This window comes from Lelliottia sp. CFBP8978 (assembly GCF_034046055.2).
Lineage (GTDB): Bacteria > Pseudomonadota > Gammaproteobacteria > Enterobacterales > Enterobacteriaceae > Enterobacter.
Genome location: NZ_CM188253.1, coordinates 1,265,452 through 1,322,958, shown reverse-complemented (window position 1 = coordinate 1,322,958; position 57,507 = coordinate 1,265,452). Strand labels below are relative to the sequence as shown.

Below are 57,507 nucleotides of genomic sequence, written 5' to 3'. Positions count from 1 at the left end.
CAACCGCGGATAGGGTCATGCCCGTGAAGCAGCAAAAGTCGGAATAAACTGGAACCTTGCAGCCGGGCGGCAGAATGGTCAACATAATACCCTAACCTGACATACGTAAAAAAAGAACTTTGCCATGAAATTGAATAGCCGAGCGCAATCTGCACAATCGCCGAACAATAATTCTCCCATCGTACTGGTTCACGGTCTTTTTGGTAGCCTCGATAACCTGGGCGTGCTGGCGCGCGACCTGGTTGCCGATCACTCTATTTTGCAGGTGGATATGCGTAACCATGGCCTTTCAGAGCGAAGCCCTGAAATGACCTATCGCGCGATGGCGCAAGATCTGCTGGAGACGCTGGATGCGAACGGTATCGAAAAAGCCACGCTGATTGGCCATTCAATGGGTGGCAAAGCGGTGATGGCGCTGACGGCACTGGCCCCGGAGCGTATCGACAAACTGGTGGTGATCGATGTCGCGCCTGTCGATTATGACGTGCGCCGCCACGATGAAATCTTTGCCGCCATCAACGCCGTGACCGAAGCCGGAGCGGCCACCCGTCAGCAGGCGGCGCCTGTCATGCGCGAATACCTTGATGAAGAAGGGGTGATTCAGTTTCTGCTGAAATCTTTCGTCGACGGCGAATGGCGTTTTAACGTCCCTGTGCTGTGGGATCAGTACGCTGAAATCGTTGGCTGGGACCCAGTTACGGCCTGGCCGCACCCTACTCTGTTCATTCGCGGCGGCAATTCACCGTACGTCACCGACGCCTATCGCGATACGCTGCTGGCGCAATTCCCGCAGGCGCGTGCGCATGTGATTGCCGGAGCCGGACACTGGGTACATGCCGAAAAACCAGAAGCGGTGCTGCGCGCGATTCGTCGCTATCTCGCTGATAACGCGATTTGATTAAAAAGTCAGCGACTGGTTGCCAGCTGGCCTCCAGTCGTTGGCGTGCTGGTATCCGTGATGTATGATGTCGCGCTCATCGCCCGGGCAATAGCAGGGCTGCTTGTTTTCCCCCGAAGTCTCTGAATCATGGCCAAAGAACAAACGGACCGCACGACATTAGATCTGTTCGCGACTGAACGTCGACCGGGACGACCTAAAACCAATCCGCTATCGCGTGATGAACAGTTGCGTATCAATAAACGCAATCAGCTTAAACGCGACAAAAGTCGTGGGCTTAAACGCGTCGAGCTAAAACTCAACGCGGAAGCTGCAGATGCCTTAAGTGAGCTGGCCGATGCCCGTGAGATCAGCCGCAGCGAGCTTATCGAAGAGATGCTGATGGCGCAGCTCCAGGCATGGCGCAACAGCCAATGATCGCCTGAAATATCATCCTTTCATCACTTTCATGTAGCACAGAGTGCAGTCCGGGCCGATAGCAGTTTCCGCTGACTTCTCTGTTCTGCTATGATTGCCCTTATCCGTGGACAATTCGTGCCACCATACCATTAAGTTTCAAGAGGTTATTTTACTCATGGCAATCATCGGCATTTTCTTCGGCAGCGATACCGGTAATACCGAAAACATCGCAAAAAACATTCAAAAACAGCTTGGTAAAGACGTTGCCGACGTGCATGACATTGCTAAGAGCAGCAAAGAGGATCTCGAAGGTTACGATATTCTGCTGCTTGGCATTCCGACCTGGTACTACGGCGAAGCGCAGTGCGACTGGGATGATTTCTTCCCAACGCTGGAAGAAGTCGACTTCAATGGCAAGCTTGTTGCCCTGTTCGGCTGCGGCGACCAGGAAGATTACGCAGAATACTTCTGCGATGCACTTGGCACCATCCGCGACATTATTGAGCCTCACGGCGCTGTTATCGTCGGTCACTGGCCAACGGCGGGCTACCATTTCGAAGCGTCCAAAGGTCTGGCGGACGACGACCACTTTGTCGGTCTGGCAATTGATGAAGACCGTCAGCCGGAGCTGACCGCCGAGCGAGTGGACAAATGGGTTAAGCAGATCCGTGAAGAACTGCACCTCGATGACATTCTGAACGCCTGACTGAATGTTGAGGCGCGACATAATTTGTTGCGCCTCATTGATAGATAAAACCGATTAAAATAATTGCTACAAATTTTTAACTTTTATCTCCATACCTGTACAATGTCCCCGGGTTAAAGTGGATGCCATCAGACAAGTTTGTTGGCGATACCACGTTTTTATAAGCATACTTTGCTTGAGACTTGCAGTTTTCATTTAGGCGTGGCAGTTCTATAATGAGACGCATTATCCCAAGTGCATTTTCTGTCACTTCTTATTTGAAGTGAATCGTTTAGCAACAGGACAGATTCCGCATGACTGACAACAATACCGCATTGAAGAAGGCTGGCCTGAAAGTTACGCTTCCTCGTTTAAAAATTCTGGAAGTACTGCAAGGTCCGGACAATCATCATGTCAGTGCGGAAGATTTATACAAACGTCTGATCGACATGGGCGAAGAGATTGGACTGGCGACCGTTTATCGCGTCCTGAACCAGTTCGACGACGCCGGGATTGTCACCCGTCATAATTTTGAAGGCGGAAAATCCGTTTTTGAACTGACGCAACAGCATCACCACGATCACCTTATCTGCCTCGATTGCGGCAAGGTGATTGAATTTAGCGACGACTCTATCGAAGCACGCCAGCGTGAAATTGCCACGCGCCATGGCATCCGCCTGACCAACCACAGCCTGTATCTCTACGGCCACTGTGCTGAAGGCGATTGCCGCGAAGAAGAGCACGCGCACGAACCGAAATAATCGCATTTTCATACTCTGAGCCAACCTGACGGTTGGCTTTTTTTTGCCTGTTATAAGACAAAAAGCCCGGTAAGCTGAAGCTTCCGGGCACTTTAGAGCGCGAATGATCTGGCGCGACGTGTTACCGACTGTTGTTGCTGCGGATCTCCTGCCAGATGCGGTCGCAACGCTTTGCCACTTCCTGATCGTTACCCGTTTTACGCGCCTGAATACACGCCTGGTAATCCAGCACGCGAACGTTTTCCTGCGTCGCAAACTGCTCATGCGCTTTCTCTTTTTTCAGCACATTCAGTACGCTCTGGCAGGCTTCGATCTTCTCTGGCGAGCCTTCTGCGGTATTGATACAGGCGCTGTAGGCCTCTTTAAGACGCGAATCTTCTTTAGGTGCCTGGGGCTGTGCGCAGCCAGCCAGTGCCGACGCCAGCGCCGCCACACAGATAATTTTTTTCAGCATAGCCGTCTCCATTCCGGCGAGGTGGGGGGAACACCTCGCCGGCGTGATTATCAGAAGATAGTGAACGGTGCGATGACCATAAATTTCACGTCACGCTCATCCTGGAAGATGTTGCCGTAACCGCCCGCGTAGCTTGGAATATCGGAGTGGTTGTCGTACTGGGTGAAGTGCAGTTTGAACATCGTGCCCTTCGCGCGGCCATCCTGCAGGGTATAAACTGCGTCGAGGCTGTAAGAGGACTCTTTCAGACGATAGTTCGGGTCGTAGTAAGCATCCGGCGTGGCCATATCCGCTGGTTTTGCGTCCCAGGCGTAGGCATAAGATGCCCCAACCGCCCAGCCCGGCAGATTCCAGTTCTTCAGGTCATACATCGCGCCAAAGAAGAGCGCTTTTTCACCGTCGGCGTTGAAGTCAGAGCGGTTATCCCACCAGATATCCAGACGACCGTTTGAAGAGGCGTAGGTTGGGGTCATACGCTGCAGGAAGTAGCCCTGCTGCCCTTCCGCCTTGACGTAGGTTCCTTCGAGACGTAAATCAACCTGGCCAACTTTATAGCCAAAGGTCAGGGCCTGCAGCCAGGCGGTGCCGTCATACAGATCGTTCACGCCGCCATCGCTGACTTTGTCGCGCGTGCCGTAGAACTGATAGCTGGTGGTCAGCGGGCCGCCGACAATATCAAATTTGTAGCTCGCCTTGGCAAAATACTGATCGACATAGCCTTCTGCCTGACCGAACGCGGCTTCCAGCACCAGATCATTTTTGAAGTCATACTTCGCGCCGAGCGAGTGCAGATATTCGACTTTGGTCTTTTTATCGTTCTGATAGAACTTGTCCATCTCGATGTGCCACGGCGCTTTATATTCGTTGGTCCACATATAGGAGAAGCTCAGCGCGCCTGCATCGCCGTAGTCGAAATTAGCTCCGGCTTCTGCCCCCTGGTATGTACCCGGCATGAAACTCCAGTGCGGCGCTAATAACGTCTGACCGGTTGGCTGAATATAACCGCCGCGCGCCCATACCGGACCGTATTTAAATTTAGCCGCCGCTTTATACAGGCTAATGCCGCTCTTATCGCCGGACCAGTCTTCTTTATACGCTTTATTGCTGGACGAGAACGCAATTTCGTTCGGGTGCGCGCTATCGCCATTTTCGGCCATTTCAATGGCGGTAAAGGCCGCAATATCAATACCGAACATATCGGCGGCATAGCCGGACTGGAAATCCAGATTGGCGTTCCAGGTGGAGTGAGAAAGGTTGGTTTTGTATTTGTCTTCAGTGACGTCTTTACGGTCACGTTCACGCTGCCAGTAATAGATACCGCCCGTGAGTGTAGAATCATCAATAAATCCTGCCGCCTGAGCCTGCGGAGCAGCCATAAAGCCTGACATGGCTGTCACACCGGCAACAGCCAGCGCCAGCGCACTACGTTTGCCACTGAACGTACGCATAGATTGTTCCTCTTTGACGAATTAAAACGCCTTAAACGGCGAAAAGCTAAAAAGACCTAAATGGTCAGGGGTAGTCAGAAATACCCTCGAATTAACTACCGTCTTTAGACTATTTTTCGCGACGCGAATTATCAATGATTTTTAGCAGGCAAAATGCAGGATTATGACGAAGTGCACATAATTGGTAGTGATTTGTAACATATTGCAGATAGCGGAACTAAGGAGAGAAAAACCGTTTAAATTCATTAATTAATATAAATTGATAACGCTTACACGCTTTCATTTCGCTTATTTATTTTCGATCTTAACTTTATTTTAAAAAATAAGTAGCAGCTGATTGACCCGCTATTTTTACGAAGAAACAGCCCAACAAAGTAACAACATGATCGATAAGCAAAAAAAACGCCGCTGGCAGCGGCGTTTGTCTCTCATTGACCTGGCTTACTCGCCCGTTTTAGCCCATGTGTCACGCAGCCCAACGGTACGGTTAAATACCAGTTTGGTAGCGGTTGCATAACGGCTGTCGAGGCAGAAATAGCCTTCACGCTCAAACTGGTACGCTTTACCGGTTTCAGCGTTTTTCAGGGACGGTTCGGCGTAGCCCTGTTTGATCACCAGCGATTCCTGATTGATGGTCGCCAGGAAATCATCAGCAGCGCCAGGATTCGGTACGCTGAACAGACGATCGTAGAGACGGATTTCAACCGGCAGCGCGTGTGCTGCGCTCACCCAGTGAATGACGCCCTTCACTTTGCGGCCATCGGCTGGGTCTTTACTCAGCGTGTCGGCATCGTAGCTGCAGAAAATGGTGGTGATATTGCCTTCGGCGTCTTTTTCGACACGTTCGGCTTTAATCACATACGCGTTGCGCAGACGCACTTCTTTGCCCAGAACCAGACGCTTGTACTGCTTGTTCGCCTCTTCGCGGAAGTCAGCACGGTCGATCCAGATCTCCGCGCTAAACGGTACTTCACGGCTGCCCATTTCCGGTTTGTTCGGATGGTTAGGCATAGTGACCTGCTCGCTTTCACCCTGCGGGTAGTTTTCGATAACCAGTTTTACCGGATCGATAACCGCCATTGCGCGCGGGGCATTTTCGTTCAGATCTTCGCGAATGCACGATTCCAGCGAGGCCATCTCGATGGTGTTGTCCTGTTTGGTCACGCCGATACGTTTGATGAACTCGCGGATAGACGCGGCGGTGTAACCACGACGACGCAGACCGGAGATGGTCGGCATGCGTGGGTCATCCCAGCCCTCAACGTGCTTGTCAGTGACCAGCAGGTTCAGCTTACGCTTGGACATCACGGTGTACTCCAGATTCAGACGAGAGAACTCGTACTGACGCGGATGCACAGGAATGGTGATGTTATCCAGCACCCAGTCGTACAGACGACGGTTGTCCTGGAATTCCAGCGTACACAGGGAGTGCGTTATGCCTTCCAGCGCATCGCTGATGCAGTGGGTGAAGTCGTACATCGGGTAGATGCACCACTTGTTGCCCGTCTGGTGGTGTTCCGCAAATTTGATGCGGTACAGCACCGGATCGCGCATCACGATGAATGGCGACGCCATGTCGATTTTGGCACGCAGACAGGCTTTGCCTTCTTCGAAACCACCCGCACGCATTTTTTCGAACAGCTCAAGGTTTTCAGCAACCGAGCGATCGCGGAACGGGCTGTTTTTACCCGGCGCAGTCAGTGAGCCACGATATTCGCGGATCTCGTCGGCAGACAGCTCATCAACGTAGGCCAGGCCTTTGTTAATCAGCTCAATTGCGTACTCATGCAGCTTGTCGAAATAATCCGATGAGTAGCAAATATCGCCAGACCAGCTGAAGCCTAACCATTGCACGTCGTTCTTAATCGACTCAACGTATTCGATGTCTTCTTTCACCGGGTTGGTGTCATCGAAACGCAGGTTGCACTGGCCCTGGTAATCTTGCGCGATGCCGAAGTTCAGGCAGATAGATTTCGCGTGACCGATATGCAGGTAGCCATTTGGCTCCGGCGGGAAACGGGTATGAACTGTGGTGTGCTTACCACTGGCCAAATCTTCATCAATGATCTGGCGAATAAAGTTACTCGGGCGGGCTTCAGCCTCACTCATCGTGGGTTCCTCAAAGCGTAAACAACGTATAACGGCATATGATCTTATAAGCCAGGCGTAGTGACAACCTTTAGTTACGCAAAAAATAACTTTGCCAGAAATAGGGGGCCAGCTGACGCAAAAAAAACGGCGGAGGTTATCCCCCGCCGCTTAAGGCATTGACTCTACTCAGGAGCGATTACTTGCCTTTAATCTCATACAGCGGGGTCTGACCTGCAACAACCTGACCCTGTGCCTGAATGACCAGGCCGCTGAAATCGTCGATATTGCTGCAGACAACCGGGCTTATCATGGAGCGTGCGTTAGCGTTGAGGAAATCCAGATCCATTTCCAGAATCGGCTGACCTGCGACCACTTCGGCACCTTCTTCAACCAGACGCGTGAAGCCTTTGCCACCCAGAGCAACAGTATCAATGCCCATGTGGACCACGATCTCCGCGCCTTTTTCAGTTTCCAGGCAGAACGCGTGGTTGGTGTTGAAGATCTTCACGATAGTCCCGGCCGCAGGGGAAACGACGGTTTTTTCCGTTGGTTTCACTGCTACGCCGTCACCGACCGCTTTGCTGGCGAACGCTTCGTCAGGGACCTGCTCCAGCGCAACCACTTCACCGGTGACTGGAGAGACCAGCGCGGCGATGGTGGTCGCGTTTGGAACGGCCTGCGGTTTTGCGGTTACCGGCGCAGCGGCTACCGGAGCGGCTTCTGCTGCGGCCACCGGGCCGGTGGTTTTCATGGCGTTAGCGATTTTTTCCGCCACGAAGCCCACGATAATCTGCACGCTGGTTTTGTTCAGACGAATCACACCAGATGCGCCCAGGCGTTTTGCCAGTGCTTCGTTTACCAGGGAAGAATCTTTCACGTTCAGACGCAGACGAGTGATACACGCGTCGATACCGGTGAGGTTAGCAGAGCCACCCACAGCGGCAATGTACTGACGCGCCAGACCGGCTACGTCCTGCTCTTTGTCGCCGCTCACGTTCATGTCCTGACCATCTGCTTCGCTGCCGGCAACAGCCAGTTCGCGACCCGGAGTCATCAGGTTGAATTTGGTGATAGTGAAACGGAACACCACATAGTAGATAACGAAGAACACCAGACCCTGAGGGATCAGCATCCACCAGTGAGTGGCCAGCGGGTTACGGGAAGAAAGCACCATATCCACCAGACCCGCACTGAAGCCGAAGCCTGCAATCCAGTGCATCGATGCGGCGATGAATACGGAGATACCGGTCAGCACTGCGTGGATCACGTACAGAACCGGAGCCACGAACATGAAGGAGAATTCCAGCGGCTCGGTGATACCGGTGAAGAAGGCCGCGAATGCGCCCGCCATCATGATACCCAGCACTTTTGCTTTATTCTCTGGACGTGCGCAGTGGTAGATGGCCAGCGCTGCACCCGGCAGACCGAACATCATAATCGGGAAGAAGCCCGCCTGGTAACGACCGGTGATACCGACAACCGCTTTACCTGCTTCGATGGACTGTGCGCCGCCGAGGAAGTTAGGGATATCGTTAATACCCGCAACGTCAAACCAGAACACAGAGTTCAGCGCGTGATGCAGGCCGACAGGGATCAGCAGACGGTTGAAGAACGCGTAGATCCCCGCCCCCGCAGAGCCGAGTTTCTGGATGTGTTCACCGAAGTTCACCAGACCGTCGAAGATCACCGGCCAGACGTACATCAGAATGAACGCCACGGCGATCATCACGAAGGAGGTCAGAATCGGCACCAGACGACGACCGCTGAAGAACGACAGCGCCTTCGGTAGCTCAACGCCACTGAAGCGGTTGTACAGTTCCGCAGAGATGATACCGACAAGGATACCGACGAACTGGTTGCTGATCTTACCGAACGCGGCAGGCACCTGGTCTACCGGGATCTTCTGGATCATGGCAACCGCGGCCGGAGAACAGAGCGTGGTCAACACGAGGAAGCCCACAAAACCGGTCAATGCTGCTGCGCCATCTTTATCTTTGGACATACCGTATGCGACACCAATCGCAAACAGTACAGACATGTTGTCGATAATGGCAGCACCGGATTTGATAAACAGCGCCGCGAGGGCGTTGTCTCCCCCCCAGCTCACCGGGTCAATCCAGTAACCGACACCCATTAGTATTGCTGCCGCTGGCAGCGTGGCAACCGGCACCATCAGTGCGCGGCCAACCTTTTGTAAATAACCTAGAATACTCACTTTCTTCCCCCTATGAGACCCCGTTTAAGGCACGTTCTCAGCTGTTTTTTATTGTGTCACTAACTTATGTATACAGTTGATGAATCACTGGCATTCTGAGTGTGTGAAAAATTAATTCGTATCGCAAATTAAAAGCATACTTTTTGTGAGTTTTGTCACCAAATATCGTTAATAACCCTCCCTTCCACTGGCTAACAGTGAAAACTTATTTTATCATTCAAAAAATCAAGTCGGAATGACCCTGCCTCACGTGATCCAGGTTACGCTTACTTCAGGTCAGGTACACCATCCGCCCACTTTTTACTTTAACTTAGAGGTGAACAATGAGACTGATTCCCCTGGCAACAGCTGAACAAGTCGGTAAATGGGCCGCTCGCCACATCGTTAACCGCATTAATGCGTTCAAACCTACCGCCGATCGTCCTTTCGTTCTCGGCCTTCCTACCGGCGGAACACCGCTGACCGCGTACAAAGCTCTGGTCGAAATGCATAAAGCGGGCCAGGTTAGCTTTAAACATGTTGTGACCTTCAACATGGACGAATACGTCGGCCTGCCAAAAGAGCATCCAGAAAGCTACCATAGCTTCATGCACCGTAATTTCTTTGATCACGTTGATATTCCAGCTGAAAATATTAATCTGCTGGATGGCAACGCGCCTGATATTGACGCAGAATGCCGTCATTACGAAGAAAAAATCCGTGCGTATGGCAAAATTCACCTGTTTATGGGTGGCGTGGGTAACGACGGTCACATCGCGTTCAACGAACCCGCTTCTTCTCTGGCCTCTCGTACCCGCATTAAAACGCTGACGCATGACACCCGCGTGGCAAACTCCCGCTTCTTCGACGGCGATGTAAGCCTGGTGCCTAAGTATGCGCTGACCGTTGGCGTGGGCACGCTGCTGGATGCCGAAGAAGTGATGATTCTGGTGCTGGGTAATGTTAAAGCCCAGGCGCTTCAGGCTGCCGTTGAAGGCAACGTTAACCACATGTGGACCATCAGCTGTCTGCAGCTGCATCCGAAAGCGGTTGTGGTATGCGATGAGCCGTCCACAATGGAACTGAAAGTGAAGACGCTGAAATACTTCAACGAGTTAGAAGCTGAAAACATTAAAGGTCTGTAATTGAATAACCGTCTCTTTTGAGAGGCGGTCGATTTTTTTAACCGGGGGTCGTTATGTACGCTTTAACCCACGGTCGGATTTATACCGGCCATGAAATTCTGGATGACCATGCGATTGTTATCGCCAATGGCCTGATTGAACGTGTCTGTCCAATGGCTGAATTGCCGCCAGAGATTGAACAGCACTCACTCAATGGAGCAACTCTCTCCCCCGGTTTTATCGACGTTCAGCTGAACGGCTGCGGCGGCGTGCAGTTTAATGACACTGCCGAGGCGGTCACGGTAGAAACGCTGGAGATCATGCAAAAAGCCAATGAGAAATCGGGCTGCACCAGCTATCTGCCCACGCTGATTACCACCAGCGACAGTCTGATGAAACAAGGTATCCGCGTGATGCGTGAATACCTGGCAAAATACCCACACCAGGCGCTGGGCTTACACCTTGAAGGCCCGTGGCTGAACATCGTTAAAAAAGGGACGCATAATCCCGATTTCGTGCGTAAACCTGATGCCGAGCTGGTTGATTTCATGTGTGCAAATGCGGACGTGATCACCAAAGTGACGCTGGCCCCTGAAATGACCGGGCCGGAAGTTATCAGCAAACTGGCAGCAGCAGGTATTGTCGTTTCTGCGGGTCACTCCAATGCGACCCAACAAGAAGCCAAAACCGGTTTCCGCGCAGGCATTACCTTTGCGACCCATCTTTATAACGCGATGCCGTACATCACTGGCCGCGAACCGGGTCTGGTCGGGGCGATTCTGGATGCACCGGATGTCTACTGCGGCATTATCGCTGATGGCCTGCATGTGGATTACACCAACATCCGCAATGCAAAACGTCTGAAGGGCGATAAACTGTGCCTGGTCACGGATGCCACCGCACCGGCAGGGGCGAATATTGAACAGTTCATTTTTGCTGGTAAAACAATATACTACCGCAATGGGCTGTGTGTGGATGAGAATGGTACGCTGAGTGGTTCAGCCCTGACCATGATCGAAGGGGTACGCAACCTGGTTGAACATTGCGGCATTGCGCTGGATGAAGTGCTGCGCATGGCAACGCTCTACCCGGCTCGCGCGATAGGTGTGGACAAACAACTGGGCGGCATTGCGCCGGGCATGGTTGCCAACCTGACCGCCTTCACGCACGATTATAAAATTATTAAGACCATCGTTAATGGTAACGAGGTCGTCACTGAGTAAGTAAAAGTATGACATCTGTCGGACAAGCTCAAATTGGTAATGTTGACCTCGTTAAACAACTTAACAGTGCGGCCGTTTATCGCCTGATTGACCAGCACGGTCCCATCTCGCGCATTCAGATTGCCGAACAGAGCCAGCTTGCCCCCGCCAGTGTGACTAAAATCACACGTCAGCTTATTGAGCGCGGCCTGATCAAAGAAGTCGATCAGCAGGCCTCTACCGGAGGCCGTCGCGCCATCTCCATTATTACCGAGACCCGCAATTTTCACGCTATCGGCGTGCGTCTTGGTCGCCATGACACCACGCTCACCCTGTACGATCTCAGCAGCAAAGTCATTGCTGAAGAGCACTACCCTCTGCCCGAGCGGACACAAGAGACGCTTGAGCATGCGCTACTCAATACCATTGCGCAGTTTATTGAGCACTGCCAGCGTAAAATCCGCGAGCTGATTGCCATTTCCGTGATCCTGCCAGGGTTGGTTGACCCCGAAAGCGGCGTGATTCGCTATATGCCGCACATTCAGGTTGAGAACTGGGGGCTCGTCGGCGCACTGGAAAAACGGTTCAACGTCACCTGTTACGTCGGCCACGATATCCGTAGTCTGGCGCTGGCGGAGCACTATTTTGGTGCGAGTCAGGACTGCGAAGACTCTATTCTGGTGCGCGTGCATCGGGGAACGGGGGCGGGCATTATCTCTAACGGGCGGATCTTTATCGGTCGTAACGGCAACGTTGGCGAGATTGGCCATATTCAGGTTGATCCCCTCGGCGAGCGTTGTCACTGCGGTAACTTTGGCTGTCTGGAAACCGTCGCTGCCAACGCCGCGATTGAACAGCGGGTCCGCCATTTGCTTGAGCAGGGCTATCAAAGCCGCATTACCCTCGAAGATTGTAAGATCCAAACCATTTGCAAAGCCGCGAACAAAGGCGATGCGCTGGCCTGCGAAGTGATCGAACAGGTAGGGCGCCATCTGGGTAAAACTATTGCTATCGCTATCAACCTCTTTAACCCCCAAAAAGTGGTGATCGCTGGCGAGATTATCGAAGCAGAAAAAGTGCTTCTGCCGGCCATCGAAGGCTGCATTAATACCCAGGCGTTAAAAGCCTTCCGCCAGAATCTGCCGGTGGTACGCTCGACGCTGGACCACCGCTCCGCAATTGGCGCTTTTGCGCTCGTGAAACGCGCCATGCTTAACGGTCTGTTGCTCCAGCGTTTGCTGGAAAGCTAAGAGCCATTTATAGTGACGCCTTCTTTTTACCGAGATGCCAGGTAGTTCATGACCATTCAGAATGTGATTTGTGATATTGACGGCGTGCTGATGCACGATAACGTGGCTGTGCCCGGTGCCGCTGAGTTTCTGAACCGAATCCTGGAAAAGGGAATGCCGCTGGTTCTGCTGACTAACTATCCGTCACAGACCGGGCAAGATCTGGCAAACCGTTTTGCGACCGCCGGGGTCGATGTCCCGGACAGCGTGTTTTACACCTCCGCGATGGCCACCGCCGACTTTCTGAAACGTCAGGAAGGGAAAAAAGCGTATGTCGTGGGTGAAGGCGCATTAATTCACGAACTGTATAAAGCCGGTTTTACAATCACCGATGTAAATCCGGATTTTGTGATCGTCGGCGAGACGCGCTCTTTTAACTGGGAAATGATGCACAAAGCCGCCTACTTTGTGGCAAATGGCGCGCGTTTTATTGCCACCAACCCGGATACCCATGGCCGTGGTTATTATCCGGCATGCGGCGCGCTCTGTGCGGGTATCGAGAAAATTTCAGGCCGCAAACCTTTTGTGGTGGGTAAACCCAGCCCGTGGATCATCCGCGCTGCGCTTAACAAAATGCAGGCGCACTCTGAGCAAACGATCATTGTCGGCGATAATCTGCGCACCGATATTCTGGCCGGTTTCCAGGCCGGACTTGAGACAATCCTCGTCCTTTCGGGGGTATCTACCATTGATGATATTGATGCCATGCCGTTCCGACCGAGCTGGATCTATCCCTCCGTCGCAGAAATTGATGTTATCTGATATTCAACCACGCCTCAGGGCGTGGTTTTTCATTTCAGGCCCTGATAAAAGCAACGCCATCTAATAAAACCCTCAATATTTTGAACAATCATCAATAAAACAGCTCACGACGTACTCATTTTTCAACATTCAACAATCGTCATTGCACTTTTTGCTTTTTACCCCGTAAAAACCTTGCGCGCCCCTCCCCTTTGCGGCATTTTCATAAGCAAGCAACATCACAATGCAACAGGGTTAACGGAGAAGGTTATGTGTTCAATTTTTGGCGTACTGGATATTAAAACTGACGCGGGCGAACTGCGTAAAAAGGCACTGGAACTCTCTCGCCTGATGCGCCATCGCGGCCCGGACTGGTCAGGCGTTTACGCCAGCGATAAAGCGATTCTGGCTCATGAACGTCTGTCGATTGTCGATGTCAACGCGGGTGCTCAGCCACTGTATAACGATAAAAAAACCCACGCGCTGGCCGTCAACGGTGAAATTTACAACCATCAGGCACTGCGCGCTGAGTATGGCGATCGTTACGCCTTCCAGACCGGTTCTGACTGCGAAGTGATCCTCGCACTGTATCAGGAAAAAGGCGCGGAATTCCTCGACGAACTGCAGGGCATGTTTGCTTTTGTTCTCTACGATAGCGAAAAAGACGCCTGGCTGATTGGTCGCGACCACATCGGTATTATTCCGCTGTATATGGGTCACGACGAGCACGGTAACTTCTACGTTGCCTCTGAGATGAAAGCGCTGGTGCCCGTTTGCCGCACCATCAAAGAGTTCCCGGCTGGCAGCTACCTGTGGAGCAAAGACGGAGAAATCCGCCAGTATTACCAGCGTGACTGGTTCGATTTCGACGCGGTGAAAGATAACGTCACCGACAAAGCGGAGCTGCGCCAGGCACTGGAAGATTCCGTAAAAAGTCACCTGATGTCCGACGTGCCTTATGGCGTGTTGCTTTCTGGTGGCCTGGATTCATCGGTGATTTCCGCTATCACGAAAAAATTCGCGGCACGTCGTGTTGAAGATGACGAACGTTCTGAAGCCTGGTGGCCGCAGCTGCACTCCTTCGCCGTGGGCCTGGAAGGTGCACCGGATCTGAAAGCCGCGCAGGAAGTGGCAAACCATCTGGGTACGGTTCACCACGAGATTCACTTTACCGTGCAGGAAGGGCTGGATGCGATCCGCGACGTTATCTATCACATTGAAACCTATGATGTGACAACGATCCGTGCCTCAACGCCTATGTATCTGATGTCGCGTAAAATCAAGGCGATGGGCATCAAAATGGTACTGTCAGGTGAAGGTTCTGACGAAGTCTTCGGCGGTTATCTCTATTTCCACAAAGCGCCGAACGCCAAAGAGCTGCACGAAGAGACGGTGCGTAAACTGCAGGCACTGCATATGTTTGACTGCGCGCGCGCCAACAAAGCGATGTCAGCATGGGGCGTCGAAGCCCGCGTTCCGTTCCTGGATAAGAAATTCCTCGACGTGGCGATGCGTATCAACCCGCAGGACAAAATGTGCGGCAACGGCAAAATGGAAAAACATATCCTGCGTGAATGTTTTGAATCTTACCTGCCCGCAAGCGTGGCATGGCGTCAGAAAGAGCAGTTCTCTGACGGTGTGGGCTACAGCTGGATCGACACCCTGAAAGAGGTGGCAGCAAAACAGGTTTCCGATCAACAAATGGAAACGGCCAGCTTCCGCTTCCCGTACAACACGCCGGGCTCTAAAGAAGCCTATCTGTACCGTGAAATCTTCGAAGAGCTCTTCCCGGTCCCAAGCGCAGCGGAATGTGTTCCAGGCGGTCCATCGGTGGCCTGCTCTTCGGCTAAAGCCATTGAGTGGGACGAATCGTTCAAATCCATGAACGATCCTTCAGGACGCGCAGTGGGTGTCCACCAGTCCGCCTACAAATGATCGAGACGATCGTAAACAGGCCCTTCGGGGCCTTTTTTTGGCCTCGTGTTTTTCTGGACAAAAGCGATTAATAACCAATAATTGCCGAATATTCGGTCACGCTGTTCGCAACCTAACCAAACAGTCACATTCCGGCCATTTTCGTTGAAAAAGATATTGACGCTGCAAAGCTCTATACGCATAATGCGCCCCGCAACGCCGATAAGGTAACGCGAAAAAAGATGGCTACGTAGCTCAGTTGGTTAGAGCACATCACTCATAATGATGGGGTCACAGGTTCGAATCCCGTCGTAGCCACCATCTTTTTGCGGGAGTGGCGAAATTGGTAGACGCACCAGATTTAGGTTCTGGCGCCGCAAGGTGTGCGAGTTCAAGTCTCGCCTCCCGCACCATTTCCAGGTCCGCGTTGCACGGATGGGGTATCGCCAAGCGGTAAGGCACCGGTTTTTGATACCGGCATTCCCTGGTTCGAATCCAGGTACCCCAGCCATTTTCTTCGATTTGCGGTTCTCCGCGGTATTGGGGTATCGCCAAGCGGTAAGGCACCGGTTTTTGATACCGGCATTCCCTGGTTCGAATCCAGGTACCCCAGCCATCGAAGAATGTAGTTTGGCTACGTAGCTCAGTTGGTTAGAGCACATCACTCATAATGATGGGGTCACAGGTTCGAATCCCGTCGTAGCCACCAAATTAGGGACAGATCGAGTTATCGGTCAACCCAGAAAGAATTGTTGGGGTATCGCCAAGCGGTAAGGCTCTGGTTTCTGATACCAGCATTCCGAGGTTCGAATCCTCGTACCCCAGCCAATTTTTAAAAAGTCGTTATACTGTTTTGTTTAACGCAACAATTGGGGTGTCGCCAAGCGGTAAGGCTCTGGTTTCTGATACCAGCATTCCGGGGTTCGAATCCCTGCACCCCAGCCACTTAGTAACAAAAAAGCCCGCTCTGCGGGCTTTTTTGTTTTTGTGCTTTATCGGTCTGGTCCGGTTCCTGCCCTCACCAAAAAAGAGCGAGGGACAGAAATCAGGCCGTTTCAGGTCTAGAGACCTAACGCGTATTTCAGTGCCTGCCGCTTCAAAACACCCGCCCGCTCCGCCGCCATCAGGCCGATATTGCGCAGAATGCGTATCGGGCCGATATCATTACTGAATCCCGCGTAAAAGAGATCCATACCGGACTGCATAACAAAATTATCCGCCATACGACGCATCTGATAGCGCTTGAGCACTGCGGCGCTCGCCCAGGGTTCTGCCTGCTCGCGCGCACGACTCATCACATCCAGCAGAGCGTCAACGTCACGATAGCCCAGATTTACCCCCTGCCCGGCAAGCGGATGAATGGTATGTGCCGCATCACCCACCAGCGCCAGTCCTTGACGGGCATATTGCAGGGCGTGCCGACGCGTTAACGGGAATCCCCCGGCCGCCACCGGAGTCACTTTGCCCAGGCGAGCCGGGAAATGTTTGTCTATTTCATGCTGCAACTGCGCCATCGACAACCCCTGTAGCTGGCGAATCCGCGCCGGGGTGTCGTACCACACCAGCGAAGCCCAGCGATCAAACAGCGGTAAAAAAGCATGAGGTCCGTGAGGAGTAAAGTGCTGCCAGGTGCTGTCGCCGGGGTCATTTTCACATTTCACGGTAATCAGCATGCAAGCCTGGTCATATTGCCAGGCGTGGATGCCAATTCCCGCCATCTGACGAACCTGCGAACTGGCGCCGTCCGCTCCCACCACCAGCTTCACCGCCAGCTCGTCACCATCATCCAGCTCAAGCAAATGACCGCTCTCATGGCGATGCAGCGCCTTCAGCGAAGCGGGGACGCGCAGCGTCACGTTGTCATGCGCCTCCAGCGCCTGCCATAGCGCTAATTGCAGAACATTGTTTTCTACCATGTAGCCCAGAAGCGGTAGCTTAAGCTCGGCGGCGTCAAATTTCACATGGGCATTTTCCCACTCCCATGTCTCCAGTCGACGATACGGATGGGCGCGCATCGCCAGGATCGCCTCCCACACCCCCAGGCCTCGCAGCAGATCGACCGATGCGGCGCTGATCGCTGAGATCCGCACATCCGGCTGCTGGTTGTCATCAAACGCGGGGGGAGCCGCTTTTTCAATGACCGTTACCTGAAATCCCTGCTGGGCCAGTCCAAGCGCCAGTGCGCCGCCGACCATTCCACCGCCGACAACGGCGATTTCGGTTTGTTGGGTTGCCATGGTCAATAGTCCTTATAAGAGAATCCCTTAAGTTTACCGGATTTTTTCCTCCTTGCGGTTGCCAACCTTCATACTGGTCACAACCCCACCAAAGCATTACAATATGCGGCTTGCAATCCTGAGCCTGAGCAAGTCGATGACTAAAAAACTCCATATAAAAACCTGGGGCTGTCAGATGAACGAATACGATTCATCGAAGATGGCCGATCTGCTGAATGCAACCCACGGGTACCAACTGACTGAAGTGGCAGAAGAAGCCGATGTTCTGCTGCTTAACACCTGCTCAATCCGTGAAAAAGCGCAGGAGAAAGTCTTCCACCTGTTAGGTCGCTGGAAACTCCTTAAAAAGAAAAACCCGGACCTGATTATTGGCGTGGGTGGCTGTGTTGCCTCGCAAGAAGGCAAGCTGATTCGAAGCCGCGCCCATTACGTCGATATTGTTTTTGGACCGCAAACACTGCATCGCCTGCCGGAAATGATCAACTCGGTGCGCGGCGATCGTAGCCCAGTAGTTGACGTCAGCTTCCCGGAAATCGAGAAATTTGACCGCCTGCCGGAACCGCGTGCCGACGGCCCAAGCGCGTACGTATCCATCATGGAAGGCTGCAACAAATACTGCACCTACTGCGTTGTGCCTTATACGCGCGGTGAAGAAGTCAGCCGCCCTTGCGATGACATTCTGTTCGAAGTGGCCCAGCTCGCCGCGCAGGGTGTACGTGAAGTGAATCTGCTCGGCCAGAACGTGAATGCATGGCGTGGTGAAAACTACGATGGCTCCACCGGCTCATTCGCCGAACTTCTGCGTCTGGTTGCCGCTATCGACGGCATCGACCGCGTGCGCTTTACCACCAGCCATCCGATTGAATTTACCGATGACATTATTGATGTTTATCGCGACACGCCAGAGCTGGTGAGCTTCCTGCATCTGCCGGTTCAGTGTGGTTCCGACCGCGTGCTGAATCTGATGGGGCGTACCCATACCGTGCTGGAATACAAAGCTATCATCCGTAAACTCCGTGAAGCGCGTCCGGATATTCAAATCAGCTCCGATTTTATTGTCGGCTTCCCGGGCGAAACGACCGATGATTTTGCGCGCACCATGAAGCTGATTGGCGAAGTGAATTTCGATACCAGCTATAGCTTCATCTTCTCTGCGCGTCCGGGTACGCCAGCCGCCGATATGGTGGATGACGTTCCGGAAGAAGAGAAAAAACAGCGCCTCGCCATTCTGCAGGATCGCATCAACCAGCAGGTGACGGCCTGGAGTCGTAGGATGCTGGGCACCACGCAACGCATTCTCGTAGAAGGCACCTCTCGCAAAAGTCTCATGCAGCTGTCTGGCCGTACGGAGAACAACCGCGTGGTCAACTTCGAAGGGACGCCTGACATGATCGGCAAGTTTGTCGATATCGAAATCCTTGAAGTTCTCACCAACTCCCTGCGCGGTAAAGTGGTGCGGACCGAAGAGGAGATGGGTCTGCGCATTGCCGAGACGCCAGAGTCCGTTATCGCTCGTACACGTAAAGAAAACGACCTGGGTGTCGGTGTTTATCAGCCTTAATGCGTTCAGGCCTGCTCTTCTGGCAGGCCTTGTAATTCCCTTCGGGGTCCCCAATATGCAAGCATAAGCTTGCGCCTTTATTCTCTGGCGTGAATAATTTCGTTAAGACGACTCGTCTGTAAGCCAGATGCGCATATCGCCATTCGGCAATACACACATTAAGAGGAAAAGTTTGAACACAGAAACGCGTGAAATTACCCTTGAGCCAGCAGACAACGCTCGCCTGCTGAGCCTGTGCGGGCCGTTTGATGACAACATCAAACAACTGGAGCGACGTCTGGGTATCGAAATCAATCGTCGCGATAATCACTTCAAACTTACCGGACGCGCCATCTGCGTCAACGCGGCTGCGGATATTCTGCGCAGTCTGTATGTCGATACTGCCCCGATGCGCGGAGAGACTCAGGATATTGAACCTGAACAGATCCACCTCGCTATCAAAGAGGCGCGCGTGCTGGAGCAGAGCGCAGAAAGCGTGCCTGAATACGGCAAAGCCATCCACATTAAAACCAAACGTGGCGTCATTAAGCCGCGCACGCCGAACCAGGCACAATACATCGCCAATATTCTCGATCATGACATTACCTTCGGCGTCGGTCCGGCAGGGACGGGGAAAACCTATCTGGCGGTGGCCGCGGCGGTTGATGCGCTGGAACGCCAGGATATTCGTCGTATTTTGCTGACGCGCCCGGCGGTAGAAGCCGGCGAGAAGCTGGGCTTTCTGCCCGGCGATTTAAGCCAGAAAGTGGACCCCTACCTGCGCCCGCTGTATGACGCACTGTTTGAAATGCTGGGCTTTGAGAAAGTGGAAAAGCTCATTGAACGCAACGTCATCGAAGTTGCGCCGCTGGCTTACATGCGCGGTCGTACGCTGAATGACGCTTTTATCATCCTCGATGAGAGCCAGAACACCACCATCGAACAGATGAAAATGTTCCTGACGCGTATCGGCTTTAACTCGAAAGCGGTTATTACGGGCGATATCACTCAGATCGACCTGCCGCGCAGCACCAAATCCGGTCTGCGTCATGCCATCGAAGTGCTGGCAGAAGTAGACGAAATCAGCTTTAACTTCTTCAACAGCGAAGACGTGGTGCGCCATCCGGTGGTTGCCCGTATCGTTAACGCCTATGAAGCATGGGAAGAAGCAGAACAGAAACGTAAAGACCAACAGGCAGCGGAACGCAAACGTGAAGCCCAGGAGCAAGAGCATAAATGAGTCAGGTGATCCTCGATTTACAACTGGCCTGTGAAGACAACGCCGGGTTGCCGCAAGAAAGCCAGTTTCAGACCTGGCTGGACGCGGTGATCCCGCAGTTTCAGGAAGAGTCTGAAGTCACGATTCGCCTGGTAGACGAAGCAGAAAGCCACGAGCTGAACCTGACCTATCGCGGCAAAGATAAGCCGACCAACGTGCTTTCTTTCCCGTTTGAAGCCCCGCCGGGCATCGAAATGCCGCTGCTGGGAGATTTGATCATCTGCCGTCAGGTGGTTGAACAGGAAGCAAAAGAGCAGGAAAAACCGCTCGATGCGCACTGGGCACACATGGTGATACACGGCAGTCTGCACCTGCTTGGCTATGATCATATTGAAGACGAAGAAGCGGAAGAGATGGAATCCCTTGAGACAGAGATAATGCTTGCTCTGGGCTATGAGGATCCGTACATTGCCGAGAAAGAATAGTCAGTTAAGCCTCTGTTTGGCGTACTGACTTACCATGCCGCCGCAGATGAATCATTCCTGCGGCGGTGAGCATTAAACTCACAAGAGAACCCTTAACAAACGCCATGAGCGACGACAATTCACACAGTAGCGACACGACAACCAGTAAAAAGGGATTCTTTTCCCTCATTCTGAGCCAGCTGTTCCACGGAGAACCCAAAAACCGTGATGAACTCCTGGAGCTGATTCGTGATTCCGGGCAGAACGATCTTATCGACGAAGATACGCGCGAAATGCTCGAAGGGGTAATGGACATCGCCGACCAGCGCGTCCGCGATATTATGATTCCCCGCTCGCAGATGATTACCCTGAAACGCAACCAGACGCTGGACGAGTGCCTCGATGTCATCATCGAATCCGCCCACTCGCGTTTCCCGGTTATCAGCGAAGATAAAGATCACATTGAAGGGATTTTAATGGCGAAAGATCTGCTGCCGTTTATGCGCAGCGATTCTGAAGCTTTCAGCATGGAAAAAGTGTTACGCCAGGCGGTGGTTGTACCGGAAAGCAAGCGTGTTGATCGCATGCTGAAAGAGTTCCGTTCTCAACGCTACCACATGGCAATTGTTATCGATGAATTTGGCGGCGTGTCCGGCCTTGTGACGATCGAAGATATTCTCGAACTGATCGTGGGTGAAATCGAAGACGAATACGATGAAGAAGAAGATATCGAATTCCGTCAGCTGAGTCGCCATACCTGGACCGTGCGCGCGTTGGCCTCTATTGAAGATTTCAACGACACCTTCGGCACCCACTTCAGCGATGAAGAGGTGGACACCATCGGGGGTCTGGTCATGCAGGCGTTTGGACATCTCCCTGCGCGCGGCGAATCCGTTGATATTGACGGTTACCAGTTCAAGGTCGCGATGGCCGATAGTCGACGTATTATTCAGGTTCACGTCAGAATGCCGGACGATTCCCCGGTGCCCAAACTGGAAGACTAATGTAAATGGCATTTGCCCCACTGCTTGAACGCCAGCGCGTCCGTTTGCTGCTGGCGCTGTTACTCGGAGCCAGCGGTACGCTGGCTTTCTCCCCTTACGATATCTGGCCTGCGGCGCTTCTCTCCCTGATGGGTCTGCAAGGGCTGACGCTTAATCGTCGCCCGGTTCAGGCTGCAGCCATCGGCTATTTCTGGGGTCTTGGCCTGTTTGGCTCCGGCATTAACTGGGTCTACGTCAGTATTGCGCAGTTTGGCGGAATGCCTGGCCCGGTTAACGTTTTCCTGGTGGTGCTGCTGGCCGCCTATCTCTCCCTGTATACCGGTCTGTTCGCAGGTATTCTTTCGCGCCTGTGGCCAAAAACAACCTGGCTGCGCGTCGCGATTGCCGCCCCGGTTGTCTGGCAAATCACCGAATTCTTACGCGGCTGGGTGCTGACCGGCTTCCCGTGGCTGCAGTTTGGATACAGCCAGATTGATGGCCCGCTGAAAGGCCTGGCGCCCGTCATGGGCGTGGAGGCGATCAATTTCCTGCTGATGGTGGTGAGCGGCCTGTTGGTGCTGGCGCTGGTCAAGCGTTGCTGGAAACCGCTGGTCGTCGCGCTGGTGCTGTTCGCCCTCCCCTTCCCGCTGCGTTATATCCAGTGGTTCACCCTTGAACCTGAACGCGCCACGCAAGTTTCAATGGTGCAGGGTAATATTCCGCAATCGCTGAAGTGGGATGAGAACCAACTGATCAATACGCTGAAAATCTATCTTGATGCGACGCAAAAAGAGATGGGCAAATCCAGCCTGATCGTCTGGCCGGAGTCTGCGATTCCGGATCTGGAGATCAACCAGCAGCGTTTCCTGAGCATGATGGATGACCTGCTGCGCGCGCAAAACAGCACACTCATCACCGGGATTGTCGATGCGCGGCTGAACAAGCAGAACCGTTACGACACCTACAACACCATTATCACGCTCGGCAAAGACAACCCGTACAGCTACGAATCAGCGAATCGTTACAACAAAAATCACCTGGTCCCGTTTGGTGAGTTTGTGCCGCTGGAGTCCATTCTGCGTCCGCTGGCACCGTTCTTCGATTTGCCGATGTCGTCCTTCAGCCGGGGGCCTTACGTACAGCCGCAGCTCCATGCGCATGGCTTTGCGCTGACGCCGGCGATTTGCTACGAAATCATTCTGGGCGAGCAGGTAAGGGATAACTTCCGTGCGGACACGGATTATCTGCTGACTATCTCGAATGACGCCTGGTTTGGAAAATCAATCGGTCCGTGGCAACACTTCCAGATGGCCCGTATGCGTTCGCTTGAACTGGCTCGCCCGTTATTGCGCAGCACGAATAACGGCATCACCGCCGTGATTGGCCCTCAGGGCGAAATTCAGGCCATGCTCCCGCAGTTCACCCGCTCGGTGCTGACCACCAAAGTCACCCCTACGTCAGGCCTCACGCCGTACGCCCGCACGGGTAACTGGCCACTGTGGATCCTGACGGCACTGTTTGGTTTTGGCGCGTTGCTCATGAGCCTGCGCCAGCGTCGTCAGTAATTCTCACCCCTCACCCTAACCCTCTCCCCACAGGGGAGAGGGGATAGTCCTCGCACATTTGCCGCATCCTGCTTTGCCTTTCTCTCTTTCTCTCTTTCTCTCTTTCTCTCTTTCTCTCTTTCTCTCTTTCTCGCTTACTCCCTTTCTCCCTTTCTCCCTTTTTCCCTTTTTCCCTTTTTCCCTTTTTCCCTTTTTCCCTTTTTCCCTTTTTCCCTTTCAGGGTGTGGTTCATTTCTGGCACGTCTATTGCTTTGTTAAATCACAGATTCAGTCGTTTGGCTTAACGTGCAACCTTGTCGCACCACCACGGCACATCAGTAGCACCGTAACGGTGCAGACAGGTATTTTTGCCTCTGAATGGTGCGGCGCGCCTCGCAAAAATAAACAATAACGCAGCAAAATCTTTACATTAAGCCAGACTAAATGTTAACAAGCTTGCATAACACTGCACTCGCATCGCGCGAGATATAACAACATCACAATGGGTATCAATGCGTCATTGGCGCAGATAATAAAGGAGTTGGGTATGCAATTACGTAAACTGGCCACAGCAATGCTGGTAATGGGGATGTCCGCAAGCGTCGTTCACGCTGAAGACGCTCCGGCTGCCGGGAGCACTCTCGACAAGATTGCCAAAAATGGCGTGATCGTGGTCGGCCACCGTGAATCTTCCGTCCCGTTCTCATACTACGACAACACGCAAAAAGTCGTGGGTTACTCTCAGGATTACTCCAACGCAATCGTAGAAGCGGTGAAGAAAAAGCTGAACAAACCTGACCTGCAGGTGAAGCTGATTCCGATTACCTCACAAAACCGTATTCCACTGCTGCAAAACGGCACTTTCGATTTTGAGTGCGGTTCTACCACGAATAACCTTGAGCGTCAGAAACAAGCGGCCTTCTCCGACACCATCTTTGTGGTCGGTACGCGTCTGCTGACTAAAAAAGGCGGCGATATTAAAGATTTCGCTGACCTGAAAGGTAAAGCGGTCGTCGTGACGTCAGGAACCACTTCCGAAGTTCTGCTGCATAAGCTGAACGAAGAGAAGAAAATGGACATGCGTATCATCAGTGCGAAAGACCACGGCGACTCCTTCCGTACGCTGGAGAGTGGTCGCGCGGTCGCGTTCATGATGGATGACGCACTGCTGGCAGGTGAACGCGCTAAAGCGAAGAAACCAGACAACTGGGAAATCGTCGGTACGGCGCAGTCGAAAGAAGCTTACGGCTGTATGTTGCGTAAAGACGACGCGGGCTTCAAAAAACTGATCGATGACACCATCGCGCAGACCCAAACCTCCGGCGAAGCGGAAAAATGGTTCGACAAATGGTTCAAGAACCCGATTCCACCAAAAAATCTCAACATGAACTTTGAACTGTCTGACGACATGAAAGCCCTGTTCAAAGAACCTAACGACAAAGCACTTAACTAATTAGAACCACTCGGGGCGGGACCTCCTGCCCTCTCGATTGTCGGGAAGCGCGGACAGACTATACGTTGAGTGGTCGTTCCCCACTCAGCGCGAACATTGAGCTTCTCACCAATCTTCGAGGGTAGCGCTGCTACCCTTTTTTTTCTGGAGTTTATTATGTCAATAGACTGGAACTGGGGCATTTTTCTGCAACAAGCCCCGTTCGGCAACACCACCTATCTTGGCTGGCTTTGGAGCGGCTTTCAGGTCACCGTTGCGTTATCAATAACGGCCTGGATTATCGCGTTCCTGGTCGGTTCCCTGTTCGGTATTTTACGTACCGTGCCGAATCGTTTTCTCTCTTCCCTTGGTACTCTGTACGTTGAACTGTTCCGTAACGTTCCTTTGATCGTGCAGTTCTTTACGTGGTATCTGGTCGTGCCTGAACTGTTGCCGGAAAATCTCGGCATGTGGTTTAAATCGGAACTGGACCCGAATATCCAGTTCTTTGTCTCCTCAATGCTCTGCCTTGGCCTGTTCACCGCCGCGCGCGTTTGCGAGCAGGTTCGTGCCGCCATTCAGTCGCTTCCGCGCGGGCAAAAGAACGCCGCCCTGGCGATGGGTCTGACGCTGCCGCAAAGCTACCGCTATGTCCTGCTGCCTAACGCCTATCGTGTGATTGTTCCACCGATGACCTCTGAGATGATGAACCTGGTGAAGAACTCCGCCATCGCCTCCACCATCGGTCTGGTCGATATGGCGGCACAGGCGGGCAAGCTGCTGGATTACTCCGCACATGCCTGGGAATCGTTCACCGCGATTACGCTTGCTTATGTTCTGATAAACGCTTTCATCATGCTGGTGATGAACCTGGTTGAACGCAAAACTCGCCTGCCGGGCAATCTGGGGGGCAAATAATGTACGAGTTTGACTGGAGTTCCATTGTTCCCTCCATGCCATACCTGATGGCAGGATTAGTGATTACGTTAAAAATCACCGCCATTGCGATCGTCATTGGTATTGTCTGGGGCACCATCCTCGCCGTCATGCGCCTGTCGAGCTTTAAACCCTTCGCCTGGTTCGCAACGGCTTATGTTAACGTTTTCCGCTCTATTCCGCTGGTGATGGTACTGCTGTGGTTTTACCTGATCGTCCCCGGCCTGCTGCAAAACGTGCTGGGGCTGTCGCCGAAAACCGACATCAGGCTGATCTCAGCGATGGTGGCATTCTCGATGTTTGAGGCGGCTTACTATTCGGAGATCATTCGTGCCGGTATTCAGAGCATCTCCCGTGGACAATCGAGCGCCGCACTGGCACTGGGGATGACCCACTGGCAGTCCATGAAGCTCATTATTCTGCCACAGGCGTTTCGCGCCATGGTCCCGCTGCTGCTGACGCAGGGCATTGTTCTCTTCCAGGATACTTCGCTGGTGTATGTGTTGAGTCTTGCGGACTTCTTCCGTACCGCCTCTACCATCGGTGAACGTGACGGTACTCAGGTCGAGATGATCCTGTTCGCAGGTGCGGTTTATTTTGCAATTAGTTTAAGCGCGTCGCTGTTGGTCAGCTGGCTGAAGAAAAGGACGGTTTCATGATTTCCCTGAAAAATGTTTCTAAATGGTATGGGCACTTTCAGGTGCTGACCGACTGCTCTACCGAAGTCAAAAAAGGCGAAGTGGTCGTCGTATGCGGGCCTTCAGGTTCCGGAAAATCGACGCTGATCAAAACCGTCAATGGCCTCGAACCCGTGCAAAAAGGCGAGATTGTCGTCGATGGCACTAAAGTGAACGACAAAAAAACCGATCTGGCGAAACTGCGTTCGCACGTCGGGATGGTGTTCCAGCACTTTGAGCTGTTCCCGCATCTGTCGATTATCGAGAACCTGACGCTGGCGCAGGTTAAAGTGCTGAAACGCGACAAAAAAGCGGCGCGGGAAAAAGGCTTAAAACTGCTGGAACGCGTGGGGCTGTCGGCTCACGCGGATAAGTTCCCGGCGCAGCTTTCCGGCGGTCAGCAGCAGCGCGTCGCCATCGCTCGTGCTCTTTGTATGGACCCGATCGCCATGCTGTTTGATGAGCCCACTTCCGCTCTCGATCCTGAGATGATCAACGAAGTGCTGGATGTCATGGTTGAACTGGCCCACGAAGGGATGACCATGATGGTGGTCACGCACGAGATGGGCTTCGCCCGTAAAGTGGCAAACCGCGTGATCTTTATGGACGAAGGGAAAATTGTCGAAGACTCGCCGAAAGAAGATTTCTTCGCTAACCCACAATCCGATCGCGCCAAAGACTTCCTGGCGAAAATCCTGCATTAATCAAGCCGGTGCGCAATCTTCGGATTGCGCACCGCTTCACGTTTTATCCCTCTGCTCCTCGTCTGCTTCACCCTACAGCGTTAACCTTGTCACAAAATAACGCCCAAAAGGAGCACACTATGGCCCTGCCCATTATTCTCGATTGCGATCCCGGTCATGATGACGCTATCGCCCTCGTTCTTGCCCTTGCTTCACCAGAATTAGATCTGAAAGCCGTGACCTCTTCCGCCGGAAACCAGACGCCCGATAAAACGCTACGCAATGTGCTGCGCATGCTGACGCTGCTTAAGCGCACGGATATTTCGGTCGCGGGCGGGGCAATAAAACCGCTGATGCGTGATCTGATTATTGCGGATAACGTCCACGGTGAAAGTGGTCTCGATGGCCCCGAGTTGCCTGAGCCGGGGTTTGCGCCGCAAAACTGCACCGCCGTAGAGCTGATGGCCAGCGTGCTGCGGGAAAGCCGCGAGCCTGTTACGCTGGTTGCGACAGGCCCGCAAACTAACGTCGCGCTGTTGCTGAACAGCCATCCGGAACTGCACAGCAAAATCGCGCGGATCGTGATGATGGGCGGCGCAATGGGACCGGGAAACTGGACGCCATCGGCTGAATTCAACATCTTTGTCGATCCCGAAGCCGCCGAAATTGTTTTCCAGTCGGGCTTACCGATTGTGATGGCGGGCCTGGATGTCACACATCGCGCCCAGATTATGGCGCAAGACATCGAGCGTTTTCGTGCAGCAGGCAACCCTGTCGCCACCGCCGTTGCCGGGCTGCTCGACTTCTTCATGGAGTATCATAAAACCGAGAAGTGGGGTTTCCAGGGCGCACCGCTTCACGATCCGTGCACCATCGCCTGGCTGCTGAAGCCGGAGATTTTTACCACTATCGATCGTTGGGTCGGTGTCGAGACCCAGGGGAAATATACCCAGGGGATGACCGTGGTGGACTATTACTTCCTGACAGGTAATCAGCCGAATACGACGCTGATGGTCGACATCGACCGTGAAGCGTTCGTGGATTTGCTGGCGGAAAGACTTGAATACTATCGTGCGGCCTGATGCCCTCACCCTGACCCTCTCCCACGGGGAGAGGGGACAAACACAAAAAACGGCAACTGGCGTTACCGTTTTGCTTTGACCTTGTGCGGCCTGATGCCCTCACCCTGACCCTCTCCCACAGGGAGAGGGAACAAACACAAAAAACGGCAACTGACGTTACCGTTTTGCTTTGACCTTGTGCGGTCTGATGCCCTCACCCTAACCCTCTCCCACTGGGAGAGGGGACAAACACAAAAAACGGCAACTGACGTTGCCGTTTTGCTTTGACCTTGTGCGGTCTGATGCCCTCACCCTGACCCTCTCCCACGGGGAGAGGGAACAAACACAAAAAACGGCAACTAACGTTACCGTTTTGCTTTTACCTAGGGCTCGAACGGTCGTCTCTGGAACTGGTCGTGACCGCATTTCGGGCAGCGCGGCAGTACGTCAGGGGTGTAGACCGCCAGATGGAAATGACAGTTTTCACATACCAGATTGCCCAGCCCTACCACTTCACCACTGTGATACACGCCGTGATGGTTGAGATCCTGAAAAACCTCGCGCCATTCGAGCTGCGTTTTATCGGTGATATCAGCCAGCTCCTGCCAAAGACTCTCTTTAATCACCCGCATAAATACGCTGTCGGTGACCTCGTCCTGGCTCTCTTCGTAGCTACGCGCAAACTCCTCCAGGTCGCGTCGCACAGCCCGCGTCACCTCTTCGACTTCGGTGCGCGTTAACTCACCCGTTTGCACCACCCGCGCCCGCGCCTGCGCGACCAGAGCGTCGATATCACGCTCCCCATTACGCAGACGTTCCGTCAGTGTGGCAACCAGTTCGCGGTAAAATTGAGCAACCTTGTTCATCCATTCGCCTCCCGGGTAAGTAACTACTTCTAATAATAGACGTTATTTTGCCGACGCTTTGTCAGGTCAGCCACAGAGCCGGTAAATTCCTGCAAAGGGCATTTGTGCGAAAGGCTGTTTTGACGCGGGCGTTTGGGCTATGCTATGCGGATCTGAAATACCACATCCATTGGCTACGTTTGTAGCTGTATTGAAAACAGGACCACTGGCTGCCATGCAAGAGCAATACCGCCCGGAAGAGATAGAATCAAAAGTCCAGCAACACTGGGACGAGAAGCGTACCTTCGAAGTCACTGAAGACGAGAGCAAAGAGAAGTATTACTGCCTGTCGATGCTTCCCTATCCTTCTGGTCGACTACACATGGGCCACGTGCGTAACTACACCATCGGTGATGTGATTGCACGCTACCAGCGTATGCTGGGTAAAAACGTCCTGCAGCCTATTGGCTGGGATGCGTTTGGTCTGCCCGCTGAAGGCGCAGCAGTAAAAAATAAGACTGCGCCTGCGCCGTGGACTTACGACAACATCGCCTACATGAAAAACCAGCTTAAAATGCTGGGCTTTGGCTATGACTGGAGCCGTGAGCTGGCGACTTGTACGCCGGAATACTATCGCTGGGAGCAGAAATTCTTCACCGAGCTGTATAAAAAAGGCCTGGTGTATAAGAAGACTTCCGCCGTTAACTGGTGTCCGAACGATCAGACGGTTCTCGCGAACGAGCAGGTTATCGACGGCTGCTGCTGGCGCTGTGATACCAAAGTTGAGCGTAAAGAGATCCCGCAGTGGTTCATCAAAATCACCGCTTACGCTGACGAACTTCTGCGTGACCTGGATAATCTGGACCACTGGCCCGATACCGTTAAAACCATGCAGCGCAACTGGATCGGTCGCTCCGAAGGCGTCGAGATCACTTTTGACGTTGAGAACGCCGATCAGAAGCTGACCGTTTATACCACGCGTCCAGATACCTTCATGGGTGCCACTTACCTGGCCGTGGCTGCAGGTCATCCGCTGGCACAGCAGGCGGCTGCGACCAACCCTGAGCTGGCGGCCTTCATCGACGAGTGCCGCAACACCAAAGTGGCCGAAGCCGAGATGGCGACGATGGAGAAAAAAGGCGTCGCGACGGGCTTTAATGCCATTCACCCGCTGACCGGTGAAGCCGTTCCCGTCTGGGCTGCTAACTTCGTGCTGATGGAATACGGCACTGGCGCAGTGATGGCGGTTCCGGGTCACGATCAGCGTGATTATGAATTCGCGACCAAATATGGCCTGAACATCAAGCCTGTTATTCTGGCCGCCGACGGCTCCGAGCCGGATCTGTCCGAGCAGGCGCTGACCGAAAAAGGCACGCTGTTTAACTCTGGCGAATTTAGCGGCCTGAGCTTCGAAGACGGCTTCAACGCTATCGCTGACAAACTGGCCGCGCTGGGCGTCGGCGAGCGTAAAGTGAACTATCGTCTGCGCGACTGGGGTGTTTCCCGTCAGCGTTACTGGGGTGCGCCGATTCCAATGGTGACGCTGGAAGACGGTACGGTTATCCCAACGCCTGAAGATCAGCTGCCGGTTATTCTGCCGGAAGATGTGGTGATGGATGGGATCAGCAGCCCGATTAAAGCCGATCCTGAGTGGGCAAAAACCACCGTTAACGGCCAGCCAGCCCTGCGTGAAACCGATACTTTCGATACCTTTATGGAATCCTCCTGGTATTACGCGCGCTACACCTGCCCACAGTATCAGGAAGGCATGCTGGACTCTAAAGCCGCTAACTACTGGCTGCCGGTTGATATTTACATCGGCGGTATCGAACACGCCATCATGCACCTGCTCTACTTCCGCTTCTTCCACAAGCTGATGCGTGATGCGGGCCTGGTGAACTCTGATGAGCCAGCCAAACAGCTGCTGTGTCAGGGCATGGTTCTGGCAGATGCATTCTACTATGTCGGCGAAAATGGCGAACGTAACTGGGTATCTCCGGTTGATGCGATTGTCGAGCGCGACGAGAAAGGGCGTATCGTTAAAGCAAAAGACGCGGCAGGTCATGAGCTGGTGTATACCGGCATGAGCAAAATGTCGAAGTCCAAGAACAACGGGATCGACCCACAGGTTATGGTGGAACGCTACGGTGCAGATACCGTGCGTCTGTTCATGATGTTTGCTTCTCCGGCGGATATGACGCTGGAGTGGCAGGAATCTGGCGTAGAGGGCGCAAACCGCTTCCTGAAACGCGTCTGGAAACTGGTCTATGAGCATACGTCTCAGGGCGAGGCTCCGGCTCTGAATGTGGATGCGCTGAGCGAAGATCAACAAGCACTGCGCCGCGATGTTCACAAAACTATCGCTAAAGTCACGGATGATATTGGTCGTCGTCAGACCTTCAATACCGCAATTGCGGCTATTATGGAACTGATGAACAAACTGGCGAGAGCACCGCAGGATGGCGAGCAGGATCGTGCCTTAATGCGTGAAGCGCTGTTGGCCGTCGTTCGTATGCTGAACCCGTTCACCCCTCACGCCTGCTTCACGCTGTGGCAGGAACTGAAAGGTGAAGGCGATATCGACAACGCGCCGTGGCCAGTGGCTGATGAATCTGCGATGGTTGAAAACACCACGCTGGTTGTGGTGCAGGTTAACGGTAAAGTCCGCGGTAAAATTACCGTTGCAGTCGATGCAACTGAAGAACAGGTTCGTGAACGCGCAGGCCAGGAGCATCTGGTTGCGAAATACCTTGAGGGCGTTACCGTACGTAAAGTGATCTACGTACCGGGTAAACTGCTGAATCTGGTCGTTGGCTAAGCGCGGGAGGAAACGTGCGACAACTGGCAACATTACTCTTATCTCTGGCGGTGTTTGTCACCGCCGGTTGTGGCTGGCATCTGCGGAATACCACCGCAGTGCCGACTCAGATGAAAACGATGATCTTCGACTCAGGTGACCCGAACGGTCCGCTGAGCCGGGCCATTCGTAACCAGCTGCGTCTTAATGGCGTGGAACTGATTGAGAAAGGAACGCTGCGTCAGGATATTCCATCCTTCCGCGTACTGAGCTCATCTCTGAGCAAAGACACGGCGTCCATCTTCCAGGATGGTCGTACGGCGGAATACCAGATGGTGATGTCGGTCAGTGCTGCCGTGTTGATGCCGGGTAAAGATATTTATCCGATCAGCACCAAAGTCTATCGTTCGTTCTTTGATAACCCACAGACTGCGCTGGCGAAAGATGCCGAGCAGCAAATTATCATTAACGAAATGTATGACAAGGCGGCGGAACAGCTGATCCGCAAACTGCCAAGCATTCAGCTTGCGTCGAAAGACACAAGCACGGAACACTCTGTTCCGCTGAGTACCACGCCAGACGCCCCCGGGACGCTTGGTAACTAATGCTTCGTTTGTATCCTGAACAACTCCGCGCGCAGCTCAATGAAGGGCTGCGCGCGGCGTATCTGTTACTCGGAAACGATCCGCTTTTACTTCAGGAAAGCCAGGATGCTGTGCGCCAGGTCGCCGCATCGCAGGGCTTTGATGAACATCACGCCTTTCAGCTTGATAACAGCACCGACTGGCAGGCGATTTTTTCGCTTTGTCAGGCAATGAGTCTTTTTGCATCCCGTCAAACTCTCCTCATTCAATTGCCAGAAAATGGCCCGAACGCAGCCATTAACGAACAACTCGCAACGCTGGTTAGCCTGCTGCACGATGATTTACTGCTGATGGTTCGCGGGAATAAGCTGACTAAAGCCCAGGAAAACGCGGCATGGTTTACCCGGCTTGCCACTCATTCGGTTATGGTGACGTGTCAGACGCCAGAACAGGCGCAACTGCAGAAATGGGTGGCTGCGCGGGCCAGACAACACAATCTGCAGCTCGATGACGCGGCAAACCAGCTGCTTTGCTATTGCTATGAAGGTAATTTACTGGCGTTGTCGCAAGCGTTAGATCGCCTTTCGCTCCTGTGGCCAGACGGAAAATTAACGTTACCGCGCGTTGAACAGGCGGTAAACGACGCCGCGCACTTCACCCCTTTCCACTGGGTGGATGCCCTGCTGGCGGCGAAAAGCAAACGCGCGCTGCATATTTTGCAGCAGCTGCGACTGGAAGGGAGCGAGCCGGTGATCCTACTGCGCACGCTGCAGCGAGAGCTTTTGCTGCTTAACACGTTAAAACGCCAGTCCACCACGATGCCTTTGCGCGCCCTGTTTGATAAACACCGCGTCTGGCAAAATCGTCGGGCAATGACCACCGAGGCGGTTAATCGACTGAGCCATGAGCAGTTGCGCCAGGCCGTTCAACTGCTGACCCGCGCGGAGCTCACGCTAAAGCAGGATTATGGTCAGTCGGTATGGGCTGAGCTGGAAAGTCTGTCGCTGCTACTGTGCCATAAAGCGCTGGCAGAGGTTTTTATTGATGGCTGATATGCGCGCCTTACAGGCACTGTTTGGCGGGACATTTGATCCTGTTCATTACGGTCATTTAAAACCTGTAGAGATTCTGGCTAATCTGATCGGCCTGCAGCGCGTGATCATCATGCCTAACAACGTTCCGCCCCACCGCCCGCAGCCGGAAGCAACCAGCGCACAACGCAAGCATATGCTGGAACTGGCGATTGCCGACAAGCCGCTGTTTCAGCTAGATGAGCGCGAACTGCGTCGGGATACCCCGTCATATACTTCGCAAACGCTGCAGGAGTGGCGCGCCGAGCGCGGCCCGACGCAACCGCTGGGTTTTATCATCGGCCAGGATTCGCTGCTGAATTTCCCCAGCTGGCACCAGTACGAAACCATTTTGCAAAACAGTCACTTGATTGTCTGCCGTCGTCCGGGTTATCCGCTGACCATGAAAGAAGAAAAGTATCAGGCATGGCTGGAGGCACATCTGACCCACAATGTGGAAGATCTGCATAATCTGCCCGCGGGGAAAATTTACCTGGCCGAGACGCCGTGGTTTGATATCTCCGCCACCCTGATCCGCGAGCGTTTACAGCAGGCACTGTCGTGTGACGATCTTCTTCCTGCCCCGGTGCTGAACTATATTCACCAGCAAGGTTTGTATCAGAAAGATGCAGATGCCTGAAGGTAAGCGCAAAAAATGAGTTAATTCGCTGGCATGCCATTGACAGCCCTCTTCAGGCTGATATCCTCCGCAACCTGGCTTCCTGCCAGTGATTGCTTTACAGAAATTGTTTTACAAAAATGGCGATGCATTGTCAGGCTGAGGATGGGATGATACCCGCCTTAACAGCCCGTCAGGTGACATTTGTCCCGAAACAACCGTCAGTTCAGGTATACTGCCTGGCGACTCATTTAATCGTTGCTCAACTTCACTCACCAGGGGGAAAACTTGCAGGGTAAAGAACTCCAGGATTTTGTTATCGACAAAATTGATGACCTGAAAGGTCAGGACATCATCGCTATCGACGTTCAAGGTAAATCCAGTATCACCGATTGCATGATCATCTGCACCGGAACTTCCACTCGCCATGTTGCCTCTATTGCTGACCATGTTGTCCAGGAATCGCGTGCAGCCGGGCTGATGCCGCTGGGCGTGGAAGGCGAAGCGATTGCTGACTGGGTTGTTGTTGACCTCGGCGATGTGATTGTCCATGTCATGCAGGAAGAGAGCCGTCGCCTGTATGAGCTGGAAAAACTCTGGGGTTGATGCGTGAAGCTGCAACTGGTAGCCGTCGGCACAAAAATGCCGGACTGGGTACAAACGGGTTTTACTGAATATCTGCGTCGTTTTCCGAAAGATATGCCGTTCGAACTGGTTGAAATTCCGGCCGGAAAGCGCGGTAAGAACGCTGATATCAAACGTATTCTCGAAAAAGAGGGTGAGTTAATGCTGGCTGCCGCTGGCAAGAACCGCATTGTTACCCTCGATATCCCAGGCAAACCCTGGGATACGCCGCAGCTGGCGCAGGAACTGGAGCGCTGGAAGCTGGATGGGCGCGATGTCAGTCTGTTGATTGGCGGCCCGGAAGGATTATCCCCGGCCTGCAAAGCGGCCGCAGAACAAAGTTGGTCCCTCTCCGCGTTAACGCTGCCCCACCCGCTTGTCCGGGTACTGGTAGCCGAAAGCCTCTATCGCGCGTGGAGCATTACTACCAACCACCCTTATCACCGTGAGTAATGATTGACCAGGGCAAATTAAGCAGCGGATGAAACTACAGAATTCTTTTCGCGACTACACGGCTGAGTCCGCGCTGTTTGTGCGTCGGGCGCTGGTCGCTTTTACGGGGATTTTGCTGCTGACTGGCGTGCTGATCGCCAACCTCTATAATCTGCAAATCGTCCGCTTTACCGACTATCAAACGCGTTCCAACGAAAACCGCATCAAGCTGGTTCCTATCGCGCCAAGCCGCGGCATTATTTACGATCGTAACGGCACGCCGCTGGCGTTAAACCGCACTATCTATCAGATCGAAATGATGCCCGAGAAGGTCGATAATGTTCAGGACACGCTGGATGCGCTGAAAGGCGTTGTCGATCTTACCGACGATGATATCGCCGCATTCAAGAAAGAGCGCGCGCGTTCACACCGCTTTACCTCCATCCCGGTGAAAACCAATCTGACGGAAGTCCAGGTCGCTCGCTTTGCGGTGAACCAGTATCGCTTCCCGGGCGTGGAAGTGAAAGGCTACAAGCGCCGGTATTATCCTTACGGCTCCGCGCTGACGCACGTCATTGGCTACGTTTCCAAAATTAACGATAAAGACGTCGATCGCCTCGATAAAGATGGAAAACTGGCCAACTATGCCGCGACCCACGATATCGGCAAACTCGGAATTGAACGCTTTTACGAAGATGTCCTGCACGGACAGACGGGTTATGAAGAGGTTGAGGTTAACAACCGCGGTCGCGTCATCCGCCAGCTCAAAGAAGTGCCGCCGCAAGCGGGTCACGACGTCTATCTGACGCTCGATCTGAAGCTGCAACAGTATATCGAAACGCTCCTGGCAGGCAGTCGTGCAGCGGTGGTGGTTACCGATCCGCGCAGTGGCGGCATTCTGTCGCTGGTCTCGATGCCGAGCTACGACCCGAATCTGTTCGTGGATGGCATCTCCAGTAAAGACTACTCCGGCCTGTTGAACGATCCGAACACTCCGCTGGTTAACCGTGCGACTCAGGGCGTCTATCCCCCTGCCTCCACCGTTAAACCGTATGTGGCTGTCTCCGCGCTGAGCGCGGGGGTGATCAATCGCAATACCAGCCTGTTTGACCCGGGCTGGTGGCAGTTACCTGGCTCGGAAAAGCGCTACCGCGACTGGAAGAAATGGGGCCACGGCCACCTGAATGTGACCAAATCGCTTGAAGAATCCGCGGATACCTTCTTCTATCAGGTTGCCTATGACATGGGTATCGACCGCCTGTCGCAATGGATGAGCAAATTTGGTTACGGTCATTACACGGGCGTAGATCTCTCGGAAGAACGTTCCGGTAACATGCCAACACGTGAATGGAAGCTCAAACGCTTTAAAAAACCGTGGTATCAGGGCGACACCATTCCGGTCGGGATCGGTCAGGGCTACTGGACTGCAACGCCAATCCAGATGAATAAAGCGATGATGATCCTCATTAACGATGGCGTGGTGAAAGTGCCGCATCTGCTGATGAGCACGGTTGAAGACGGTAAACAGGTGCCCTGGTCGCAGCCACATGAAGCGCCGGTGGGCGATATTCATTCCGGCTTCTGGGAAATCGCCAAAGACGGGATGTACGGCGTGGCAAACCGCCCGAACGGAACGGCGCATAAATACTTTGCAGGCGCACCGTACAAGGTGGCAGCCAAATCCGGTACCGCGCAGGTCTTTGGCCTGAAGGCGAACGAAACCTATAACGCGCACAAAATCGCGGAGCGTCTGCGTGACCATAAACTCATGACGGCATTTGCGCCTTATGATAATCCTCAGGTTGCGGTCGCGATTATTCTTGAAAACGGCGGCGCTGGCCCGGCGGTTGGTACTATCATGCGTCAAATCCTCGACCACATTATGCTGGGCGACAACAACACCGAACTGCCGGCTGAAACCCCAGCCGCCTCTGCGGCGGAGGACCAATAAACATGACGGATAATCCGAATAAGAAATCGCTGTGGGATAAAATCCACATCGACCCGGCCATGCTGCTGATCCTGCTGGCATTGCTGACCTACAGCGCCCTGGTTATCTGGAGCGCCAGCGGTCAGGATATTGGCATGATGGAACGCAAGATCGGCCAGATTGCGATGGGCCTGGTGATCATGGTGGTGATGGCGCAAATCCCGCCACGCGTCTATGAAGGCTGGGCGCCCTACTTATACTTCGTCTGTATTATTTTACTGGTGGCGGTGGATGCGTTTGGTGCCATCTCTAAAGGCGCGCAGCGCTGGCTCGATTTAGGGATAGTGCGTTTCCAGCCCTCTGAGATCGCAAAAATTGCGGTGCCGCTGATGGTTGCACGCTTTATCAACCGCGACGTTTGCCCGCCCTCTCTGAAAAATACCGCCATTGCGCTGGTGCTGATCTTCCTGCCCACGCTGCTGGTGGCGGCACAGCCTGACCTGGGAACGTCCATCCTGGTCGCCTTGTCCGGCCTGTTCGTTCTGTTCCTGTCAGGATTAAGCTGGCGACTGATCGGCATTGCGGTGGTGCTGGTGGCCGCCTTTATCCCGATACTGTGGTTCTTCCTGATGCATGATTATCAGCGTCAGCGCGTGATGATGTTGCTCGATCCGGAAACCGATCCGCTGGGCGCAGGCTATCATATTATTCAGTCAAAGATTGCGATTGGCTCAGGCGGATTACGCGGCAAAGGCTGGTTACACGGAACTCAGTCACAGCTCGAATTTTTACCTGAACGTCACACGGACTTTATCTTTGCGGTTCTGGCTGAAGAGTTGGGCCTGGTCGGCATTCTGATTCTGCTGGCGCTGTACCTGCTGCTGATTATGCGCGGACTTTGGATTGCCGCTCGGGCGCAAACCACCTTTGGCCGAGTGATGGCCGGCGGGTTAATGCTGATTTTGTTCGTTTACGTCTTCGTAAATATTGGTATGGTGAGTGGGATTCTGCCGGTGGTTGGCGTACCGCTCCCGCTGGTCAGCTACGGAGGCTCGGCACTGATCGTGTTGATGGCCGGGTTTGGGATAGTGATGTCTATCCATACCCACAGAAAAATGTTGTCCAAAAGCGTATAAAAATAAGGGGATCGCCATGCGTAAGCAGTGGCTGGGTATCTGCATCGCAGCAAGTTTACTTGCAGCTTGTTCAAGTGATGATGGTCAGCAACAGGCGACCATCGCGCCGCCGCAGCCTGCGGTCTGTAACGGTCCGGTGGTTGAAATCAGCGGCGCGGATCCGATTTATGAGCCGCTGAACGCGGGTGCCAATCAGGATTACGAACGCGACGGCAAGAGCTATAAAATCGTTCAGGATCCGTCCCGTTTCAGTCAGGCCGGTTTTGCCGCCATTTATGACGCAGAGCCCGGCAGCAACCAGACCGCATCCGGAGAGGCTTTCGACCCGGCGCAGATTACCGCCGCGCACCCGACGCTGCCGATCCCAAGCTATGTGCGCGTCACTAACCTGGCGAATGGCCGCATGATTGTGGTGCGCATTAACGATCGTGGCCCTTACGGTAACGATCGCGTGATTTCACTCTCGCGCGCGGCGGCCGACCGTCTGAATACCTCCAACAATACCAAAGTGCGTATCGATCCAATTATCGTGGCGCAGGACGGCACGTTGTCAGGCCCGGGTACGGTCTGTACGACGGTTGCCAAACAAACCTATGCCCTGCCTTCACGCCCGGATTTAAGCGGCGGAATGGGGAGCGCCTCTACCCTGCCGCAAGACACCACGCCACAGGATAATGTGCGCGCCATCAGCAACGATACGCTGAAAAGCGAGGATTCTACCGGCGCACCGGTGAACAGCAGCGGTTTCCTGGGCGCAGCAACACCGCTGGCCTCCGGCGTGCTGGAAGGCAGTGAGCCAACGCCAGCCCCCGTTGCTGCCACACCTGCGCCTGTGACCGCACCTGCTGCGGTGACGCCACCCGCGGCGACCTCTGCCAGCGGTAATTTTGTGGTTCAGGTAGGCGCCGTGAGCGATCAAGCGCGTGCGCAGCAGTATCAGCAGCAGTTGAGCCAAAAATTTGGCGCTCCAGGCCGCGTTGAGCAAAACGGTGCCGTCTGGCGTATCCAGTTGGGACCGTTTGCCAGCAAATCGCAGGCCGCTTCCCTGCAGCAACGGCTGCAAAGTGAAGCGCAATTACAGTCGTTTATCGCTGTCGCGAAGTAATTCATCGGCGGTATCCGAATGTCAGCGTGTGTAACTAACGTTCACAAACTCGTGCTGAAAGTCGGATGCCTGCCTGTATAGCATTTGCTATAGTAAGGCACTTTTTTCATTTCCATCACGGATGTCGTAGTTCTGACCATGAAGACCACTTTCTCCGCTCGATTCTTGCAGCGCATGGCGCTGACCACGGCCCTTTGCGCAACTGCTCTCTCAGCAGCTCACGCCGACGACCTGAATATCAAGACCATGATCCCTGGCGTTCCGCAGATTGACGCGGAATCGTACATCCTGATCGATTACAACTCCGGCAAAGTTCTGGCAGAGCAGAACGCTGACGCGCGCCGTGATCCAGCAAGCCTGACCAAAATGATGACCAGCTACGTCATCGGCCAGGCGATGAAAGCGGGTAAATTCAAAGAAACCGATCTGGTTACCGTGGGTAACGATGCCTGGGCAACCGGTAACCCGGTGTTCAAAGGCTCTTCTTTGATGTTCCTAAAACCGGGGATGCAAGTGCCGGTATCGCAGCTGATTCGTGGTATTAACCTGCAATCCGGTAACGACGCCTGTGTGGCGATGGCCGATTTCGCCGCGGGTAGCCAGGATGCTTTCGTTGGCCTGATGAATAGCTATGTCTCTGCGCTGGGCCTGAAAAACAGCCACTTCCAGACCGTGCATGGCCTGGATGCCGAGGGTCAGTACAGCTCGGCGCGCGATATGGCGCTGATTGGCCAGGCGCTGATCCGCGACGTACCAAACGAATACACCATCTATAAAGAAAAAGAGTTCACCTTTAACGGCATTCGCCAGACCAACCGTAATGGTTTGCTCTGGGACAACAGCCTGAACGTTGACGGCATCAAAACCGGCCATACGGATAAAGCAGGTTATAACCTGGTGGCCTCCGCCACTGAAGGCCAGATGCGTCTGATCTCCGCCGTGATGGGCGGTCGCACCTTTAAAGGACGTGAAACCGAAAGCAAAAAACTGCTGACCTGGGGCTTCCGTTTCTTCGAAACCGTGAACCCGCTGAAAGCCGGTAAAGAGTTTGCTTCCGAGCCGGTGTGGTTTGGCGACAACGATCGCGCCTCTCTTGGCGTGGACAAAGACTTGTACCTGACCATTCCGCGCGGCCGCATGAAAGACCTGAAAGCCAGCTACGTGCTAAACACCACTGAACTGCACGCGCCACTGCAGAAAAACCAGGTTGTGGGAACCATTAACTTCCAGCTGGATGGTAAAACCATCGATCAGCGTCCGCTGGTCGTGCTGGAAGAGATTCCTGAAGGTAATTTCTTCGGCAAAATCATTGATTACATTAAATTGATGTTCCATCACTGGTTTGGCTAAAAATTGAACACTTGAAAGTGTGATTTCGATCCCCATATACTAGGTATCCTGATAACTCCCACACCCTGTGGGAGTTATTATTTTTTGATGTAATGCCGGAGCTGACATGAAAACCAAACTTAACGAACTGCTTGAATTCCCTACTCCATTTACTTACAAAGTAATGGGTCAGGCGTTGCCGGAGCTGGTTGACCAGGTGGTTGAAGTGGTACAGCGCCATGCGCCGGGTGACTACTCTCCGACGGTAAAACCAAGCAGCAAGGGCAACTACCACTCGGTTTCTATCACCATTACTGCCACGCACATTGAGCAGGTCGAGACGCTGTACGAAGAACTCGGCAATATCGAAATCGTACGTATGGTGCTGTAGTCCCCCTGAGGTTACCCGCTTTGCCGGGTAACCCGCCCCGCCTCTGTGATATACTCCCGATACTCTTTTTGCTGCCACGTCCCGGAGCTGCTGTTTTGTATCAGGATAAAATTCTTGTCCGCCAACTCGGCCTGCAACCCTATGAGCCTGTCTCTCAGGCCATGCATGATTTTACCGACTCACGCGATGACAACACACCAGATGAAATCTGGCTGGTAGAACACCTGCCGGTTTTCACCCAAGGGCAAGCGGGTAAGGCTGAGCATGTGCTGGTACCCGGCGATATTCCCGTGATCCAGAGCGACCGGGGTGGGCAGGTGACCTACCACGGCCCAGGCCAACAGGTGATGTATGTTCTGCTGAATCTCAAGCGCCGAAAACTGGGTGTGCGTGAGCTGGTCACCGTACTGGAACAGACCGTGGTGGCAACGCTCGCTGAATTTGGAATTGATGCCCACCCGCGTGCCGATGCACCAGGAGTGTATGTTGGGGAGATGAAAATCTGCTCGCTGGGTTTACGTATCCGCAAAGGATGCTCATTCCACGGCCTGGCGCTCAATATCAATATGGACCTCGCCCCCTTCTTGCGCATCAATCCCTGTGGTTACGCCGGGATGGAAATGACCCAGATGCGTCAATGGGTTGAGAATGCCACGCCTGATAATATTTGCCCGTCTCTGGTCAAAAACCTTTTAGCACTGCTAAACAATCCACCGCACGAATATATCGCCGCTTAATATATAATACATTGTGGCTCATTTATTTGATGAGCCATACCCTGTAGACCACATTTACGCTTTACAATAATCCTTATCTTCTATATTTTCGAAGCGCTTGAGTAACTCACTTATTTTTAGCTGGTTTAATTGCTACCCGTGAATACATTCTGGTGAATTGGCTTCATCTGTTCGGAAATTATCCTCTTTTTCCTGAACTAATGACATCCACAAAATACTTTACCGATCACTGCAAGCACAATATATAAATTCAACTATCATTCATATTGTGAATGAATACGGAGTGACAGCGTGGATTATAATAATTTACCGGTAAAACGATTGAATGAACCTGGCGGGCAAGATAAACCGCAGGTTTTCCGGACGTTGCGCAATATTGACCTCAATTTATTGACAATTTTTGAGGCTGTATATGTCCATAAGGGTATCGTTAATGCTGCGAAAATTCTTAATCTCACACCTTCAGCAATTAGTCAGTCAATTCAAAAATTGCGCGCTATATTTCCCGATCCCCTTTTTATTCGCAAAGGTCAGGGAGTGACGCCAACGGCCTATGCAACCCACCTGCACGAGTATATCAGCCAGGGTCTTGAGTCAATTCTCGGCGCTTTAGATCTCACCGGGAGTTACGATAAACAGCGTACTATTACCATTGGTACTTCGCCTTCAGTTGGCGCGATGGTATTACCGATGATTTATCAGGCGGTAAAGCGTGAAGCGCCACAATTGCTGCTACGCAATATTCCCGTCAATGATACGGAAACCCAGCTGGCACAATTCCAGACGGACCTGATCGTCGATACGAACACCTTTGGTGCGCGCGCACTGGCCCACAGCGTGCTCTTTGCCGACGGATTGCTGCTGGTCTGCCGTAAAAATCATCCGGCGCTCAGCCAGCCTGCCACCCCCGAAACGCTTCGGGAGTATGAATACGCCCTGCTGATGAGCGAGGGGCAAAGTCTGAACCCTCTTCGCCAGCGCATCAGCGAGCTCTTCCCGGAGCGGCAAATCAGCTTCAGCAGTTACAATATGTTTACGATTGCGGCCCTGATTGGCAGTAGCGATCTGATCTCCATTATGCCAACTCGTCTCTATACCCTGCTGCGTCAGTGTTGGCCGCTGGAACAAATCCCGTTTGCGCCATTGAATGCAGAAACCGTTGAGATCGCTCTGCATTACAACAAACTGAGCCTGCGCGATCCGGTTCTGGAAAACGTCATTAACATTATTCTCAAAGCGTTTTGATAATCCCGCCTCTACACGCCCCCGTCCCGCAGGGGGCAAAGGGCACAAAACAACAACTATTTTACAATTTGGCGACCTGACAGGCTGCTTTATCGGCCGTATCAATGATATACTGCCTGTCGTTCGTTCAAAAATAGTTGATAAATACAACATTCCCTTGAACTCAAACGCTTTCCTTCGAATTTCGCAACTGGAACACGCACGCTATGAGTAAACCCATTGTGATGGAACGCGGTGTTAAGTACCGCGACGCCGATAAAATGGCCCTTATCCCGGTTAAAAACGTGGTTACGGAGCGCGAAGCGCTGTTACGAAAACCGGAATGGATGAAAATCAAACTTCCGGCAGACTCGTCACGCATTCAGGGTATCAAAGCGGCGATGCGTAAGAACGGTCTTCACTCGGTCTGTGAAGAGGCCTCTTGCCCTAACCTTGCGGAATGTTTCAACCACGGTACCGCCACCTTTATGATCCTGGGCGCAATTTGTACCCGTCGCTGCCCGTTCTGCGATGTGGCACATGGACGCCCGGTCGCTCCCGATGCCAACGAGCCGCAAAAACTGGCTCAGACCATTGCTGACATGGCGCTGCGTTATGTGGTTATCACCTCCGTTGACCGTGACGACCTGCGAGACGGTGGTGCACAGCACTTTGCCGATTGCATCACTGCAATCCGTGAGAAAAGCCCGGCGATTAAAATCGAAACCCTGGTTCCGGATTTCCGTGGTCGTATGGATCGCGCGCTGGATATTCTCACCGCCACGCCGCCAGATGTGTTTAACCACAACCTGGAAAACGTGCCACGCGTCTACCGTCAGGTGCGCCCGGGTGCAGACTATAACTGGTCACTGAAGCTTCTGGAGCGTTTTAAAGAAGCGCACCCTCACATTCCAACCAAATCAGGTCTGATGGTTGGACTGGGTGAAACCAATGCTGAAATCATCGAAGTGATGCGCGACCTGCGCCGCCACGGTGTGACGATGCTGACACTTGGCCAGTATCTGCAGCCTAGCCGTCATCACCTGCCTGTGCAGCGCTACGTCAGCCCTGATGAGTTCGATGAGATGAAGGCGGAAGCGATGGCGATGGGCTTTACCCATGCAGCCTGCGGTCCGTTTGTTCGCTCTTCCTACCATGCCGATATGCAGGCGAAAGGCGAAGAAGTGAAGTAATAATTTATTACACTTCGCCCATAAAAAAACCGGCTATCCGCCGGTTTTTTTCTTCCAGATAGCTGGAAGAGCTTCGTCATTACTCTTTATGCGACAGCTTTTCAGCCGGGACTTCACCCTCTGCGGTTTTTTTCGCAGCAGTATCGTCATCATTCATCGCTTTTTTGAAGCCTTTAATGGCCGTACCCAGGTCTCCGCCCAGCGTACGCAACTTCTTGGTACCAAACAGCAGGACGACCAGCGCCGCAACAACCAGCAGTTTAGTAATACTAATCTCACCCATAGATACCTTCTTCACTTAAAACAGGCTGCACAGAGCGCCAGAAAACCTGATGTTATTAACGGATATTCGACGCGCGCACACAATAGCAATCTGTAACAAGGTGAATCAAGCACTGTCGAAAAAAACGTCATAATAATTGCGGTGGCGCAAACCGTCGGTTGTGAAGAACCGGTAATTGTCGGCGAGCAAGAGCGAGGCGCTCAGGGTTAATCTCAGCCATAATCAGCACCGGCGCTTCAGCGGCGGCGGCAATGGTCACTCCCAGTGGATCAATCACCCGGCTTTGGCCAATATTTTTGGTACCACACTCCCCCGCAGCAACGACGTAGCACGTGGTGTCCAGTGCCCGCGCAGTCAACAAGGTTGCCCAGTGATGCTCTTTTAACGGGCCTTTAACCCACGCGGCAGGCAGGATGAGTACATCGGCTCCCGTCAGCGCCAGATTCAGGGCCATCTCCGGGAAACGTAAATCGTAGCATGTCATTAATCCCAGCTTGAGGCCCTCAACCTCAATGAGCGGCGGAACCTGTCTGCCCGGATCAACCAGTCTGGACTCCTGAACGGTAAAGGCATCGTACAGGTGGAGCTTGGCGTATTGCCCGATTATTCGACCTTCGCGCAGAACGACCAGCGTATTCGCTGCCCTGTCCGGCGTGGTAGGAACATGGACGGTCAGCACCGTGGTGAGCCGGTTACGCGCACTCTCATCCAGCAATATCTGTAAAAAACCGCCATCCAGCGGCTGGGCTGACTTCACAGAGAGATCCGGATCGTGATCGTCGCGCGCCAGAAGCGCTTCAGGAAGCACCAGCAGTGCCGCCCCCTGACGTGCAGCTTGTGCCATAAATGAAATACACGTGCGCGCATTCTCTTGCCAGACCGGCGTTACCGCGAACTGGCCAACTGCAACATACATATTTTCCCCCTCCATCAAAAGCGATACACTCCAAACCCTGTTCTCATCAAATAGCAGGATTTGACAGTGTTACAACTACTTTTAGCGGTTTTTATTGGTGGGGGCACAGGAAGCGTTGCGCGCTGGTTTCTCAGTATGCGTTTGAACCCCATGCACCAGGCCATTCCCGTCGGTACCCTTAGTGCCAACCTGATAGGGGCCTTTATCATTGGGTTGGGGCTGGCGTGGTTCAACCGGATGACCCACATCGATCCGATGTGGAAAGTGCTGATCACCACCGGATTTTGCGGCGGTTTAACCACTTTTTCCACCTTCTCGGCTGAAGTGGTGTTCCTCATTCAGGAGGGGCGTATGGGGTGGGCGTTGACCAATATTGCCGTTAACATGCTGGGGTCGTTTGCGATGACCGCGATCGCATTTTGGTTATTTTCTGCTGCCAGCACCCATTAATCACCGATACGTTAATGTTGGCTTAATTTTTCTCTGTCACTCTTGTCGCAGTGCTGAATGAGGGTGAACGGATGAAAGAACATTTGATGAGCGCGGGTATGGTTTTGCTGAGCATTCTTATTATTGCCAGTTTTCTAAAAATGTATATTTTTTAGCAGATAAAAACCAAAAAAAACCCGCTCAATGAGCGGGTTTTGGAGTTCTAGCTGACGCGCCCGAATTACAGAGCAGTTACGTTAGCAGCAGAAGGACCTTTGGCACCGTTAGTGATTTCGAACTCAACGCGCTGGCCTTCAGCCAGGGTTTTGAAACCATTAGTCTGGATTGCAGAGAAGTGTACGAACACGTCTTTGCTGCCATCTTCCGGAGTAATGAAACCGAATCCTTTGGACTCATTAAACCACTTAACGTTACCTTTAATCTTAGACATCAAAATTACCTTTACATGAAAAATGGACACAAATGCTGTGTCGGGTATCAGTACAACAATTGTCGGGCGTTTTGTCCAGTGCTTCTTTGTTAAAAAGTGACAAAAGTCGCGTTAATTTTTTCGGCTGGCGATTTGTTCCTGGTGCCGCAAATCCAACGTGTTTTTCAACCAGATTGTCGCGTTAATACAGTTAAAACTGAAAACGCATCCACGCAAAGTAAACGTTTCCGTTATTGTAGGTGCCGGGAATGTAGGTCATCTGGAAAGTCACCGGGCCATAGCCAACCGAGGCAAGCGGTAACAGTACTGGTACGGGAATATATTTCCAGTTATCACGCGCAGTAAAACCCGCCGTGTAGCCGAGGCCGAGACGGAAGTTGTCATCCGCCAGCGGACGCCAGGTTTTCTCCCAACCGTAACCGCCAATAGGCTCCCATTTGTTGTAGGAATCTTTGAAGGCCATCAGATACAGGCCGTGCCAGTTCCCCTTCTCATCCCAGCGCGACTGACCAAAACCGGCCCCCCAGGGGCGCTCGTTGTAACGGTCCGTCTTCTCTTTATCGTAGGCAAAGCGCGCGTGCCAGGTGATTGCCGGGACATAAAGATCGTAATGTTCCGGTTCATTCCACGTTTGGGCGACATTATCACTAAAGGTCGAGAACCAGCCTTTGTCCGTCGCATGCTCATCCGCCAGAGCAAATGAAGATAACGTCAGCTGACCGAAAATAAACAACACCATTACGAAAAATTTATTTTTTACTGTCACAATGCAATTACCATTTTTTGTATTCGGAGCCGAGCTTAACAAATTTTATTTGAATGAATCCTTAACAACATTGGCTGTAGTCCGAATTATTTAGTTAAAAAATGGGAGTATTCCTGGAAAACGTAAAGATGCGCCTCATAATATTTGAGGCGCTTATAAAATCTAACGTTTATGTAACAATTTATACATTGCAGGAATAACCAGCATCGACAATAACGGCGCAGTCACCATGCCGCCGATCATCGGTGCGGCGATACGCTGCATGACCTCCGCACCGCTGCCGCCGCCCCACATCACCGGCAGCAATCCCGCCATAATCGTCGCGACAGTCATCACTTTAGGGCGCACGCGCAGGACGGCTCCCTCATGAATCGCTTGCATCAGAATGCGGTTTCCACCCTGCGGATAACGCTGGCGATATTTATCCAGCGCCTGGTTGAGATACAGCACCATAATAACGCCAAACTCAGCCGCGACACCGGCAAGGGCTATAAATCCAACTGCCCCGGCCACTGACAAATTATACCCCAGCAGCCACAACAGCCAGACCCCGCCAATAAGGGCAAAAGGTAATGTCCCCATAATTAATAAGACATCAGAAATACGTTTAAACGTCAGCCACAATAAAACAAAGATAATCATGAGTGTTACCGGCAGAATTATTTTGAGCTTTTCGGTTGCCCGCTCAAGATATTCAAACTGTCCTGACCATGAGATCGATACCCCCTGCGGCAACGTCACCTGCTGTGCAACACGCTGCTGCATCTCCTCCACCGCTGATTTCAAATCCCGGCCGCGCAAATCAACATAAATCCAGTTAGAAAGCCGCGCATTTTCACTTTTCAGCATCGGCGGCCCTTCAGTAACGCGAATATCTGCCAGCTCGCCCAGTGCAATCTGACTGCCGTTTGCGGTGACCACCGGCAGGACGCGCAGTTTATCGACATTATCCCGAATATCGCGGGGATAGCGCACGTTAATGGGGTAACGTTCACGCCCCTGAATCACCTCGCCAATATTGTCGCCACCGATCAGCGTCGACACCATGCTCTGCAATTCATCCACCGACACCCCGTAGCGCGCGGCTTTCAGCCTGTCGATACGAATATCCACATAGCGTCCCCCCGCCAGACGTTCCGCCAGCGCTGATGTCACCCCAGGAACCTGCTTCACGATCTGTTCAATCTGCCCGGCAATACGTTCAATATCGGCAATATTGTTGCCGTTCACCTTAATACCGACCGGGCTTTTAATCCCGGTGGCGAGCATGTCCAGACGATTACGAACCGGCGGCACCCAGACGTTAGCAATGCCAGGAACGGATACCTTTTTATCCAGCTCTTCGACCAGTTTTTCCGGCGTCATGCCAGGCCGCCACTGGTCGCGCGGCTTAAAGTGGATGGTCGTTTCAAGCATGGTCAGCGGTGCTGGATCGGTCGCCGTCTCTGCCCTCCCGGCTTTACCAAATACGCTTGCCACCTCTGGCACGCTTTTAATTAATCGATCCGTTTGCTGCAACAAACGGCCTGCTTCGCGGGCCGAGATCCCCGGCAGCGTCGATGGCATGTACAGCAAATCGCCTTCGTTCAGGGGCGGCATAAATTCGCTTCCAAGCCGGCTCAGCGGCCACACTGTCACCAGCAAAAGCATCGCTGCCAGCGCCAGCGTGGTCTTCGGAAAAGTCAGTGCTTTATCCAGCAGGGGTTCGTAAAGACGGATCAGCGTGCGGTTGATCGGGTTGGCTTTTTCATCCGGGATCTTACCGCGAATAAAATAGCCCATCAGCACAGGAACCAGCGTAATCCCCAGACCGGCAGCGACGGCCATCGACCAGGTTTTGGTGAACGCCAGCGGCGAAAACATACGGCCTTCCTGCGCTTCGAGGGAAAATACCGGAATAAAGGAGAGCGTGATAATCAGCAGGCTGCAAAATAGCGCAGGCCCCACCTCAACCGCCGCACGCTCGGCCAGATGCCAGTAATCGCCGGAGGTGGGCTCCTGATCCGGATGATCGTGTCGCCACTGCTCCAGCACTTTGTGCATATTTTCTATCATCACGATGGCGGCATCGACCATCGCGCCAATCGCAATCGCAATCCCGCCCAGCGACATGATATTGGCGTTAATGCCCTGATAGTGCATGACCACAAACGCGCCCAGGATCCCCAGAGGAAGAGAAACAATCGCCACCAGCGCCGAACGAAAATGAAAGAGAAATAGCGCACAGACCAGAACCACAACGGCAAACTCTTCCAGCAGCTTATGAGTCAGTGTTTTCACCGACTCCTCAATCAGCGTAGAGCGATCGTAGACCGGAACAATTTCAACGCCTTCCGGCAGCGTCTTTTGCAACACCTGCAGTTTATCTTTCACCGCGCGAATAGTTTCCAGCGCATTTTGCCCGTAGCGCATCACCACCACGCCACCGGCAACCTCACCCTCGCCGTTCAGCTCCGCCACGCCACGGCGAATTTCTGGCCCAAACCCTGCCGTGGCGACATCCTTCAGTAGCACCGGTACCCCGTCACGAGTCGCGATCACCACGTTGCGGAAATCCTCAAGCGTGCGCAGATATCCGGTGGTTCGCACCATGAATTCCGCCTCGCCCATCTCCAGCAGCGCTCCGCCACCCTCTTTGTTCGCGGTCTGAATTGCACTCACCAGCTCTGCATGGGTGATGTTCAGGGCGCGCATTTTCTCCGGTATCGCCACAATCTGATACTGACGAACCATCCCACCGATGGTCGCCACTTCTGAGACATTCGGTACCGATTTCAGCTCGAATTTTAACGTCCAGTCCTGCAGCGCTCGCAAATCCGCCAGACTGTGCTTACCGCTGCGATCGACGAGAGCATATTCATAAATCCAGCCCACACCGGTGGCATCCGGACCTAAAGAGACTTTCACGCCGCCCGGTAACTGCGACTGCACCTGGCTTAAATACTCCAGCACCCTGGAACGCGCCCAGTACAAATCCGTACCGTCTTCAAACAGCACGTAAACGTAAGCATCACCAAACATGGAAAATCCGCGGACCGTTTTTGCCCCCGGCACCGACAGCATCGAGGTAGTGAGTGGCCAGGTCACCTGATCTTCAATCACCTGCGGCGCTTTGCCCGGGTAACTGGCTTTGACGATGACCTGCACATCTGACAAATCTGGCAGCGCATCCAGCGGCGCGCGTTGTACCGCCCACCAGCCCCAGCCCGCCATCACCAGCGCCGCCAGGATCACCACCAGACGGTTACGCAATGAAGCCCGAATCACAGCGGCGATCATTTTGTCACCTCCGGCAGGGCGCTACGCAGACTGGCTTCGGAGTCGATCAGGAATTGCCCGGAGGTCACCACGGTATCGCCCTCCTGTATTCCGGAGGTGATTTCTGTCCAGCCTGCGGAAGTGACACCCGTCGTCACCTTCACCGGCCGGAAAAAGCCCTCTCCGCTGGCCAGAAGCAGGCGCTGAGCGTCGCCGCTGTTTATCACCGACTCTTCCGGTACCGCCAGCACCGACGCTCCACGCGTTTGCCCGGCTCGGTTGACCGTCAGGAACATCCCCGGTTTCAGCCTGAACTGCGGATTATCCAGCACGATGCGTGCCTTAAACGTGCGCGTCGTGGTCTCCATCTGCGGCAAAAGTTCACTGACCGTGCCGTGGAAAGTGACGCCCGGCCAGCTTTCGGATGTGGCAACCATTTCGTCACCGACGGCCAGCGACTGCGCCTGAGTTTGCGGATAATCAACCACCAGCCAGATGCTCTCCAGCGTGGCGATGTCAAAGAGCGGTGTATTGGCCGCCACCTGAGCCCCTTGCTGCACATCAAGTTTTGCAATATACCCCGCCTTTTCGGCCCGCAGCGTTAAGCGGGTTTGCGGCTTCCCGCTCCGCTCCAGCGCCCGGATCGTCTCTTCCGGCATAAACTGTAACGCCAGCCTCTCGCGCGCCGCGCGCGTTAGCTCCGGGTCACCAAGCTGGCGCATCGCCAGATATTCCTGCTGCGCGGCGGTCCACTGCGGGAGCCATATCTCAGCCAGCGGCTCACCGGCGTTGACCTGCTGTTGCTGCGCCCGGACGTACAGTTTCGAAATAACACCCGCACCGGGTGCCGGAACGGTCATCAAATTGCGCTCATTGGTTGATACCGTTGCATAGGCCGTGAAGGGCTGTGCCAGCTGGCGTTTCTGCGCTTTCGCGGTTTTCATCCCAAGATTTTGCTGTTGCCGGGCGCTTATCCCCACTCCGGCATCGGGCTTCTCTTCGTCGGCGTAACGCGCCACCAACTCCATGTCCATAAACGGCGATTTGCCCGGTTTATCAAAACGCTGTCCGGGCATCATGGGATCGTACCAGTAGAGCACTTTACGCCCGGCGGGCTGGACGGTTTCAGGCGCGGATGGCGCGTGTCGCTGTCCCAGGAAATACCCTGCGCCCGCTGCCAGCAAAACCGCCAGCGCAACAGTGGTGAATGTGAGTGTTTTCATTGTGCGATCTCCTGAGGGATGAGCCATTGAATGGCGGCCCAGGTCCGCGCCATCTCGCGCTCTGCCTGATTCGCGGCCAGTTCGGTATCCAGCACGCTGCGACGCGCCTCCAGCAGGGCCGACAGCTCCGACTGACCGGAGCGATATTGTGCGGCCAACAGCGCGAGCCGCTGATGCTGGAGCGGCAGAAGATCGTCGCGCTGACGCTGCCACATCACCTGCGCGGCCTGATATTGCGCCACCAGCGACTGCACCTGCGCCACATGTTCTCGCTGAATCAGCGTGAGTTGATCCACCGCCTGCAGGGTCCGTGAAACCTCGGCGGCATAATCTTTATCCTGTCTGCGAGACTGGAAAAGCGGCAGGTCCACGGTAAACATCACCCCGGCCATATCGTCATACCCTTCGGCTCGATGGGAGTAGAACACTTCCACATCCACATCCGGGATCGCCGCCACCGCCGACTGCGCCGATCGCGCTTTCGCCGTTTCGGATTCCCGCTGCGCGGCCTCCACTTCCGGGTGGCGGACTATCGCCTCCTGCAACGTCTTTTCATCTGCCGGTAAGCGCTGATAGCGCGGCAACGGTCCGCGCACATCGGTGATGGCTTGTCCGGTCAACTGGAACAGACGGCTCTGCGCAAGCTGCACATCGCGCGTGGCAAGCGTCACTTTGTCGCGCATTGCGCTCAGCGTCATCTGCAAAGCGAGCACGCTGTCAGGAGCTGCACTGCCTGCGCCCACGCTCGCTTTTTGCACGCTCTGCTGTCGCGCGGTCTCACTGACCAGTTTTTGGGCGGTGGCGAGCGCCTGCTGCGAAAGGGCCAGATCGAGCCACGCCTGCGCCGTGTCACGCTGAAGCGCGGCGCGGATAGCGTCAGATTTCGCGATCACGCCGCGTGCCTGAGCCTGCAACGTCTGCGATTTACGCTCACGCTTCTCGGCGCTCACATAGCTCTGCATGATGCCGATACGCTGCATGGTCATCCCTTCGCGGGTAAAACGCTGGTCATTACTGCCCTGGACGGGCACGTTTTCGATGCCGAATTTGAGCTTAGGATCCGGCAGCTGCGTGGCGGAATCGGCCATCGCATCCAGCGCCTGTGCTTCGTTGTGGCTGGCAGAAAGCTCCGCCGAATAGCGTTGGGCCACGGTCAGGGTTTGCGCGAGCGTCCATGACTCCGCCTGAGCGGCGGAGCTTAAAAGGACGAGCATCACCCCACCGAGCCACACGCCCAGTGTCTGTTGCTTCATGATGTCCTCGCTTAGTTCAGCGGCGTCAGAGAGACGATATGAAAACCATCACCCGCGCGTTCCAGGGTAAAGGTGACAGAGTCGCCGGGCTTGATCGCCGTGGTGTCCACCGCGGAGGAAAGCGCAAAAGGCATGGTCATGGCTGGCCATTGCAGTTCAGGAATGGCCTGATGCTGGAGAATGATTTTGGGTGGCGCGATCTCCTGAACCACGCCCTGGCCTTGCCATTGTTGGGCAGTAGTAGACGGATCGGTGGCCTGAACGGAAAGAGAGATAAGGGAAAACAGCACGCCCGTAAGCGCAGAGACAAAAATTGCACGCATGATAAAACTCCTGTTAATCGTAAAAGAAAAATAAATTCAACGAATTAACAGAGAGTTATTCCCGGAACCGGCAAAAACGGATCGTTGCCGGAGGCCCCGCAGCAGGAGGGGTGAGCGACCACGCTGAATGCGGTGTTGCACTGCATGGCGGCGTGTTGAGGGTGAGAGTCATCGCCGCAGGCAGCGCGACGAGCTGGGGCTGAGCCGGATCTTTTTGCGCCTGGTCCGGCACACAATGTTTTTCACACAGTGGCGAGAGTACGCTGACCTCGTGCGAAAGCGGTTTGGCCACCATATCCGTGTGCTGGATCATGGCCATTTCGCCGCGCAGATTGAGCGAACAATCGTGGGACGCCACCGCAACCTGACTTTGAACCAGCAGCCAGCCCATAGCTAATAAAAACATCAGCAGATGTTTTTTGAGAAAGCGCAGGCGATAGGTCCAGCTGGCGTGCATATTCGCGTCGTCGGGTATCAAAAGGAGGTTGAGTATAGGAACAGCCGCTCAGAAAATTAAAGCGTTTTTAATTAGCTTTACGTTTTTTATTGCCTGCCAGACTCATCACACCAAAACCCACAACAATTAATTATCAATTCCATGACATATAATATTTATAGCGGTGGTCAATACTGTGATGACATAAATGGCACAGCAATGGCAAAATATCGTTGATTACTTCTTTAGTAGTGGTTTTATTGATTTTAGTCAGCAATGGCTGGCCATTAATTCGGCACATTTTGACACTTCTTTTTTTTGATTTTCAGTGCTCTCTGGGGAGCGCAAGTACAGGGGAAACCATGCTTACCTTTATCGAACTCCTCATTGGAGTGGTCGTCATTGTTGGCGTCGCGCGCTACATCATTAAGGGCTATTCCGCCACCGGCGTATTATTCGTTGGCGGTCTGACGCTTCTTATTATTAGCGCGCTAATGGGCCACAAGGTGTTACCGGCCAGTGAAACCAGCACCGGTTATACCGCCACCGATATTGTGGAATATATTAAAATCCTGCTGATGAGCCGCGGTGGCGATCTCGGCATGATGATAATGATGCTGTGCGGCTTTGCCGCCTATATGACCCATATTGGTGCCAACGATATGGTGGTTAAACTGGCCTCTAAACCGCTGCAATATATCAATTCCCCGTACATTCTGATGATTGCCGCCTACTTTGTGGCATGTCTGATGTCACTGGCGGTCTCCTCCGCGACGGGCCTGGGGGTGCTGCTGATGGCAACGCTGTTCCCGGTGATGGTTAACGTGGGTATCAGCCGTGGCGCAGCCGCAGCGATTTGTGCCTCTCCGGCGGCCATTATTCTGTCTCCGACTTCTGGCGACGTGGTACTGGCCGCTAAGGCAGCTGAAATGCCGCTGATCGATTTTGCCTTTAAAACCACGCTTCCGATCTCCATTGCCGCCATTATCGGCATGGCGATCGCCCACTATTTCTGGCAGAAGTATCTCGATAAAAAAGAAAACATCAGCCATGAGATGCTGGATGTTAACGAAATCACCACCACCGCCCCGTCGTTCTATGCCATTCTGCCGTTCACCCCGATCATCGGCGTGCTGATTTTTGACGGTAAATGGGGTCCGCAGTTGCACATCATCACTATTCTGGTGATCTGCATGTTGCTGGCGGCGGTGCTGGAATTTGTGCGTGGCTTCAATACGCAAAAAGTGTTTTCCGGTCTGGAAGTGGCGTATCGCGGTATGGCAGACGCCTTCGCGAGTGTCGTCATGCTGCTGGTGGCGGCCGGCGTGTTTGCCCAGGGGCTGAGCACCATCGGCTTTATTCAGAGCCTGATCTCCATCGCCACTTCGTTTGGCTCAGCGAGTATCATCCTGATGCTGGTGCTGGTGATCCTCACCATGCTGGCGGCCATGACCACCGGCTCAGGGAATGCGCCGTTCTACGCTTTCGTCGAGATGATTCCAAAACTGGCGCACTCATCCGGCATCAACCCGGCGTATCTTTCGATTCCGATGCTGCAGGCGTCCAACCTCGGCCGGACCATATCGCCGGTGTCGGGCGTGGTGGTCGCGGTCGCCGGGATGGCAAAAATCTCGCCGTTCGAAGTCGTCAAACGCACATCCGTTCCTGTGCTTGTGGGGCTGGTAATTGTGATTATTGCCACTGAAATTCTGGTGCCTGCCACCGTCGCGGGCTAACCCTCGCCCCTGTCAAAAAGCGCCTGCGGGCGCTTTTTGTGCTTTAATAAGTCCTGGAATTAATTTGCCTTTAATCATCAGGAATTCAAATGTTCAGGAAGGATATCGTTAGCCGGATAAGCGCCATGGCCCTGGCACTGTTTGCCCTCTCCAGCCAGGCCACTCCCCTTCAGGCGACGCAATACGCGGATTTTGATCGCTATGTCCTTGCGCTTTCGTGGCAGACCGGTTTTTGCCAGAGTATGCACGATCGCAATCGCAACGAGCCTGATGAATGTCGCCTGCAAAAAGAGAGTCATACCAAAACTGATTTTCTCACCGTTCATGGCCTGTGGCCGAGCCTGCCAAAATCCATCGCCTCGCGCGGGGTAGACAATCGCCGCTGGATGCGTTTTGGCTGCGCCACTCGCCCTGTTCCTAATATGGCCGAAGCCAACGCTCGCCGAAAATGCGCCGCGGCAGAAACCGGGCTTTCGCTGGAATCCGCAGCGAAACTCAGCAGCATGATGCCGGGGGCCGGCGGTAACTCCTGTCTTGAGCGCTACGAATACGCCAAACATGGCGTCTGTTTTGGCTTCGATCCCGACGCCTACTTTGGCACCATGGTGCGGATGAATCAGGAAGTAAAAAGCAGCGCGCTGGGCCAGTTTCTTAACGATAACTATGGCAAAGCGGTGACCCGCAACGCCTTTGATGCTGCCGTCGCCAAAAGCTATGGCAAGGCGGCGGTCAAGGCGCTCAAACTGACCTGCAACAACAATCCCGCCTATTTGACTGAAATACAAATTTCACTCAACGCGGCCACCATCAATGCGCCGCTGACCGCGTCATCGTTTGCGCCGCAGCCCCATCCCGGTAACTGCGGCAAAACGTTCGTTATCGACAAAGTCGGCTACTGATCCGCCGCCCGGTACAGCGCATGTGCCGGGCGCGCCTTAACGGTTACGAGCGTCCGGTCGCACGAGGTCAAAACGCTGGGCCTCGCTAATGGAATAGTAGGCCGTCGGCCCGCCCGCACGCAGAATCGGGTTCGCTTTGGCGGTTTGATAGATCCCCTCCTCCAGCAGCGTCTCACGAATATGAATCCCGACCACTTCCCCCAGAACCAGCCAGGTCTCTATAGGCGTACCGTCTGCGCCTGTTAACTGGATGCACTGTGACAATCGACATTCGAAATTAACCGGGCTTTCCGCCACTCTCGGCGCTTTCACCAGCTGGCTGGCGACCGGCGTCAGGCCGGAAAATAAAAACTCATCTTTATCATGCGCGAGCGAGGCGGAGGATTCATTCATCGCGTTCGCCAGCTCAACCGTCGCCAGATTCCAGACGAACTCCCCGGTTTCCACGATGTTGCGGACGCTGTCTTTCCAGCCGTTGCTGGAAAAACCAATGATCGGCGGGTGGTAGTTAAAGCAATTAAAGAAGCTGTAAGGCGCCAGATTGCGTCGCCCGTCGTTATCTTCGCTTGAAATCCAGCCGATAGGTCGGGGTCCAACAATGGCATTTAGGGGATCGTGTGGCAGACCGTGTCCCAGTGAAGGCTGATAAAAATACATAGCGCTCTCTCAGTGAGGATGTCAGAACCCCATTATGCCGTGCGATGCGCCAGGAAACACGGTCAACTGCGATTCTGATCCGGCCGCGCTTTTCGCCAGAACAGCATCTGCACGATGAATGTGACATTCATCACTTCAAAGTTGCCTGCGCAGCCAGTATCATCAGCAGAGATAAAACCCTCGCTGCCAGACGGCGAGGGTTTTCTTTTGGATTGGTTTCTGCGAGACACGCAGCATCAACGACATGGAGTAATAAATGTCCAGACCTACCATTATTATTAATGAACTCGACGCAGAACGTATCGACCGCCTGCTGGAAAAACCGGCATACGCGTCGCTGCCGATCGCCGATGCGCTGAATGCGGAACTGGACCGGGCACAAATGTGTACGCCCGAAACGATGCCGCATGATGTGGTCACGATGAACAGCCAGGTGAAATTCCGCGATCTCACCAGCGGTGAAGAGCGCACGCGCACGCTAGTTTATCCGGCGCAAATGACCGACAGCAGCACGCAGCTTTCTGTGCTGGCGCCCGTTGGTGCCGCGTTGCTTGGCCTGCGCACCGGCGACACCATTCACTGGGAATTACCCGGAGGTACCTCCGCGCATCTGGAAGTTCTGGAACTCCTCTACCAGCCAGAGGCCGCGGGCGATTACCTTCGTTGATCCCTTCTGAATAAGCGCCTGAACGCTTTGCCCAGAGGATGCACCTGCATCCTCTTTCCGCCAACTCACCCATCTTTCCTATAGCGAAGAAAATCCCCTTCATCCAGGCTTAATCCGTTTCGGTACCGTGGGGACGGTCATGAATGAGATACTGGGCATATCGCTGGTATTTATCATTTTTTTGGCGATTATCGTCACGGCAGTGCTATATCTCGAAC

At 53.6% G+C, this 57,507-nt stretch carries 55 protein-coding genes and 7 tRNA genes (1 of these 62 only partly in view); 45 read left to right on the top strand and 17 right to left on the bottom strand.

Going from position 1 to position 57,507, the window contains the following annotated elements:
- Positions 1–124: 124 nt before the first annotated feature.
- From ybfF to fur, 4 genes are all read left to right on the top strand, one after another.
- The gene (gene ybfF, locus SOM82_RS06140; protein WP_154126691.1) at positions 125–898 is read left to right on the top strand and encodes an esterase; all 774 of its coding nucleotides are present in this window, start codon (positions 125–127) and stop codon (positions 896–898) included.
- Between the two features lie 129 nt (positions 899–1,027).
- Positions 1,028–1,315, top strand: a complete 288-nt coding sequence (gene ybfE / locus SOM82_RS06135; RefSeq protein ID WP_154126690.1) for a LexA regulated protein — start codon at positions 1,028–1,030, stop codon at positions 1,313–1,315.
- Positions 1,316–1,472: 157 nt separating this feature from the next.
- Positions 1,473–2,003, top strand: coding sequence for a flavodoxin FldA (gene fldA / locus SOM82_RS06130; protein WP_154126689.1), 531 nt, complete (start codon positions 1,473–1,475; stop codon positions 2,001–2,003).
- 293 nt (positions 2,004–2,296) lie between these two features.
- The gene (gene fur / locus SOM82_RS06125) at positions 2,297–2,743 is read left to right on the top strand and encodes a ferric iron uptake transcriptional regulator (protein WP_154126688.1); all 447 of its coding nucleotides are present in this window, start codon (positions 2,297–2,299) and stop codon (positions 2,741–2,743) included.
- Positions 2,744–2,864: 121 nt separating this feature from the next.
- On the opposite strand, the gene chiQ is transcribed toward fur, so the two are convergent.
- From chiQ to nagE, 4 genes are all read right to left on the bottom strand, one after another.
- Positions 2,865–3,194, bottom strand: a complete 330-nt coding sequence (gene chiQ / locus SOM82_RS06120; RefSeq protein WP_154126794.1) for a ChiQ/YbfN family lipoprotein — start codon at positions 3,192–3,194, stop codon at positions 2,865–2,867.
- Positions 3,195–3,247: 53 nt separating this feature from the next.
- A complete protein-coding gene (gene chiP, locus SOM82_RS06115) occupies positions 3,248–4,645 on the bottom strand; it encodes a chitoporin ChiP (RefSeq protein ID WP_320459913.1) in 1,398 nt (465 codons plus the stop codon).
- 441 nt (positions 4,646–5,086) lie between these two features.
- Positions 5,087–6,754: a glutamine--tRNA ligase gene (gene glnS, locus SOM82_RS06110; RefSeq protein WP_154126686.1), complete on the bottom strand. Its 1,668-nt coding sequence runs from the start codon at positions 6,752–6,754 to the stop codon at positions 5,087–5,089.
- 178 nt (positions 6,755–6,932) lie between these two features.
- Positions 6,933–8,951: an N-acetylglucosamine-specific PTS transporter subunit IIBC gene (gene nagE, locus SOM82_RS06105; protein WP_320459912.1), complete on the bottom strand. Its 2,019-nt coding sequence runs from the start codon at positions 8,949–8,951 to the stop codon at positions 6,933–6,935.
- Positions 8,952–9,274: 323 nt separating this feature from the next.
- Between nagE and nagB the strand changes: the two genes are divergently transcribed.
- The 12 genes from nagB (at position 9,275) to SOM82_RS06045 (ending at position 16,145) form a co-directional block, all read left to right on the top strand.
- Positions 9,275–10,075, top strand: coding sequence for a glucosamine-6-phosphate deaminase (nagB, locus tag SOM82_RS06100; RefSeq protein WP_154126685.1), 801 nt, complete (start codon positions 9,275–9,277; stop codon positions 10,073–10,075).
- 53 nt (positions 10,076–10,128) lie between these two features.
- Positions 10,129–11,277, top strand: a complete 1,149-nt coding sequence (nagA, locus tag SOM82_RS06095) for an N-acetylglucosamine-6-phosphate deacetylase (RefSeq protein WP_320459911.1) — start codon at positions 10,129–10,131, stop codon at positions 11,275–11,277.
- 8 nt (positions 11,278–11,285) lie between these two features.
- Positions 11,286–12,506 (top strand): DNA-binding transcriptional regulator NagC, encoded by a 1,221-nt coding sequence (nagC, locus tag SOM82_RS06090; RefSeq protein WP_320459910.1) that lies wholly within the window; start codon positions 11,286–11,288, stop codon positions 12,504–12,506.
- Between the two features lie 48 nt (positions 12,507–12,554).
- Entirely contained in the window at positions 12,555–13,307 is a 753-nt protein-coding gene (locus SOM82_RS06085) for an HAD-IIA family hydrolase (protein WP_154126682.1), read from the top strand.
- Positions 13,308–13,556: 249 nt separating this feature from the next.
- Positions 13,557–15,221 (top strand): asparagine synthase B, encoded by a 1,665-nt coding sequence (gene asnB / locus SOM82_RS06080; protein WP_320459909.1) that lies wholly within the window; start codon positions 13,557–13,559, stop codon positions 15,219–15,221.
- A 223-nt stretch (positions 15,222–15,444) separates the two neighbouring features.
- A tRNA-Met gene (locus tag SOM82_RS06075) sits at positions 15,445–15,521 on the top strand.
- Between the two features lie 7 nt (positions 15,522–15,528).
- Positions 15,529–15,613: transfer RNA gene (locus SOM82_RS06070), tRNA-Leu, on the top strand.
- A 23-nt stretch (positions 15,614–15,636) separates the two neighbouring features.
- Positions 15,637–15,711 (top strand) — tRNA-Gln (locus SOM82_RS06065).
- Positions 15,712–15,741: 30 nt separating this feature from the next.
- Positions 15,742–15,816: transfer RNA gene (locus SOM82_RS06060), tRNA-Gln, on the top strand.
- 16 nt (positions 15,817–15,832) lie between these two features.
- Positions 15,833–15,909 (top strand) — tRNA-Met (locus tag SOM82_RS06055).
- Positions 15,910–15,953: 44 nt separating this feature from the next.
- Positions 15,954–16,028: transfer RNA gene (locus SOM82_RS06050), tRNA-Gln, on the top strand.
- Between the two features lie 42 nt (positions 16,029–16,070).
- A tRNA-Gln gene (locus SOM82_RS06045) sits at positions 16,071–16,145 on the top strand.
- 116 nt (positions 16,146–16,261) lie between these two features.
- Here the strand turns inward: SOM82_RS06045 and ubiF are convergent.
- On the bottom strand, positions 16,262–17,437 hold the full coding sequence (gene ubiF / locus SOM82_RS06040) for a 3-demethoxyubiquinol 3-hydroxylase (RefSeq protein ID WP_320459908.1): 1,176 nt from the start codon (positions 17,435–17,437) through the stop codon (positions 16,262–16,264).
- 136 nt (positions 17,438–17,573) lie between these two features.
- Between ubiF and miaB the strand changes: the two genes are divergently transcribed.
- From miaB to lnt, 5 genes are all read left to right on the top strand, one after another.
- Positions 17,574–18,998 carry a tRNA (N6-isopentenyl adenosine(37)-C2)-methylthiotransferase MiaB gene (miaB, locus tag SOM82_RS06035; protein WP_154126679.1) on the top strand — a complete coding sequence of 475 codons (1,425 nt, stop codon included), beginning with the start codon at positions 17,574–17,576 and terminating at the stop codon, positions 18,996–18,998.
- 172 nt (positions 18,999–19,170) lie between these two features.
- Entirely contained in the window at positions 19,171–20,217 is a 1,047-nt protein-coding gene (locus SOM82_RS06030) for a PhoH family protein (protein WP_154126678.1), read from the top strand.
- A complete protein-coding gene (gene ybeY / locus SOM82_RS06025; protein WP_154126677.1) occupies positions 20,214–20,681 on the top strand; it encodes an rRNA maturation RNase YbeY in 468 nt (155 codons plus the stop codon). Before SOM82_RS06030 ends, ybeY begins: the two co-directional genes overlap by 4 nt.
- Before the next feature lie 104 nt (positions 20,682–20,785).
- Positions 20,786–21,664: a CNNM family magnesium/cobalt transport protein CorC gene (gene corC / locus SOM82_RS06020; protein ID WP_154126676.1), complete on the top strand. Its 879-nt coding sequence runs from the start codon at positions 20,786–20,788 to the stop codon at positions 21,662–21,664.
- Positions 21,665–21,669: 5 nt separating this feature from the next.
- Entirely contained in the window at positions 21,670–23,208 is a 1,539-nt protein-coding gene (gene lnt, locus SOM82_RS06015; RefSeq protein ID WP_320459907.1) for an apolipoprotein N-acyltransferase, read from the top strand.
- 10 nt (positions 23,209–23,218) lie between these two features.
- On the opposite strand, the gene SOM82_RS06010 is transcribed toward lnt, so the two are convergent.
- The gene (locus SOM82_RS06010) at positions 23,219–23,440 is read right to left on the bottom strand and encodes a hypothetical protein (protein ID WP_501083556.1); all 222 of its coding nucleotides are present in this window, start codon (positions 23,438–23,440) and stop codon (positions 23,219–23,221) included.
- 294 nt (positions 23,441–23,734) lie between these two features.
- Here SOM82_RS06010 and SOM82_RS06005 point away from each other — a divergent pair, with 294 nt between their 5' ends.
- From SOM82_RS06005 to rihA, 5 genes are all read left to right on the top strand, one after another.
- Entirely contained in the window at positions 23,735–24,640 is a 906-nt protein-coding gene (locus SOM82_RS06005; RefSeq protein WP_154126674.1) for an amino acid ABC transporter substrate-binding protein, read from the top strand.
- Between the two features lie 156 nt (positions 24,641–24,796).
- Positions 24,797–25,537 carry a glutamate/aspartate ABC transporter permease GltJ gene (gltJ, locus tag SOM82_RS06000; protein ID WP_320459905.1) on the top strand — a complete coding sequence of 247 codons (741 nt, stop codon included), beginning with the start codon at positions 24,797–24,799 and terminating at the stop codon, positions 25,535–25,537.
- Positions 25,537–26,214 carry a glutamate/aspartate ABC transporter permease GltK gene (gene gltK / locus SOM82_RS05995; RefSeq protein WP_154126672.1) on the top strand — a complete coding sequence of 226 codons (678 nt, stop codon included), beginning with the start codon at positions 25,537–25,539 and terminating at the stop codon, positions 26,212–26,214. The genes gltJ and gltK overlap by 1 nt, the downstream gene beginning before the upstream one ends.
- Positions 26,211–26,936, top strand: coding sequence for an amino acid ABC transporter ATP-binding protein (locus SOM82_RS05990; RefSeq protein WP_154126671.1), 726 nt, complete (start codon positions 26,211–26,213; stop codon positions 26,934–26,936). The genes gltK and SOM82_RS05990 overlap by 4 nt, the downstream gene beginning before the upstream one ends.
- Before the next feature lie 119 nt (positions 26,937–27,055).
- The gene (gene rihA, locus SOM82_RS05985) at positions 27,056–27,997 is read left to right on the top strand and encodes a pyrimidine-specific ribonucleoside hydrolase RihA (protein WP_320459904.1); all 942 of its coding nucleotides are present in this window, start codon (positions 27,056–27,058) and stop codon (positions 27,995–27,997) included.
- 362 nt (positions 27,998–28,359) lie between these two features.
- On the opposite strand, the gene SOM82_RS05980 is transcribed toward rihA, so the two are convergent.
- Positions 28,360–28,842, bottom strand: coding sequence for a zinc ribbon-containing protein (locus SOM82_RS05980; RefSeq protein WP_154126669.1), 483 nt, complete (start codon positions 28,840–28,842; stop codon positions 28,360–28,362).
- Between the two features lie 214 nt (positions 28,843–29,056).
- On the opposite strand from SOM82_RS05980, the gene leuS reads away from it, so the two are divergent.
- The 14 genes from leuS (at position 29,057) to lipA (ending at position 43,992) form a co-directional block, all read left to right on the top strand.
- Positions 29,057–31,639, top strand: a complete 2,583-nt coding sequence (gene leuS, locus SOM82_RS05975; protein WP_320459903.1) for a leucine--tRNA ligase — start codon at positions 29,057–29,059, stop codon at positions 31,637–31,639.
- A gap of 14 nt (positions 31,640–31,653) precedes the next feature.
- Positions 31,654–32,223 carry an LPS assembly lipoprotein LptE gene (gene lptE, locus SOM82_RS05970; RefSeq protein WP_320459902.1) on the top strand — a complete coding sequence of 190 codons (570 nt, stop codon included), beginning with the start codon at positions 31,654–31,656 and terminating at the stop codon, positions 32,221–32,223.
- On the top strand, positions 32,223–33,254 hold the full coding sequence (holA, locus tag SOM82_RS05965) for a DNA polymerase III subunit delta (protein WP_320459901.1): 1,032 nt from the start codon (positions 32,223–32,225) through the stop codon (positions 33,252–33,254). Before lptE ends, holA begins: the two co-directional genes overlap by 1 nt.
- Positions 33,247–33,912 carry a nicotinate-nucleotide adenylyltransferase gene (gene nadD, locus SOM82_RS05960; RefSeq protein ID WP_320459900.1) on the top strand — a complete coding sequence of 222 codons (666 nt, stop codon included), beginning with the start codon at positions 33,247–33,249 and terminating at the stop codon, positions 33,910–33,912. Before holA ends, nadD begins: the two co-directional genes overlap by 8 nt.
- A 267-nt stretch (positions 33,913–34,179) precedes the next feature.
- Positions 34,180–34,497, top strand: coding sequence for a ribosome silencing factor (gene rsfS, locus SOM82_RS05955; RefSeq protein WP_154126665.1), 318 nt, complete (start codon positions 34,180–34,182; stop codon positions 34,495–34,497).
- Between the two features lie 3 nt (positions 34,498–34,500).
- Positions 34,501–34,968, top strand: a complete 468-nt coding sequence (rlmH, locus tag SOM82_RS05950) for a 23S rRNA (pseudouridine(1915)-N(3))-methyltransferase RlmH (protein WP_320459899.1) — start codon at positions 34,501–34,503, stop codon at positions 34,966–34,968.
- A 28-nt stretch (positions 34,969–34,996) separates the two neighbouring features.
- Positions 34,997–36,898, top strand: coding sequence for a peptidoglycan DD-transpeptidase MrdA (gene mrdA, locus SOM82_RS05945; protein WP_154126664.1), 1,902 nt, complete (start codon positions 34,997–34,999; stop codon positions 36,896–36,898).
- Positions 36,899–36,900: 2 nt separating this feature from the next.
- A complete protein-coding gene (gene mrdB, locus SOM82_RS05940; protein WP_154126663.1) occupies positions 36,901–38,013 on the top strand; it encodes a peptidoglycan glycosyltransferase MrdB in 1,113 nt (370 codons plus the stop codon).
- Positions 38,014–38,029: 16 nt separating this feature from the next.
- Complete coding sequence (rlpA, locus tag SOM82_RS05935; protein WP_320459898.1) at positions 38,030–39,118, top strand: endolytic peptidoglycan transglycosylase RlpA; 1,089 nt, start codon at positions 38,030–38,032, stop codon at positions 39,116–39,118.
- Between the two features lie 138 nt (positions 39,119–39,256).
- The gene (gene dacA / locus SOM82_RS05930; protein ID WP_154126661.1) at positions 39,257–40,468 is read left to right on the top strand and encodes a D-alanyl-D-alanine carboxypeptidase DacA; all 1,212 of its coding nucleotides are present in this window, start codon (positions 39,257–39,259) and stop codon (positions 40,466–40,468) included.
- Positions 40,469–40,574: 106 nt separating this feature from the next.
- Positions 40,575–40,838, top strand: a complete 264-nt coding sequence (gene ybeD, locus SOM82_RS05925; RefSeq protein ID WP_095281214.1) for a DUF493 family protein YbeD — start codon at positions 40,575–40,577, stop codon at positions 40,836–40,838.
- A gap of 95 nt (positions 40,839–40,933) precedes the next feature.
- Positions 40,934–41,575, top strand: a complete 642-nt coding sequence (lipB, locus tag SOM82_RS05920) for a lipoyl(octanoyl) transferase LipB (protein WP_320459897.1) — start codon at positions 40,934–40,936, stop codon at positions 41,573–41,575.
- 291 nt (positions 41,576–41,866) lie between these two features.
- A complete protein-coding gene (locus SOM82_RS05915; RefSeq protein ID WP_320459896.1) occupies positions 41,867–42,820 on the top strand; it encodes a YbeF family transcriptional regulator in 954 nt (317 codons plus the stop codon).
- A gap of 206 nt (positions 42,821–43,026) precedes the next feature.
- A complete protein-coding gene (gene lipA / locus SOM82_RS05910; protein ID WP_154126659.1) occupies positions 43,027–43,992 on the top strand; it encodes a lipoyl synthase in 966 nt (321 codons plus the stop codon).
- A 79-nt stretch (positions 43,993–44,071) separates the two neighbouring features.
- Here the strand turns inward: lipA and tatE are convergent, their stop codons facing one another.
- Together tatE and SOM82_RS05900 are read right to left on the bottom strand one after the other, a co-directional pair.
- Positions 44,072–44,275 (bottom strand): twin-arginine translocase subunit TatE, encoded by a 204-nt coding sequence (gene tatE, locus SOM82_RS05905; RefSeq protein ID WP_154126658.1) that lies wholly within the window; start codon positions 44,273–44,275, stop codon positions 44,072–44,074.
- A 127-nt stretch (positions 44,276–44,402) separates the two neighbouring features.
- Complete coding sequence (locus SOM82_RS05900; RefSeq protein ID WP_320459895.1) at positions 44,403–45,191, bottom strand: deaminated glutathione amidase; 789 nt, start codon at positions 45,189–45,191, stop codon at positions 44,403–44,405.
- Between the two features lie 66 nt (positions 45,192–45,257).
- Between SOM82_RS05900 and crcB the strand changes: the two genes are divergently transcribed.
- The gene (gene crcB / locus SOM82_RS05895; RefSeq protein ID WP_320459894.1) at positions 45,258–45,641 is read left to right on the top strand and encodes a fluoride efflux transporter CrcB; all 384 of its coding nucleotides are present in this window, start codon (positions 45,258–45,260) and stop codon (positions 45,639–45,641) included.
- 220 nt (positions 45,642–45,861) lie between these two features.
- On the opposite strand, the gene cspE is transcribed toward crcB, so the two are convergent.
- From cspE to SOM82_RS05860, 7 genes are all read right to left on the bottom strand, one after another.
- Positions 45,862–46,071: a transcription antiterminator/RNA stability regulator CspE gene (gene cspE, locus SOM82_RS05890; protein ID WP_000034826.1), complete on the bottom strand. Its 210-nt coding sequence runs from the start codon at positions 46,069–46,071 to the stop codon at positions 45,862–45,864.
- Between the two features lie 190 nt (positions 46,072–46,261).
- Entirely contained in the window at positions 46,262–46,810 is a 549-nt protein-coding gene (gene pagP, locus SOM82_RS05885) for a lipid IV(A) palmitoyltransferase PagP (RefSeq protein ID WP_320459893.1), read from the bottom strand.
- A 189-nt stretch (positions 46,811–46,999) separates the two neighbouring features.
- Positions 47,000–50,116, bottom strand: a complete 3,117-nt coding sequence (locus SOM82_RS05880; RefSeq protein WP_320459892.1) for an efflux RND transporter permease subunit — start codon at positions 50,114–50,116, stop codon at positions 47,000–47,002.
- Positions 50,113–51,318 carry an efflux RND transporter periplasmic adaptor subunit gene (locus tag SOM82_RS05875; RefSeq protein WP_320459891.1) on the bottom strand — a complete coding sequence of 402 codons (1,206 nt, stop codon included), beginning with the start codon at positions 51,316–51,318 and terminating at the stop codon, positions 50,113–50,115. Before SOM82_RS05875 ends, SOM82_RS05880 begins: the two co-directional genes overlap by 4 nt.
- Positions 51,315–52,571 carry a TolC family protein gene (locus SOM82_RS05870; RefSeq protein WP_320459890.1) on the bottom strand — a complete coding sequence of 419 codons (1,257 nt, stop codon included), beginning with the start codon at positions 52,569–52,571 and terminating at the stop codon, positions 51,315–51,317. The genes SOM82_RS05875 and SOM82_RS05870 overlap by 4 nt, the downstream gene beginning before the upstream one ends.
- 11 nt (positions 52,572–52,582) lie before the next feature.
- Positions 52,583–52,894 carry a copper-binding protein gene (locus SOM82_RS05865; protein ID WP_320459889.1) on the bottom strand — a complete coding sequence of 104 codons (312 nt, stop codon included), beginning with the start codon at positions 52,892–52,894 and terminating at the stop codon, positions 52,583–52,585.
- Between the two features lie 55 nt (positions 52,895–52,949).
- The gene (locus SOM82_RS05860; protein WP_154126651.1) at positions 52,950–53,351 is read right to left on the bottom strand and encodes a hypothetical protein; all 402 of its coding nucleotides are present in this window, start codon (positions 53,349–53,351) and stop codon (positions 52,950–52,952) included.
- 341 nt (positions 53,352–53,692) lie between these two features.
- Between SOM82_RS05860 and dcuC the strand changes: the two genes are divergently transcribed.
- Positions 53,693–55,066 carry an anaerobic C4-dicarboxylate transporter DcuC gene (gene dcuC / locus SOM82_RS05855; protein WP_320459888.1) on the top strand — a complete coding sequence of 458 codons (1,374 nt, stop codon included), beginning with the start codon at positions 53,693–53,695 and terminating at the stop codon, positions 55,064–55,066.
- Between the two features lie 89 nt (positions 55,067–55,155).
- A complete protein-coding gene (gene rna / locus SOM82_RS05850; RefSeq protein WP_320459887.1) occupies positions 55,156–55,965 on the top strand; it encodes a ribonuclease I in 810 nt (269 codons plus the stop codon).
- A gap of 36 nt (positions 55,966–56,001) precedes the next feature.
- Here the strand turns inward: rna and SOM82_RS05845 are convergent, their stop codons facing one another.
- The gene (locus tag SOM82_RS05845; RefSeq protein WP_320459886.1) at positions 56,002–56,622 is read right to left on the bottom strand and encodes a flavin reductase family protein; all 621 of its coding nucleotides are present in this window, start codon (positions 56,620–56,622) and stop codon (positions 56,002–56,004) included.
- A 256-nt stretch (positions 56,623–56,878) separates the two neighbouring features.
- On the opposite strand from SOM82_RS05845, the gene rnk reads away from it, so the two are divergent.
- On the top strand, positions 56,879–57,289 hold the full coding sequence (gene rnk, locus SOM82_RS05840) for a nucleoside diphosphate kinase regulator (protein ID WP_154126647.1): 411 nt from the start codon (positions 56,879–56,881) through the stop codon (positions 57,287–57,289).
- Between the two features lie 139 nt (positions 57,290–57,428).
- Positions 57,429–57,507: the 5' portion of a small membrane protein YldA gene (yldA, locus tag SOM82_RS05835; protein ID WP_414672109.1), read on the top strand. The gene runs 11 nt beyond the window's last position; only the first 79 of its 90 coding nucleotides appear in the window; the start codon lies at positions 57,429–57,431; its stop codon lies off the right edge, out of view.

What these genes read in the sequence shown, in the direction of transcription:
- ubiF (WP_320459908.1), bottom strand. Translation starts at nt 17,437, where the DNA reads ATGGCAACCCAACAAACCGAAATCGCCGTTGTCGGCGGTGGAATGGTC.
- nagB (WP_154126685.1), top strand. Translation starts at nt 9,275, where the DNA reads ATGAGACTGATTCCCCTGGCAACAGCTGAACAAGTCGGTAAATGGGCC.
- SOM82_RS05900 (WP_320459895.1), bottom strand. Translation starts at nt 45,191, where the DNA reads ATGTATGTTGCAGTTGGCCAGTTCGCGGTAACGCCGGTCTGGCAAGAG.
- rna (WP_320459887.1), top strand. Translation starts at nt 55,156, where the DNA reads ATGTTCAGGAAGGATATCGTTAGCCGGATAAGCGCCATGGCCCTGGCA.
- ybeY (WP_154126677.1), top strand. Translation starts at nt 20,214, where the DNA reads ATGAGTCAGGTGATCCTCGATTTACAACTGGCCTGTGAAGACAACGCC.
- mrdA (WP_154126664.1), top strand. Translation starts at nt 34,997, where the DNA reads ATGAAACTACAGAATTCTTTTCGCGACTACACGGCTGAGTCCGCGCTG.
- corC (WP_154126676.1), top strand. Translation starts at nt 20,786, where the DNA reads ATGAGCGACGACAATTCACACAGTAGCGACACGACAACCAGTAAAAAG.
- pagP (WP_320459893.1), bottom strand. Translation starts at nt 46,810, where the DNA reads ATGGTGTTGTTTATTTTCGGTCAGCTGACGTTATCTTCATTTGCTCTG.
- ybeD (WP_095281214.1), top strand. Translation starts at nt 40,575, where the DNA reads ATGAAAACCAAACTTAACGAACTGCTTGAATTCCCTACTCCATTTACT.
- asnB (WP_320459909.1), top strand. Translation starts at nt 13,557, where the DNA reads ATGTGTTCAATTTTTGGCGTACTGGATATTAAAACTGACGCGGGCGAA.
- dcuC (WP_320459888.1), top strand. Translation starts at nt 53,693, where the DNA reads ATGCTTACCTTTATCGAACTCCTCATTGGAGTGGTCGTCATTGTTGGC.
- rlpA (WP_320459898.1), top strand. Translation starts at nt 38,030, where the DNA reads ATGCGTAAGCAGTGGCTGGGTATCTGCATCGCAGCAAGTTTACTTGCA.
- SOM82_RS06010 (WP_501083556.1), bottom strand. Translation starts at nt 23,440, where the DNA reads ATGAACCACACCCTGAAAGGGAAAAAGGGAAAAAGGGAAAAAGGGAAA.
- nagA (WP_320459911.1), top strand. Translation starts at nt 10,129, where the DNA reads ATGTACGCTTTAACCCACGGTCGGATTTATACCGGCCATGAAATTCTG.
- nadD (WP_320459900.1), top strand. Translation starts at nt 33,247, where the DNA reads ATGGCTGATATGCGCGCCTTACAGGCACTGTTTGGCGGGACATTTGAT.
- SOM82_RS06085 (WP_154126682.1), top strand. Translation starts at nt 12,555, where the DNA reads ATGACCATTCAGAATGTGATTTGTGATATTGACGGCGTGCTGATGCAC.
- holA (WP_320459901.1), top strand. Translation starts at nt 32,223, where the DNA reads ATGCTTCGTTTGTATCCTGAACAACTCCGCGCGCAGCTCAATGAAGGG.
- SOM82_RS05870 (WP_320459890.1), bottom strand. Translation starts at nt 52,571, where the DNA reads ATGAAGCAACAGACACTGGGCGTGTGGCTCGGTGGGGTGATGCTCGTC.
- lipA (WP_154126659.1), top strand. Translation starts at nt 43,027, where the DNA reads ATGAGTAAACCCATTGTGATGGAACGCGGTGTTAAGTACCGCGACGCC.
- tatE (WP_154126658.1), bottom strand. Translation starts at nt 44,275, where the DNA reads ATGGGTGAGATTAGTATTACTAAACTGCTGGTTGTTGCGGCGCTGGTC.
- gltJ (WP_320459905.1), top strand. Translation starts at nt 24,797, where the DNA reads ATGTCAATAGACTGGAACTGGGGCATTTTTCTGCAACAAGCCCCGTTC.
- gltK (WP_154126672.1), top strand. Translation starts at nt 25,537, where the DNA reads ATGTACGAGTTTGACTGGAGTTCCATTGTTCCCTCCATGCCATACCTG.
- chiP (WP_320459913.1), bottom strand. Translation starts at nt 4,645, where the DNA reads ATGCGTACGTTCAGTGGCAAACGTAGTGCGCTGGCGCTGGCTGTTGCC.
- ybfE (WP_154126690.1), top strand. Translation starts at nt 1,028, where the DNA reads ATGGCCAAAGAACAAACGGACCGCACGACATTAGATCTGTTCGCGACT.
- dacA (WP_154126661.1), top strand. Translation starts at nt 39,257, where the DNA reads ATGAAGACCACTTTCTCCGCTCGATTCTTGCAGCGCATGGCGCTGACC.
- SOM82_RS05990 (WP_154126671.1), top strand. Translation starts at nt 26,211, where the DNA reads ATGATTTCCCTGAAAAATGTTTCTAAATGGTATGGGCACTTTCAGGTG.
- SOM82_RS05880 (WP_320459892.1), bottom strand. Translation starts at nt 50,116, where the DNA reads ATGATCGCCGCTGTGATTCGGGCTTCATTGCGTAACCGTCTGGTGGTG.
- fldA (WP_154126689.1), top strand. Translation starts at nt 1,473, where the DNA reads ATGGCAATCATCGGCATTTTCTTCGGCAGCGATACCGGTAATACCGAA.
- SOM82_RS06005 (WP_154126674.1), top strand. Translation starts at nt 23,735, where the DNA reads ATGCAATTACGTAAACTGGCCACAGCAATGCTGGTAATGGGGATGTCC.
- SOM82_RS05845 (WP_320459886.1), bottom strand. Translation starts at nt 56,622, where the DNA reads ATGTATTTTTATCAGCCTTCACTGGGACACGGTCTGCCACACGATCCC.
- SOM82_RS05860 (WP_154126651.1), bottom strand. Translation starts at nt 53,351, where the DNA reads ATGCACGCCAGCTGGACCTATCGCCTGCGCTTTCTCAAAAAACATCTG.
- leuS (WP_320459903.1), top strand. Translation starts at nt 29,057, where the DNA reads ATGCAAGAGCAATACCGCCCGGAAGAGATAGAATCAAAAGTCCAGCAA.
- ybfF (WP_154126691.1), top strand. Translation starts at nt 125, where the DNA reads ATGAAATTGAATAGCCGAGCGCAATCTGCACAATCGCCGAACAATAAT.
- SOM82_RS05980 (WP_154126669.1), bottom strand. Translation starts at nt 28,842, where the DNA reads ATGAACAAGGTTGCTCAATTTTACCGCGAACTGGTTGCCACACTGACG.
- nagC (WP_320459910.1), top strand. Translation starts at nt 11,286, where the DNA reads ATGACATCTGTCGGACAAGCTCAAATTGGTAATGTTGACCTCGTTAAA.
- miaB (WP_154126679.1), top strand. Translation starts at nt 17,574, where the DNA reads ATGACTAAAAAACTCCATATAAAAACCTGGGGCTGTCAGATGAACGAA.
- glnS (WP_154126686.1), bottom strand. Translation starts at nt 6,754, where the DNA reads ATGAGTGAGGCTGAAGCCCGCCCGAGTAACTTTATTCGCCAGATCATT.
- mrdB (WP_154126663.1), top strand. Translation starts at nt 36,901, where the DNA reads ATGACGGATAATCCGAATAAGAAATCGCTGTGGGATAAAATCCACATC.
- rihA (WP_320459904.1), top strand. Translation starts at nt 27,056, where the DNA reads ATGGCCCTGCCCATTATTCTCGATTGCGATCCCGGTCATGATGACGCT.
- rnk (WP_154126647.1), top strand. Translation starts at nt 56,879, where the DNA reads ATGTCCAGACCTACCATTATTATTAATGAACTCGACGCAGAACGTATC.
- SOM82_RS05865 (WP_320459889.1), bottom strand. Translation starts at nt 52,894, where the DNA reads ATGCGTGCAATTTTTGTCTCTGCGCTTACGGGCGTGCTGTTTTCCCTT.
- SOM82_RS05875 (WP_320459891.1), bottom strand. Translation starts at nt 51,318, where the DNA reads ATGAAAACACTCACATTCACCACTGTTGCGCTGGCGGTTTTGCTGGCA.
- lnt (WP_320459907.1), top strand. Translation starts at nt 21,670, where the DNA reads ATGGCATTTGCCCCACTGCTTGAACGCCAGCGCGTCCGTTTGCTGCTG.
- cspE (WP_000034826.1), bottom strand. Translation starts at nt 46,071, where the DNA reads ATGTCTAAGATTAAAGGTAACGTTAAGTGGTTTAATGAGTCCAAAGGA.
- fur (WP_154126688.1), top strand. Translation starts at nt 2,297, where the DNA reads ATGACTGACAACAATACCGCATTGAAGAAGGCTGGCCTGAAAGTTACG.